At 65.9% G+C, this 57,136-nt stretch carries 48 protein-coding genes (2 of these 48 running past the window's edge); 20 read left to right on the top strand and 28 right to left on the bottom strand.

Features of this window, described 5'->3' with window-relative positions; translation table 11 throughout:
- On the bottom strand, positions 1-785 hold the 5' portion of the coding sequence (locus tag IB258_RS19090; protein ID WP_054458887.1) for an FUSC family protein. The gene continues 346 nt to the left of window position 1, outside the view; 785 of the gene's 1,131 nt are visible here — the first part of the coding sequence; its start codon is at positions 783-785; its stop codon lies off the left edge, out of view.
- Positions 786-974: 189 nt separating this feature from the next.
- On the opposite strand from IB258_RS19090, the gene IB258_RS19085 reads away from it, so the two are divergent.
- Positions 975-1,442, top strand: coding sequence for a MarR family winged helix-turn-helix transcriptional regulator (locus IB258_RS19085; RefSeq protein ID WP_054458885.1), 468 nt, complete (start codon positions 975-977; stop codon positions 1,440-1,442).
- Between the two features lie 28 nt (positions 1,443-1,470).
- Here IB258_RS19085 and IB258_RS19080 read toward each other — a convergent pair whose 3' ends face one another.
- From IB258_RS19080 to IB258_RS19065, 4 genes are all read right to left on the bottom strand, one after another.
- Complete coding sequence (locus tag IB258_RS19080) at positions 1,471-2,787, bottom strand: MFS transporter (protein ID WP_119451707.1); 1,317 nt, start codon at positions 2,785-2,787, stop codon at positions 1,471-1,473.
- A gap of 60 nt (positions 2,788-2,847) precedes the next feature.
- On the bottom strand, positions 2,848-5,805 hold the full coding sequence (locus IB258_RS19075; protein ID WP_192353023.1) for a cytochrome c: 2,958 nt from the start codon (positions 5,803-5,805) through the stop codon (positions 2,848-2,850).
- Positions 5,802-6,323 (bottom strand): (2Fe-2S)-binding protein, encoded by a 522-nt coding sequence (locus IB258_RS19070; protein ID WP_119451705.1) that lies wholly within the window; start codon positions 6,321-6,323, stop codon positions 5,802-5,804. The genes IB258_RS19075 and IB258_RS19070 overlap by 4 nt, the downstream gene beginning before the upstream one ends.
- 92 nt (positions 6,324-6,415) lie before the next feature.
- Positions 6,416-7,573, bottom strand: coding sequence for an FAD-dependent monooxygenase (locus IB258_RS19065; RefSeq protein WP_054458878.1), 1,158 nt, complete (start codon positions 7,571-7,573; stop codon positions 6,416-6,418).
- Positions 7,574-7,895: 322 nt separating this feature from the next.
- Between IB258_RS19065 and IB258_RS19060 the strand changes: the two genes are divergently transcribed.
- The 5 genes from IB258_RS19060 (at position 7,896) to IB258_RS19040 (ending at position 14,030) form a co-directional block, all read left to right on the top strand.
- Complete coding sequence (locus tag IB258_RS19060; RefSeq protein ID WP_054458877.1) at positions 7,896-8,732, top strand: alpha/beta fold hydrolase; 837 nt, start codon at positions 7,896-7,898, stop codon at positions 8,730-8,732.
- 51 nt (positions 8,733-8,783) lie between these two features.
- On the top strand, positions 8,784-9,857 hold the full coding sequence (locus IB258_RS19055; RefSeq protein ID WP_192353022.1) for a 2,5-dihydroxypyridine 5,6-dioxygenase: 1,074 nt from the start codon (positions 8,784-8,786) through the stop codon (positions 9,855-9,857).
- Entirely contained in the window at positions 9,854-10,510 is a 657-nt protein-coding gene (locus IB258_RS19050) for an isochorismatase family protein (protein ID WP_054458873.1), read from the top strand. The genes IB258_RS19055 and IB258_RS19050 overlap by 4 nt, the downstream gene beginning before the upstream one ends.
- A gap of 70 nt (positions 10,511-10,580) precedes the next feature.
- Positions 10,581-12,890, top strand: coding sequence for a molybdopterin cofactor-binding domain-containing protein (locus tag IB258_RS19045; protein WP_192353021.1), 2,310 nt, complete (start codon positions 10,581-10,583; stop codon positions 12,888-12,890).
- Positions 12,891-13,013: 123 nt separating this feature from the next.
- Positions 13,014-14,030, top strand: a complete 1,017-nt coding sequence (locus IB258_RS19040) for an amino acid ABC transporter substrate-binding protein (protein WP_054458869.1) — start codon at positions 13,014-13,016, stop codon at positions 14,028-14,030.
- A gap of 32 nt (positions 14,031-14,062) precedes the next feature.
- On the opposite strand, the gene IB258_RS19035 is transcribed toward IB258_RS19040, so the two are convergent.
- On the bottom strand, positions 14,063-14,983 hold the full coding sequence (locus IB258_RS19035) for a LysR family transcriptional regulator (RefSeq protein ID WP_192353020.1): 921 nt from the start codon (positions 14,981-14,983) through the stop codon (positions 14,063-14,065).
- A 193-nt stretch (positions 14,984-15,176) separates the two neighbouring features.
- Between IB258_RS19035 and IB258_RS19030 the strand changes: the two genes are divergently transcribed.
- Positions 15,177-16,151 carry a tripartite tricarboxylate transporter substrate binding protein gene (locus IB258_RS19030; protein ID WP_054458863.1) on the top strand — a complete coding sequence of 325 codons (975 nt, stop codon included), beginning with the start codon at positions 15,177-15,179 and terminating at the stop codon, positions 16,149-16,151.
- Positions 16,152-16,162: 11 nt separating this feature from the next.
- Positions 16,163-17,608, top strand: coding sequence for a M81 family metallopeptidase (locus IB258_RS19025; protein ID WP_192353019.1), 1,446 nt, complete (start codon positions 16,163-16,165; stop codon positions 17,606-17,608).
- Between the two features lie 74 nt (positions 17,609-17,682).
- On the opposite strand, the gene IB258_RS19020 is transcribed toward IB258_RS19025, so the two are convergent.
- Positions 17,683-18,642 carry an MrcB family domain-containing protein gene (locus tag IB258_RS19020; RefSeq protein WP_192353018.1) on the bottom strand — a complete coding sequence of 320 codons (960 nt, stop codon included), beginning with the start codon at positions 18,640-18,642 and terminating at the stop codon, positions 17,683-17,685.
- A gap of 229 nt (positions 18,643-18,871) precedes the next feature.
- On the opposite strand from IB258_RS19020, the gene IB258_RS19015 reads away from it, so the two are divergent.
- Positions 18,872-19,153, top strand: coding sequence for a peptidylprolyl isomerase (locus tag IB258_RS19015; RefSeq protein ID WP_006385706.1), 282 nt, complete (start codon positions 18,872-18,874; stop codon positions 19,151-19,153).
- Between the two features lie 54 nt (positions 19,154-19,207).
- On the opposite strand, the gene IB258_RS19010 is transcribed toward IB258_RS19015, so the two are convergent.
- Entirely contained in the window at positions 19,208-20,113 is a 906-nt protein-coding gene (locus IB258_RS19010) for a LysR family transcriptional regulator (RefSeq protein ID WP_192353017.1), read from the bottom strand.
- A 156-nt stretch (positions 20,114-20,269) separates the two neighbouring features.
- Between IB258_RS19010 and IB258_RS19005 the strand changes: the two genes are divergently transcribed.
- Both IB258_RS19005 and IB258_RS19000 read left to right on the top strand, forming a co-directional pair.
- Complete coding sequence (locus IB258_RS19005) at positions 20,270-21,247, top strand: tripartite tricarboxylate transporter substrate binding protein (RefSeq protein ID WP_054458858.1); 978 nt, start codon at positions 20,270-20,272, stop codon at positions 21,245-21,247.
- A gap of 18 nt (positions 21,248-21,265) precedes the next feature.
- Positions 21,266-22,471, top strand: a complete 1,206-nt coding sequence (locus IB258_RS19000; RefSeq protein ID WP_192353016.1) for an FAD-dependent monooxygenase — start codon at positions 21,266-21,268, stop codon at positions 22,469-22,471.
- 91 nt (positions 22,472-22,562) lie between these two features.
- On the opposite strand, the gene IB258_RS18995 is transcribed toward IB258_RS19000, so the two are convergent.
- From IB258_RS18995 to IB258_RS18980, 4 genes are all read right to left on the bottom strand, one after another.
- Positions 22,563-23,303, bottom strand: coding sequence for an ATP-binding cassette domain-containing protein (locus IB258_RS18995; RefSeq protein ID WP_192353015.1), 741 nt, complete (start codon positions 23,301-23,303; stop codon positions 22,563-22,565).
- A gap of 12 nt (positions 23,304-23,315) precedes the next feature.
- The gene (locus IB258_RS18990; protein WP_175212723.1) at positions 23,316-24,278 is read right to left on the bottom strand and encodes a substrate-binding domain-containing protein; all 963 of its coding nucleotides are present in this window, start codon (positions 24,276-24,278) and stop codon (positions 23,316-23,318) included.
- 19 nt (positions 24,279-24,297) lie between these two features.
- On the bottom strand, positions 24,298-25,239 hold the full coding sequence (locus tag IB258_RS18985) for an ABC transporter permease (protein WP_054458851.1): 942 nt from the start codon (positions 25,237-25,239) through the stop codon (positions 24,298-24,300).
- 84 nt (positions 25,240-25,323) lie between these two features.
- Positions 25,324-26,832: an FGGY-family carbohydrate kinase gene (locus IB258_RS18980; protein ID WP_175212724.1), complete on the bottom strand. Its 1,509-nt coding sequence runs from the start codon at positions 26,830-26,832 to the stop codon at positions 25,324-25,326.
- Between the two features lie 338 nt (positions 26,833-27,170).
- Between IB258_RS18980 and IB258_RS18975 the strand changes: the two genes are divergently transcribed.
- The 3 genes from IB258_RS18975 to IB258_RS18965 are packed head-to-tail and all read left to right on the top strand — an operon-like array spanning position 27,171 to position 30,175.
- Positions 27,171-28,106 carry a 3-keto-5-aminohexanoate cleavage protein gene (locus IB258_RS18975; RefSeq protein WP_054458847.1) on the top strand — a complete coding sequence of 312 codons (936 nt, stop codon included), beginning with the start codon at positions 27,171-27,173 and terminating at the stop codon, positions 28,104-28,106.
- A 28-nt stretch (positions 28,107-28,134) separates the two neighbouring features.
- Positions 28,135-29,334 carry an ABC transporter substrate-binding protein gene (locus tag IB258_RS18970; protein ID WP_192353014.1) on the top strand — a complete coding sequence of 400 codons (1,200 nt, stop codon included), beginning with the start codon at positions 28,135-28,137 and terminating at the stop codon, positions 29,332-29,334.
- Positions 29,335-29,356: 22 nt separating this feature from the next.
- Entirely contained in the window at positions 29,357-30,175 is an 819-nt protein-coding gene (locus tag IB258_RS18965; protein WP_054458842.1) for an SDR family oxidoreductase, read from the top strand.
- Positions 30,176-30,184: 9 nt separating this feature from the next.
- Here IB258_RS18965 and IB258_RS18960 read toward each other — a convergent pair whose 3' ends face one another.
- Together IB258_RS18960 and IB258_RS18955 are read right to left on the bottom strand one after the other, a co-directional pair.
- A complete protein-coding gene (locus tag IB258_RS18960) occupies positions 30,185-31,114 on the bottom strand; it encodes a LysR family transcriptional regulator (protein WP_054458840.1) in 930 nt (309 codons plus the stop codon).
- Positions 31,115-31,211: 97 nt separating this feature from the next.
- On the bottom strand, positions 31,212-32,741 hold the full coding sequence (locus tag IB258_RS18955) for a DUF1254 domain-containing protein (protein WP_054458837.1): 1,530 nt from the start codon (positions 32,739-32,741) through the stop codon (positions 31,212-31,214).
- Positions 32,742-32,885: 144 nt separating this feature from the next.
- Here IB258_RS18955 and IB258_RS18950 point away from each other — a divergent pair, with 144 nt between their 5' ends.
- Positions 32,886-33,473 carry a hypothetical protein gene (locus IB258_RS18950; protein WP_192353013.1) on the top strand — a complete coding sequence of 196 codons (588 nt, stop codon included), beginning with the start codon at positions 32,886-32,888 and terminating at the stop codon, positions 33,471-33,473.
- A gap of 21 nt (positions 33,474-33,494) precedes the next feature.
- On the opposite strand, the gene IB258_RS18945 is transcribed toward IB258_RS18950, so the two are convergent.
- The 3 genes from IB258_RS18945 to IB258_RS18935 form a co-directional block, all read right to left on the bottom strand.
- Entirely contained in the window at positions 33,495-35,156 is a 1,662-nt protein-coding gene (locus tag IB258_RS18945) for a hypothetical protein (RefSeq protein WP_192353012.1), read from the bottom strand.
- A gap of 101 nt (positions 35,157-35,257) precedes the next feature.
- Entirely contained in the window at positions 35,258-35,806 is a 549-nt protein-coding gene (locus tag IB258_RS18940) for an ureidoglycolate lyase (RefSeq protein WP_054458830.1), read from the bottom strand.
- Entirely contained in the window at positions 35,803-36,042 is a 240-nt protein-coding gene (locus IB258_RS18935) for an Arm DNA-binding domain-containing protein (protein ID WP_054458828.1), read from the bottom strand. Before IB258_RS18935 ends, IB258_RS18940 begins: the two co-directional genes overlap by 4 nt.
- 83 nt (positions 36,043-36,125) lie before the next feature.
- Between IB258_RS18935 and IB258_RS18930 the strand changes: the two genes are divergently transcribed.
- Positions 36,126-36,506, top strand: a complete 381-nt coding sequence (locus IB258_RS18930) for a cupin domain-containing protein (RefSeq protein WP_054458825.1) — start codon at positions 36,126-36,128, stop codon at positions 36,504-36,506.
- An 8-nt stretch (positions 36,507-36,514) separates the two neighbouring features.
- On the opposite strand, the gene IB258_RS18925 is transcribed toward IB258_RS18930, so the two are convergent.
- Positions 36,515-37,756 (bottom strand): MFS transporter, encoded by a 1,242-nt coding sequence (locus tag IB258_RS18925; RefSeq protein ID WP_192353011.1) that lies wholly within the window; start codon positions 37,754-37,756, stop codon positions 36,515-36,517.
- Between the two features lie 314 nt (positions 37,757-38,070).
- Here IB258_RS18925 and IB258_RS18920 point away from each other — a divergent pair, with 314 nt between their 5' ends.
- On the top strand, positions 38,071-41,160 hold the full coding sequence (locus IB258_RS18920; RefSeq protein ID WP_192353010.1) for a WG repeat-containing protein: 3,090 nt from the start codon (positions 38,071-38,073) through the stop codon (positions 41,158-41,160).
- The gene (locus tag IB258_RS18915; protein WP_192353009.1) at positions 41,157-44,027 is read left to right on the top strand and encodes a WG repeat-containing protein; all 2,871 of its coding nucleotides are present in this window, start codon (positions 41,157-41,159) and stop codon (positions 44,025-44,027) included. Before IB258_RS18920 ends, IB258_RS18915 begins: the two co-directional genes overlap by 4 nt.
- 10 nt (positions 44,028-44,037) lie before the next feature.
- Here IB258_RS18915 and IB258_RS18910 read toward each other — a convergent pair whose 3' ends face one another.
- Entirely contained in the window at positions 44,038-44,898 is an 861-nt protein-coding gene (locus tag IB258_RS18910) for an oxaloacetate decarboxylase (RefSeq protein ID WP_119451688.1), read from the bottom strand.
- 103 nt (positions 44,899-45,001) lie between these two features.
- Between IB258_RS18910 and IB258_RS18905 the strand changes: the two genes are divergently transcribed.
- Positions 45,002-45,880, top strand: coding sequence for a LysR family transcriptional regulator (locus tag IB258_RS18905; protein ID WP_125470313.1), 879 nt, complete (start codon positions 45,002-45,004; stop codon positions 45,878-45,880).
- Positions 45,881-45,909: 29 nt separating this feature from the next.
- On the opposite strand, the gene IB258_RS18900 is transcribed toward IB258_RS18905, so the two are convergent.
- From IB258_RS18900 to IB258_RS18885, 4 genes are all read right to left on the bottom strand, one after another.
- The gene (locus IB258_RS18900) at positions 45,910-46,725 is read right to left on the bottom strand and encodes a siderophore-interacting protein (protein ID WP_054458815.1); all 816 of its coding nucleotides are present in this window, start codon (positions 46,723-46,725) and stop codon (positions 45,910-45,912) included.
- Positions 46,726-46,747: 22 nt separating this feature from the next.
- Positions 46,748-47,509 carry a PadR family transcriptional regulator gene (locus IB258_RS30400; protein WP_054458813.1) on the bottom strand — a complete coding sequence of 254 codons (762 nt, stop codon included), beginning with the start codon at positions 47,507-47,509 and terminating at the stop codon, positions 46,748-46,750.
- 77 nt (positions 47,510-47,586) lie between these two features.
- Positions 47,587-48,480, bottom strand: a complete 894-nt coding sequence (locus tag IB258_RS18890) for a DMT family transporter (RefSeq protein ID WP_192353008.1) — start codon at positions 48,478-48,480, stop codon at positions 47,587-47,589.
- Positions 48,481-48,571: 91 nt separating this feature from the next.
- A complete protein-coding gene (locus IB258_RS18885; RefSeq protein WP_125470317.1) occupies positions 48,572-49,462 on the bottom strand; it encodes a helix-turn-helix transcriptional regulator in 891 nt (296 codons plus the stop codon).
- Between the two features lie 97 nt (positions 49,463-49,559).
- Between IB258_RS18885 and IB258_RS18880 the strand changes: the two genes are divergently transcribed.
- Positions 49,560-51,035 carry an MFS transporter gene (locus IB258_RS18880; RefSeq protein ID WP_192353007.1) on the top strand — a complete coding sequence of 492 codons (1,476 nt, stop codon included), beginning with the start codon at positions 49,560-49,562 and terminating at the stop codon, positions 51,033-51,035.
- On the opposite strand, the gene IB258_RS18875 is transcribed toward IB258_RS18880, so the two are convergent.
- From IB258_RS18875 to IB258_RS18855, 5 genes are all read right to left on the bottom strand, one after another.
- The gene (locus IB258_RS18875) at positions 51,016-52,026 is read right to left on the bottom strand and encodes a fimbrial protein (protein WP_054458807.1); all 1,011 of its coding nucleotides are present in this window, start codon (positions 52,024-52,026) and stop codon (positions 51,016-51,018) included. The two genes, IB258_RS18880 and IB258_RS18875, sit on opposite strands and share 20 nt — an antisense overlap.
- A gap of 43 nt (positions 52,027-52,069) precedes the next feature.
- The gene (locus IB258_RS18870) at positions 52,070-54,568 is read right to left on the bottom strand and encodes a fimbria/pilus outer membrane usher protein (RefSeq protein ID WP_370539841.1); all 2,499 of its coding nucleotides are present in this window, start codon (positions 54,566-54,568) and stop codon (positions 52,070-52,072) included.
- Between the two features lie 211 nt (positions 54,569-54,779).
- Positions 54,780-55,547 (bottom strand): molecular chaperone, encoded by a 768-nt coding sequence (locus IB258_RS18865; RefSeq protein WP_192353005.1) that lies wholly within the window; start codon positions 55,545-55,547, stop codon positions 54,780-54,782.
- Between the two features lie 132 nt (positions 55,548-55,679).
- A complete protein-coding gene (locus IB258_RS18860) occupies positions 55,680-56,213 on the bottom strand; it encodes a fimbrial protein (protein ID WP_192353004.1) in 534 nt (177 codons plus the stop codon).
- 438 nt (positions 56,214-56,651) lie between these two features.
- Positions 56,652-57,136, bottom strand: the 3' portion of a protein-coding gene (locus IB258_RS18855; protein ID WP_370539840.1) for a phytanoyl-CoA dioxygenase family protein. It continues 286 nt past the right edge of the window; the window shows 485 of its 771 coding nt (coding positions 287-771); its start codon lies off the right edge, out of view — the gene reads right to left on this strand; the stop codon is at positions 56,652-56,654.

The following is a 57,136-nucleotide window of genomic DNA, read 5'->3' as shown; positions in this document are numbered from 1 at the left end:
ATGCGATGCAGCTGACGGTTCCAGGCCGCCATCAGGGTCGCGCCCTGGATGATGGCCAGGCAACTGACGGGTACCCAGTAGGGGCGCGGCAGTTGCAACAACTCGGCCACCAACAGCGACACACCCACGAACAGGCCAATGATCACGGAGTCGTAGACCACGAAATCGAACGTGGGCCTGGGCAACGCGGTTTCGGGCGGCGGCGGCGCGACCCGCGTCATGTGCAGGGAATACACAAACGCCACCAGGCACGCGACCAGGCTGCCCAAGGCCACCATGCCGACGCGTGTGGGGATTTCTTCCACGCTCCCCGGCGTGTAGGCCGCGATCGCAGTCGCCATGATGTAGAACAGGCTGCCCGGCGGCCCCAGCCGGTAGCAGCGGCAGACCATGTTCACCACCATGGCGATGAAGGTCAACGCCACCAGCATGACAGCAGGCCAGAACTGCGTCAGCGCGCCCACCGCATAGCAGGCCACCATGCCGAAGGACGCCGCCAACAGCATCATCATGCGGTGCTGTAGCGAGGAATTGGGCAGGCTCAGGAACACCATGCCGCCCAGGCTCGACATCAGGCCGTAGTCCATGCGTCCGAAATAGGCACCCACCAGCAAGGGCAGCCCAGAGGACAGGGCCGCGGCCAGGGGCATTTCCCAGGGCCGGTCGCTGGCGTTGACCCGGATCAGTTCGCGCCACACGCCCAAAAGGCGCGCTTTTGCAAAGGCGAATGAACGCCAGGAATCGGGACGGCCGCCGCCGCCCTGCGGCTCATCGCTATTGTTCATGTACAGGCCCGATCGGAAATTCCATGCTTGCCATTGTCGCCGCCTGGCTGCAATGTGGATAGAGGCGGCAAGGACGCCCAACCGGCGGCATCACAGTAAAATCCGTGCTCAGTCCGTACGTTCAGCACGTCCAATGCGTGTGCCGTTGACAAAAATCATGATGCTCATTGCATTGCTTCGGATAGGCTTATGCGCAATATAAAAGGCAAGTCCTCGTCCAATACGGATGGCTATTTGTTTTCTGATCAAGTCGGTCACCTGCTGCGGCGCGTGTACCAGCGGCATACCGCCCTATTCCAGCAGTACATTCCCGATTCCCAACTCACCGCGGCGCAGTTCGTCGTGCTGTGTTCGGTGCGGGACAAGGGCGCGAGCTCGCTGGCCGATCTGGTCAAGGCCACGGTCATCGACCAGGCCACGGTGCGCGGCGTGGTCGACAGGCTCAAGCAGCGTGAACTGGTCCAGGTGGACCATGACCCCGTCGACCGCCGCAAAGTCGTCATCAACCTGACGCCCATCGGCCAGGAACTGGTGCAGCAGATGGAGCCGTTCGCCAAGCAGATCACGGAAAGCACGTACGGCAACCTGAATCCTGCCGAACGCCTGGCGCTGAACTATCTATTGACGAAAATGCTGAACGGCGACGAACAGGGTTGACTGTTCGCCGCCGTTCGTCAGGTGAAGGTCAGTCCAGCGCGCGGTTGCGCGATTCCACGTCGACCGACCAGATCGCGATGGCGCCTGCGACCAGCATGCTGGACAGCACGGCCAAGGACAGCGTGAAGTGACTGGCCATGATGGGCGCGATGATGGCCGGCGCGAAAAGTCCGCCGAAACGCGCCACGGCTCCCGCCATGCCCATGCCGCTGGCACGCAGGTCGGTCGGATACACCTCCGGCGTGAACGCGTACAAGGCGCCCCACGTTCCCAGCAGCGAGAAACTCATCAGCAGGGTAGATCCGATCACCACGAACGGCGACGTGCCCAGGCTGTACAGCATGCATCCCACCGCGCTCAGCAACAGGAATCCGACCAGCGTGGGCTTGCGTCCCCAGCGCTCCACGCCGTAGGCGGACAGCGCGAAGCCGGGCAGTTGCACCAGCGCCAGCACCACCAGGAACTCCTGCCCGCGCATGAATGCGAAGCCTTCAGTGCTGAGCTTCACCGGCAGATAGACGAAAACGCCGTAGTACGCGATGGAGATCAGCGCCCATGCAAGGAACAGCCCGATACTGCGGCGCCGATAGTTGCCCGAGAACAGCGCGAACATGGACTTATGCACCGGCGTCTCGGGCTGCAAGTGGGGCATGTCCACATCGCGGCGGTTGACCCGCGCCACCCTTTCCAGCACCTTGCGCGCCCGGTCCGACTTGCCGTTGCGGTTCAAGTACATGGGAGATTCGGGGATATAGAAGCGCAAGGCCACCCCGACCAGCGCCGGCAGGCCGGTCACGAAGAAGATCACGCGCCATGCATCGTCGCCCCACGACGTCGCCGCCAGCGCCAGCAGCGCGAGAAGAATGGTGCCCACGGCCCAGAACGATTCCAGCAGCACCAGCCAGCGGCCGCGGCGGTCGCTGGGCAGGAACTCGGCCATCATCGTGTAGTCCACCGGTAGCGTGCCGCCCACGCCGATGCCGGTCAGGAAGCGCAGGAACAGCAGCCAGGTGAATTCAGGCGCAAAGGCCGACGCCACGCCGGCGCAAGCGTCGATGATCACCGCAATCATCAGGACAGGGCGGCGGCCAATGCGGTCGGCCATGCGTCCGAACACGAACGCGCCAATCAGCATGCCGATGAAGAAGAACGTGCCGCTTTGCAGTGCCTGCGGCACGGTAATGCCAAAGGTCTTGGCGATCGACGGCGCGCTGAAGCCGATCGACAGCACCTGCATGGCATCCGCCATCCAGACCAGGCCAAAAATCACGAATAGCCGATACTGGAACTTGCCGACGCCGGCCACCAAAATGGCCTTGTCCACTGAAACCAATGAAGCTGACATAGATGAAACCCCTTGTTGTGATCAACACAAACTGCCGCACGCGTTGTGGCCGCGCTTCCTTTAGTTCAGCTCCGCGTGCTCGCGCAGCTTGCTAATCGTGTTCGTCGTGTCTGGCCAGGCGTCTTTCCCTGGCGCGTGGCGTTCCCGCAAATAGCCGACCAGGTCCGCGATCTGTCTGTCGTCAAGGCTGTCCTTGAATCCCGGCATGTAGCCCAGCTCGTCATTGGCCGGATTCTGGATGCCGTTGAGAATCACCTGGATCAGGTTGTCGGGCGTAGCGGCGTGCAGATTGGTGTTCGCGTTCAATTGGGGTTTCACGCCAAACAGCGTCGGGCCGCTGCCTGCCTCGTGGCAGACCGCGCATGCGTTCTGGTAGACGCGTTCGCCGTTTGCCCGCCGGCCCTGTAGGGATTGGATCGTGGCTGCGGCCGGCGCGGGAGCCGGCGAGGCCTCAGCAGCTTTGGCCCCGGCAGAGCCCGCCGCTTGCGGCAGATCCAGCAAATACGTGGTGATGGCCCTTACGTCACTGTCCGGCAGCTCGGCCAACCCCTGGATCACCGGCGCCATCGGACCCGCCGCCACACCGTGGCGGGGCGAGTACCCCGTGCGCAGATACTGGAACAGTTCCTCTCCCGTCCAGGCCCGCGAGCCCGCAGCCAATTGGTTCAGTGCGGGCGCGGTCCAGCCCTCGGCCTCGCCGCCGGCCAGGTAATGCACGCCCGTCTTTTCCGCCCCCAGGCGGTTGCGCGGCGAGTGGCATGCCGCGCAGTGTCCGGCCCCCTGCACCAGATAGGCTCCCCGCAGCCACTCCGCGCTGCGCGACGCATCGGGCGTGAACGGCGTGGCGTCGTGAAACAACGCATTCCAGCCTGCCAGCAAGGGACGGAAACTGAAGGGGAAGGCCAGCTGCGTCTTTGGCGGCTCGGCGCGCACGGCGGGCTGCGACATCAGATAGCCGTACAACGCCTGCATGTCGGCGTCGCTCAGCTTGGCGTAGGCCGTGTACGGAAAGGCCGGGTACAGCTGGCGCCCGTCCTGATGCACGCCTTGGCGCATGGCGCGCTCGAACGCCGTGTATGACCACCGGCCGATGCCTGTCTCGTTGTCAGGCGTGATGTTGGTGGTGTAGATCGTGCCGAATGGCGTGTCCAGCGCCAGGCCGCCGGCATTGGCCTTGCCGCCCGGCGCGGTGTGGCAGGCAATGCAATCGCCCGCCGCCGCCACCAGGCGACCGCGCTCGATCGCGCGTGACGAATACAGCGACACGTCGGGACCGGCCGTCAACGGCAGCGCCGGTTTGACAGGCCAGAGCGCGGCGGCCATGCCGGCGACGCCCGCCATGCCTGCCGCCAGCCAGACCCTGCCGCGCCTCAGCGGATTGCGCATGCGCTCGCGGCGACGGCTGGCGAGCGCCAGCCGCAACTGCTCGGAATCGAAAGGCGCCTGCCGCAGGCGCACGCCCGTTGCGTCCTGGATGGCGTTGGCAATGGCGGCTGCGGCGGGCAGCGTAACCACGCCATCCATGCCCAATTGTCCCTGGACCAACACGCCGTCCTCGGTTGCATCACGGCGCGACAGGCCATCGTGTCCTTCGTATAGGCTAAATGCGCCGTGCTGTTCGTCTTCGGCATCCAGCGCTGGACTGCGCCAGTCATCGAAGACTGGCGGCCCCGCCAGCAGGCGACGGGCATTGGCCAGCAGCCGGGGCGTCTGATGCTCGATCGCCGCACGTATCGGCGCGCCTTGGGCCTGCTGCAAGTGCTGGCTGTCATGCCCGGCGACCACCCGCGTCACATCGACCTGACCGGTAAGAGGCTGTACGGTGACCTCGGCCACCCAGGCGCTCCATACCGTCCGCGCGGCGCCCGTCTCGTCCTCGCAGTGCACCTGCGCCGTGGCGAAGCCTGTGCCGCGCAACGCGCCGATGCGCGGCGCGTCGTTGTCGTCCCTGGACAGCTCCGCCCGCCCCACCACCTGGCGCGCGAGTTCCAGCCCCGGTCCTTCGGGCAAATGCCGCAGGCGCCACGCGAGCGGTTCCTCGCCGCGGGCCAAAGCCTGCTCATGCCACAGGCTTTCCTGGGCAAACACTTGCGCCGCATTCAACTCGTCCACGCTGGCGCGCAGGGGGAGCGCCGCCCGAGTACCGGCCTGCACGGCGAAATCGCTGCGCACCGTCGCTTGGGCGGACGCGCGCGCGTGCCCGGGCTGGCTCAACAAGCGCGCCAGGCTCGGGCGCATGGCCCAGGATGCGTCCGCCCACAGGATCGCGGGCTGATCGCGAGTGCTCTCGACGCCAGGCGTCGTTGCATGCAGGTTCGAGGCAGGTTCCGGCGCTACCGCTGGTTGAGGGGCTTGCAACACCAGTTCGTCCGCAGCCTCTGCGCGGCAGGCCACGCAGACAGGCCGGCCCACGGCCTGCGACAGCAAGGCAGCGTCTGCAGCCGCATCCATCAGATCCAGCGGATGCGGCATGTTCTGGTGGACTGCGGTCGCACCGTTGGCGTCAACAATGTTCAGCCGTATCGCCGCCTCGGGCAGCTGTAGCAAGGCCGCGAGCTCTCGCCGCAGAATATGCTGCACGCCAGGCGCACACGCCGGCAGCCATACGCCCGCATACCCATCGACGCTCCAAGCCGTGACGCGAACGCCGGCTTGCGGCTCGGCCGACGGCAGGCGCAAGCCGTAACGGATCTGCTCCGAGCCGGATGTGGACATGCGTGTTGTCTCGCCCGCATCAGTCGATTGCCACACGGGGGCCAACTCTGCCGCGGCTTGCCGGGCATACAGCAGGGTCACCGCAACCACGCCGATGAACTGCGCACGCTGCGTCGTCGCCACCACGCCAGCCAGGGCTCCGGCCTCTGCCAGTCTCGCGCTCAGCAGCCGGCTGCCTCGGTAGCGCAGGCCGTCCCACGCCAGTTCAGGCGGCCGCAGCGCAATGCCATGCAATACGTCGGCGGGCAAAACCGTCGGCAGGCCGCCATTTGCCGGCGGGGCCCCGAAAACGTGCGCACTCATGGGGCGGGATCGTCCGCGACGCCAGCCGTGCGCAATTGCACGGCGCGCACGGCCGCCTGCATGATCTCTACATGGGTGCCGCAGCGGCACAGGTTGTGGTGCAACTCGCTGCGCAATGCTGCTTCAGTGGGGCAGGGATTGCGTCGCAGCAGCGCCTCCACCGTCATGATCATCCCGTTCAGGCAGTAACCGCATTGCGCCGCCTGACACTCGATGAAGGCTTGCTGGGTTGGCCCGGGCCGTTGCCGTGTACCCAGGCCCTCCAGCGTGGTGATCGCACGCCCAAGCGCGGCCTTGACCGGAATCACGCAGGACCGCGCCGCCACGCCATCTATCAACACCGTGCAGGCCCCGCACTCGCCCAGGCCACAGCCGTACTTCGGGCCATTGAGTTCGAGATCATTGCGCAGCACGTGCAGCAGCGCCGTGCCGGGCGCAGCCGGCACATCGTGCGCGCATCCATTCACCATCAGGCGGATCGGCTGCGGGGCGCTGCTTGGATAGACGGTGGATCCCATGGGCGTGGCACGTGGCTGAGTTTGAAAGGTAGGAAGGTTGCCGCTACGCAGGCCGGGGATCAAGTCCATTTTTCCCCACGCAGCGCAAACCCTTACGCCACGGCTCGCGCCTTGGGTTCGACCAACGGTTCGTTGAACACGTCATAGCCGAAGCACCACGAAGGGTCTTCATTGGTGCGCAGCCAGGTGTTGTCGTGCGAAATGCGCTGCACCTTGCTGGCGCGTTCCGCGCGGTTCGCCTCATACAGTGCAAACGCCAGTTCATGCTTGTCTACGCCTACTTCCCGGAAGCAGCGCGCCAGCATTGCGCCGTCCTCGATCGCCATGGCTGCGCCCTGCGCCATGTGCGGCTTCATCGGATGGCAGGCGTCGCCCAACAGCACCATGCGCCCGCGGCTCCACAGCGGCAGCGGATCGCGTTCCAGCAACGACCATTTGGTCACTTCGACGGTGGCGTCGATCAGCGCCTGCACCGTGGGATGCCAGCCGTTGAAAGCCTCGCGCATTTCATCCTTGCTGCTGGGCAGCCAGCGGTCGTTCAAGTCCCAGTGTTCTACCGGCACGCCGGTCACGTAATAGAGCTCGTCGGCCTTTCCTGTCACGAAATAGACCATCATGTGGCGGTCGTCGCTCCACCACTTGACGCAGGAATCGAAGGGCAGCATGCCGTTCTTGACCGGCGGCGTGGGGAACACCGCGCGGTGCGCCAGATAGCCCGCGTACTTAGGCAGTTCCGGCCCCAGCAACTCTTCGCGGATGCGGGAGTTCACGCCGTCGGCGCCGATCACGATATCGGCCTCTTCGGACGTACCGTCGGCAAAGTGCATCACCACCACATCGCCCCGGTCCTCGACTTTGGTCAGCGATTTGCCGTAGGCGACGGCGCTTTTCGGCAAGGCATCGATCAGCAGCGCGTGGAAGTCGCCCCGATGCACGGTGAGATAGGACGCGCCGTAGTTCTTGACGGCGTAGTCGCCCAGCGGGATCTGCGCCAGGATATCGCCCGTCTCCCAATGGCGGCTATACCAGTAGTCCGGGTGGGAGCCTTGGGCATTCAGCGCATCTTCGACGCCGATCCGCCGCAGGATCTTCATGACGTTCGGCCCCACATGGATGCCAGCCCCTAGCCGCGAAAACCCCGACGCCTGCTCGTAGACACGGACGTTCAGTCCTTCCTTGAGCAGCAGCGCAGCGGTTGCGGCGCCGCCAAGACCGGCGCCAACAATGGCGATACGAGGGGATTTGGACACGGGGGCTACTCCTTGCTGAATGATGAATGACTGGACAAGTGATTGCGCGAACGCGTTGCCGGCCGGCTTACGAAGATGCTGCCGCCAGGCGCTGGAGTTGAAAATTTATGAAGTACACACTTCATTTTTTGATATCAAGAATTTCAACTTGCTCGCAATTCCGAAAATCGAAATCAAAAATATCGTATGTTTTTCACCTTATTAGGTGAAAACCACTACTAAAACCAGGTTGGCTACCGGCCTCACTCTTTGCAAGAATAGAGCGTATACACTTTATTTTGAATTTATCGGAAACCCTAGGTCCGATTCTCAAGGCACCCCCATGACGACGAACTCCAGCACCTATCTCTACGGCGGCCAGGTCCATGCGAATGGCATCCGCCAGCACTACCTGCGCTATGGCGGCCCTGAGGGCGAACGCGCCGAACGCCTCGCGGTCATCATCATTCCCGGCATCACCAGCCCCGCCGTCACCTGGGGCTTCGTGGCCGAACGCCTGGGCCGCCAATTCGACACCTATGTGCTGGACGTGCGCGGACGCGGGCTGTCGGCGTCCGGGCCTGACCTGGACTATGGCCTGGACGCGCAAGCGGCCGACGTGACGGCGTTCGCGCAGGCGCTGGGACTGGAGCGCTATGCGCTGGTCGGCCATTCCATGGGCGGCCGCATCGCCGTGCGCGCCGCGGGCAAGAAGCCGCAGGGGCTGGCGCGCCTGGTCATCGTCGACCCGCCCGTCTCGGGCCCGGGCCGCCGCGCCTACCCCGCCAACCTGGCGTGGTACGTGGACTCCATCCGGCAGGCGACGCGCGGCATGACCGCCGAAGACATGCGGGCGTTCTGCCCGACCTGGACCGAACCGCAACGCCAGTTGCGCGCCCAGTGGCTGCACACCTGCCATGAACCCGCCATCGTCCAGAGCTTCGAGGATTTCGGCCGCGACGACATACACGCCGACCTTCCTGGCATCGCCTTGCCCCTGCTGCTGATGACCGCCGAACGGGGCGGCGTCGTGAGCGATGAAGACGTCGCCGAATGGCAAGGCCTGGCGCCGCAGACGCAGCACGTCCGGGTGTCGGGCGCCGGCCACATGATTCCGTGGGACAACGAAGCCGGCTTCTACGCCGCCTTCGGCGATTTCCTTGGCCACGCCGTGGACTGATACCGCGCACGGGACCTGCACGCCTCCATTCAGCCGCTCCAAGGAACCCTCATGTCCGTCAGCGATACCGATCTGATCCATGCCTGGAAACAGGTGCTCACCCTCTCCCGGCTGGAAGCCGGCCAGATTGTCACCGTGCTTACCGGCGCCGACACGCATCCGCAGACCCTGCGTTGCGCCATCGCCGCAACCACCGACATGGGCGCGCGCGTCACCCGGCTGGACCTGCCGCCCGTCAATGCCGACAAGTCCATCAGCCGCGACGCCCTGGCGTATCTGGGCGCTACGCCACTTACCGGCAATGCCGCGGCCATCGCGGCACTGACCGCCAGCGACCTGGTGCTGGACCTGATGACACTGCTGTTCTCCCCCGAACAACACGAGATCCTGCAGACCGGCACCAAGATCCTGCTGGCGATCGAGCCGCCCGAAGTGCTGTGCCGGCTGGTGCCGAACGAGGCGGACCGCGCCCGCGTGCAGGCCGCCGCCCGCCTGATCGAAGCATCGCGCCAGATGCACATCACGTCGGCGGCCGGCACCGATCTGCGCTGCCAGTTGGGCGACTTCCCCGCCATTTCCGAATATGGTTTCGTGGACCAGCCCGGCCGTTGGGATCATTGGCCCAGCGGCTTCGTGCTGACCTGGCCCAACGAGGGCCATAGCCAAGGCCGCGTAGTGCTGGACCGCGGAGACATCCTGCTGCCTATGAAGGATTACGTGACCGATCCGATCGAGCTCGTGGTCGAAAATGGCTACGTCACCCGCATCAATGGCGGGCTGCAGGCCGACATTCTCAAGGAATACATGGCCGCGTATGAAGATCCCGAGGCCTATGCCGTATCCCACATAGGCTGGGGCCTGCAGCCGCGCGCCCAGTGGTCCATGCTGGCCCACTACAACAAGGAAGCCCATATCGGCATGGACGCCCGCGCCTTCGAAGGCAATTTCCTGTGGTCCATGGGCCCCAACAACGAAGCTGGCGGCAGCCGCACTACCGCCTGCCACATCGACATCCCGATGCGCCGCTGCAGCGTTGCCCTGGACGGCCAGCCAGTCGTAATTGACGGAGTCGTGCAGGATGCACCGGGACTGGCCCGCGCTGCGCGCCGTGGAGAGCTCAAATGAACGCGCCCCAGCAACCCGCCCGCATCGATGACACAGCCGGCGACATCTCCGCTTATGCGCGGCAGGGTTTCGGCACTCCGCTGCCGCTCAAAGCCCCCTATGGGCTGCTGATCATCGACTTCGTCAACGGCTTCGCCGATCCGGCCGTTCTGGGCGGCGGCAACATCCCCGAAGCCATCTCGCAGACGCGCCATCTGTTGGCCCACGCCCGCGCGCAAGGCTGGCCGGTAGCGCACAGCCGCATCGTGTTCTCGGACGACGACGCCGACAGCAATATCTTCTGCCTGAAGGTACCGGCCATGCTGGCGCTGAAAGAACACAGCCACAACAGCGCCATCGTGCCGGAACTTGCCCCTGCCGCCGGCGAGTATGTGGTGCGCAAGAGCACCCCGTCCGCCTTCTTCGGCACCATGCTGGCGCCATGGCTGGCGCAGCGCGGCGTTCAGACCCTGCTGGTTGCGGGCTGCGTCACCAGCGGCTGCGTGCGGGCCAGCGTGGTGGACGCCATGCAGGCGGGGTTCCGGCCGCTGGTCGTGTCCGATTGCTGCGGCGACCGCGCGCTGGGGCCGCACGAGGCCAACCTGTTCGACATGGCGCAGAAGTACGCCGCCGTCATGCCCATGGACCAGGCGATAACCGACACGCGGCCATGAACGGCGGCCCTGCCCTTGGCGTCCGGTAATGCCGGCATAATCATCCACCGGCCCGGACTCTGTCAGCCCCATGAACCTGCCTCAACCTGAAGAAATGCCTGGCGCGCTGCTCGCCCATACCGACGCCTTGCTGGTCGTGCGCGAACCCACGGCCCCGCCGCGCCCCGCGCCCGGCCAGCCCGGTGTCGCGTCGGACTATGTCCAGGCTACGCCGGAGATCTTCATTGCGTTGCTGGGCGACAGCGGCCAGCCATCCCAGGACACCGCGTCCGCCGGCTGGCGCGTGCTCGCCTTCAACGGCCACGTGGACCTGGGCACCGGCATCCGCACTTCGCTGGCCCAGATCGTCGCGGAAGAACTCGAGGTTCCCTTGTCGCGCCTGGAGATGGTGCTGGGGCACACCAATGCCGCCCCGAACCAGGGGCCCACCATCGCCAGCGCCAGCATCCAGATATCGGCGGTACCGCTGCGACGCGCCGCGGCCCAGGCCCGCGAACATCTGCTGATGCTCGCGGCTCGGCAATGGGACATCCCGCGCGATGCCTTGCGGGTGCGCGAGGGCGTCATCCAGCCCGCCGACGCCAACGACCCGCGGCAGCTGCACTATGGACAGCTGCTGCGCGGCCAGCACATACGGCTGCTCCTGGCGCCCCCTGACCAGGAGGTCCGCCTCAAGCCCGCCCACGAATACAAGATCGTGGGACAGGGCGTCGCCCGCGTCGACATTCCCGCCAAGGCCACCGGCGAACTCAGCTTCGTGCACGACGTGCGCGTGCCCGGCATGCGCCATGGCCGCGTGATCCGCCCTCCCCATCCGGGGCGTGACGCCGGCAGCTTCATCGGCCGTTGCCTGGCCGATCTGGACCGCGACTCCGTCGCCCACCTGCCGGGCAACGTGCAGGTGGTGGCGCAGGGTGATTTCATCGGCGTGGTCGCGGATCGCGAGGAACAGGCTATCGCCGCCATGCGTGCGCTGAAAGTACGCTGGAAGCCTGTTCCGCCCGCGCCGCGCCTGGATGATCTCGAGCAAGCCATCCGCGCCAATCCATCGACCGCCCGGCCGCTGATCGAAGAAGGCGACATCGATACGGCCTGCGCCCGCGCCGCCACGCATCTGCGCCGCAGCTATGTCTGGCCCTATCAAATGCATGCCTCCATCGGCCCGTCTTGCGCTGTCGCCGACTTCAGCGGCGGCCGCCTGACGGTCTGGACCGGCACGCAGAATCCCCACATGCTGCGCGCCGACTTGAACCGCTTGCTCAAGCTGGGCGAGGATCGGATAGACCTGATCCGCCTGGAGGCCGCGGGCTGCTATGGCCGCAACTGCGCGGACGACGTCTGCGCCGACGCAGCGCTGCTGTCGATCGCCGTCGGCGCCCCGGTCCGCGTACAGCTCACGCGCGAACAGGAACATCAGTGGGAACCCAAGGGCACAGGCCAATTGATGGACGTGAGCGCCGCGATCGATGCCGACGGCGAACTGCTGGCCTATGACTTCGGCGTCCGCTACCCCTCCAACGACGCGCCATTGCTGGCCCTGCTGCTGACTGGCGCCATTCCCGCCGAACCTCGTACGCTCGAAATGGGCGACCGCACGGCCGCGCCGCCCTATCGTTATCCCAACCGGCGCATCGTTTGCCACGACATGGCGCCGCTGGTACGCGCATCGTGGTTGCGCGGGGTGTCGGCCCTGCCCAACTCCTTTGCCCATGAGTGCATGATCGACGAACTGGCGCACGCGGCCGGCGCTGATCCTGTCGAGTACCGACTGCGCCATCTGGAGGATCAGCGCGCCATCGCGTTGCTGCAAGCCACGGCCGCCCGCGCGCAGTGGCGCCCGATGACGCCAGGCAGCCGGGGCCGCCCCGGCGCCGATGGCCGCTTGCATGGCCGGGGCGTCGCCTATGCGCGCTACGTGCATAGCAAGTTCCCCGGCTTCGGCGCCGCCTGGGCCGCATGGGTCATCGACCTGAGCGTGGATCCGGCAAGCGGGCGCATCGAGGTCGAGCGCATCGTCGTCGGCCAGGATACCGGCATGGTCGTCAATCCCGACGGCGTCCGCCACCAGATCCATGGCAACGTCAATCAGACGCTAAGCCGCAGCCTGTTGGAGAAGGTCGTTTTCGACGACGCCGGCGTGGCCTGCCGGGAATGGGGCGGATACCCCATCATCGGCTTCAAGAACCTGCCTGCCATCGACGTGCTGTTGATGCCGCGCCAGGACGAGCCGCCCATGGGCGCCGGCGAATCCGCGTCGGTTCCCGGCCCCGCGGCGATTGCCAATGCGCTATTCGACGCGACGGGGCTGCGCTTCTACGAAGCGCCTTTCACTCCTGAAGCCGTGCATGCCGCGCTATTCCCGGCGGCTCGCGACGCGTAAATTCCGCCTCATGGATTTAACGGGAATTCCCTGATACTCCCGCCCCGGCCCGCTGGCTACCATTCGCCGCACCTCAGCCTTCGGCTGATCGCTACAAATGCGCCGGATGGCGCGGAGACACCCATGAAAGCACTCAAACTGGCCGCGGCAGGCACCGCCTTACTCATTTCGTCCTTGACCGCCCACGCCGGCGCGACTTTCGAGGCGGTCAAGAACAAGGGCTTCGTCCAATGCGGCGTGTCCACCGGCGTCGCCGGCTTCTCGGTGAACGACAGCAAGGGCGGCTGGATCGGCCTGGACGTGGACCTGTGCCGCGCACTGGCCATCACCATGTTCGGCGATGCCTCCAAGGCCAAGATCATGGCGGTCAGCGCGCTGCAACGCTTCACCGCCCTGCAGTCCGGCGAAGTCGACGTGCTGCCCCGCAACACCACGCTCTCGCTGACGCGCGACACCACGCTGGGCCTGATCGGCGTGGGCGTGAACTACTACGACAGCCAGGGCATCATGGTGAACAAGTCCCTGAACGTGAAAAGCGCCAAGGAGCTGGACGGCGCCACGGTCTGCGTGCAGCCCGGCACCACCACCGAACTGAACCTGGCCGACTGGTTCCGCTCGCAGAACATCGTCTTCAAGCCCGTGGTCGTCGAGCGCCTGGACGAGATCATCCGCGCCTTCGCAGTGGGCCGTTGCGACGCCTTCACCGGCGACAAGTCGCAGCTGGCCGCGGCGCGCAGCAACCTGGAGAACCCGGAAAAGTACGACATCCTGCCGGAGAACTTCTCCAAGGAACCGCTGGGCCCCATGGTCCGCCAAGGCGACGAACAATGGTTCAACGTCGTGCGCTGGACCATGTTCGCCATGCTGGAAGCCGAGGAATACGGCATCACGTCCAAGAACGTCGACGAAATGCTCAAGAGCACCAACCCCAACGTGCAGCGCCTCCTGGGCGTGACGCCGGGCATGGGCAAGAACCTGGGCGTGGACGACAAGTGGGCCTACAACATCATCAAGAACATCGGCAACTACGGCGAGAGCTTTGAGAAGAACCTCGGCCCCAGCAGCCCGCTGAAGCTGCCGCGCGGCCTGAACGCTTCGTACCGCGATGGCGGGCTGATGTACGGCTGGCCGGTGCGTTAAAGTCACAGCAGGACCACGCCAGGCATCGCCCGCTACGGCTTCGCGCCGTGGAACAGCGGCGATGCCTGGATTCTTTCCAGCATGCCTCTAGCCGCGCTGGTCAACGGCCGATTCGCCCGCACGATCAGCCGCGTCTGCGCCGCCTCGAAGATGGGATTGGTGGTGCGCAGCGCCACCAACTCACCCCGAGCCACCTCCTTCACCACCGAGTTCGCCGACGTGAAGGTCAGCCCCAGGCGGCTTTCCACATAGCGCTTCAAGGTCACCACCGAGTTGGCGATGAAGCTGGGCGACAGCACGATGTTCTCCGATAGTTCCGCCATCTCGATCAGCTGGCGCAAGCCGAAGCCCGGCCCCATCAGCGCAATCGGATAGCGCGCCACGTCCTTCAGCGTCGGCCGCTTGCGCTGCCGCGCCAGCGGATGATCCGGCCACGCGATCACGCACAACGGATGGTTGCGCGTGTGAACCACGCGTAAGCCGGGGTCCGCCGGCGCGCCGAACACCACGCCAATATGGGCGTCGTCGTGCACCACGGCGCGCACCGCGTCGGAAGCGCCGGCCACTTTCAGCGAAACCCGCACGCTAGGATGCTGCCGGCAGAATTCATCCACCACGCCGCTCATCAGGATATCGACGAAGCCCTCGCTGGTGACGATCTGGATATCGCCGCGTTGCAAACCATTGACCTCGTCCAGCCGGGCCCGCAAGGCCTGCTCGCTGGCCTGCCGGTCGCGGCAGTGGTCCATCACAATCGAGGCCATGTCGGTGGGCACGATGCCCCGGCCCTTGCGCTCCAGCAGCGCCACGCCCAGCTCCGTCTCCAGCAACTGGATCTGACGGCTGACGATGGAAGGCTCCACCCCCAGGCGCTCGGCGGCGCCGCGCACCGATCCGGTCGTCACCGCCTCGAAGAAGTATTGCAGGCGCCGCGCGCTCAGTCCTCCGTCCATGCTTGTCCCCTTTTTCTACGATTTCTCTAAATCGTTGCCTTTTTGGCAACAAACTCCCTCGCAGCTTACATTGATTTACAGGCCTGCGATTGCGAATAATGCGCGTACTTTCAAATCCGCTCGGTTGCGAGCCGCAAGCTGGAAGCCAGCGGCGGCGGCAATGCGAGGTAACGCCCATTTCGAGCCTTTAAGCATGAAACTCTTCGCTTCGATCCTCGCTGCCGCAACCCTGAGCGTATTCAGTCAACAGGCCGCTTTCGCCTCGCCGGAAGCTGCCTACCCGAGCAAGCCCGTCAAGGTCGTGGTCGGCTACGCGCCGGGCGGCTCGTCCGACGCCGTGGCGCGGCTGATCGCCGGCCGCCTGTCGGACAAGCTGGGCCAGACCTTCGTGGTCGAGAACCGTCCCGGCGCCGCCAGCAACATCGCCGCCGCGACCGTGGCGCGCTCGCCCAACGACGGCTACACCATCCTGCTGGGCTCGAACGCCAGCACCATCAACGTGTCGCTGTACAAGGAACTGTCCTTCGACTTCCAGAAGGACTTCGCGCCGGTGGCGCTGCTGACGCGCTTTCCCAACATCATGGTGGTGAACAACACCGTGCCGGCCAAGACGGTGCAGGAGTTCATCACCTACGCCAAGGCCAACCCCAAGAACATTTTCTTCGCCTCGTCCGGCGCAGGCTCGTCGACCCGCCTGTCGGCTGAACTGTTCAAGATGATGACGGGCGTGGAAATGGAACACGTGCAGTACAAGGGCAGCGCGCCCGCCCTCACCGACCTGATGGCCGGCCGCATCCAGGTGATGTTCGACACCGCGCCTTCGGTCATGCAGCTCATCCAGGGCGGCAAGCTGCGCGCACTGGGCGTCACCAGCGCTACCGTCCAGCCCTTTGCGCCCGAGATCCCCACCATCGACGCCACCGTCAAGGGTTACGAGATGACGTCCTGGTACGCGCTGTTCACGCCTGCCGGCACGCCCGCCGGCATCGTGGAAAAGCTGAACAAGGAAGTCAACGCGATCCTGGCAGAGAAGGAAATCCAGGAGAAGCTCGCCGGCATGGTCGCCACGCCCGGCGGCGGCACGACGGAAGAACTGCGCCAGCACGTCGCTTCCGAAATCGCCAAGTACGCCGACGTCGTCAAGGCCTCTGGCGCCACCGCGGACTAAGCACTCGTACCATGCGCGTTTTCACCGGTTCGCTGTCCACGGAAACCAATACGTTCGCTCCGCTGCCCACCTCGCTGGATGATTTTGCCGACCGGGGCTACTACCCCGCAGGCACCCATCCTCCCGAGATGACCATCTTCAGCGGACCTCTGTGGGCAGCGCGCCAGCGCGGCGCGCAACACGGCTGGACCGTGATCGAAGGCATGGCCGCCGGCGCCCAACCCGGCGGCATTACCACGCGCCATGCCTACGAGACTTTGCGCGATGAACTGCTGCGCGACCTGGGACAGGCCTTGCCCGTCGACATGGTGGTGCTGGGCCTGCATGGAGCCATGGTGGCCGACGGCTACGAAGACTGCGAAGGCGATCTGCTGGCGCGCGTCCGCGGCATCGTCGGCCCCGAGGTTGTCGTGGGCGCGGAGCTGGATCCGCATTGCCATCTGTCGGACGCCATGGTGGCGAACGCCGACATGCTGGTCGCCTACAAGGAATATCCCCACACCGACATCCGCGAACGCGCGCTGGAACTGGTGGACTTCTGCGCGGCAATCGTCGATCGGCGCATCGCCCCGGTTGCCGCCGTGGCCGACTGCGAGATGGTCGTCACCATCCGCACGCCACAGGAACCGGCGCGCAGCTATATCGACCGCATCAGCGCGCTGGAAGGCAGCGACGGCATACTCTCCATTTCCGTGGTGCACAGCTTCGCCTGGGGCGACGTGCCCGACATGGGGACGAAGCTGCTGGTCTATGCCGACGGCAACGCCCAGGCCGCCCAGCAGCTTGCGCGGCGCCTGGCCGACGAGCTCATAGGCATGCGCGAAGTGTTGACGCCCATCTACCCCAAACCGGACGAAGCTATCGACCAGGCTCTGGCATATGGCGCAACGCCTGTCGTCATTGCCGATGCCGCTGACAATCCCGGCGGCGGGGGTGCGGGCGACTCCACCTTCCTGCTGCGCCGCCTGCTGCAACGGGGCGTGCGCAATGTGGCGATAGGCCCCATGTGGGATCCCATCGCCGTCCGCATCGCTTTCAGCGCTGGCGTCGGCGCGCGCTTGCCCTTGCGCATCGGGGGCAAGATCAGCCCCCTGTCAGGGGAACCGCTGGACTTGATGTGTACGGTCAAGGCGCTGGTGCCGGACATGGTCATGACGGGGTTGTCCGGATCGCCGGCCGTCGTGGGGAACTCCGCGCTGGTCGAAGCAGATGGTATCGAGATCGTGCTGATCACGGTGCGGGCCCAGGCCATGGATATCGATGTGTTCACGCAGTTGGGGTGCCGGCTGGAGGAGAAAGCGCTGATCGTGGTGAAGTCGGCGCAGCATTTCCAGGCGTCGTTCGCCAAGGTGGCGCGGCACGTGGTGTTTGCGGACGCTCCGGGGTCGGCGACGTTGGATTTTCGCGGGCTGGCGTATCAGCGCGTGGAAAGGCCCAAGTGGCCAATTGACGGGTGAGAGTTGCATGTCGTCCCACCTAGCGCCACGCGATCCTGCAACGTTGCAATCATCAAGCCAAACTGACTGAACAGCTACCCAATCTTCCGGGTCGCGAAATGCTTGTTTCTAAACTCATTAACGTCCGAAATATGCTCGGACCGATGGATCATTCGATGGCAATTGGCGCATAGCACAGCGAAATCCGATTCCGGATCCATCGACACCTTTTGCCCCTTAAGCGTAGCGAGCGGCCGCAGATGGTGCGCCTCAATGTAGCCCTTACCCAGCTCTCCGTAGATCTTCTCGAAATCAAGATTACAAACTTCACAGACACAGCCCTTCTTTGCCTTCACCTGCTTAGTGAGCTTGGCGCTACGCTCCAACCGCGCATGCATCCGAAAGCGCGTCAAATCCTCATACAACAAGTCTTCCGGCTCATCTGCTTCCGACTCTGCGCTAAAGCCCCCTACAGTCTCGGCTTCGTAGAGCATGCCGTATAGCATCAACATAGCTTTCAGATCCTGAACCAGGACTTCTTCTGTAGGCAGATCTTCCGCCGGATAGTATTTGGCGCAAATGTTCGCCGCCTCATAGAAAGCCGTATCGTTCGACGACGCGCTGGGAGAAAGGTCGATTTCCACCAGAGGGAATTGTTTCCAAGCAGAGCCCAGCAAAGCTCTAAAATTCGCCGCCTTCGCCTTCAGCGCTGTTTTGGCATCTGACTTGTAGTGAGCCTTCGCTTCGGTCATCCCCTGGTTCAGACTCAGGTACACCCCTTGCATATCTTCGCGAAACAAGTAGACCGGGTAGTAGCCTGACTGAGCGCTCTCGGTAATCGGCGCATAGAACACCCCCAACCATGGACCGCGCCCCCAATTTCCTTGGCCCGCGCTGCCCTTACAAATGAGTTGCCGATCGCTGCCGACAATGGCTGCCACCGTATCCCGGAAGTCTCGACGTACGAACTGAGCGAGAGCGTGGCCGGAGAAGGTTTCACCACGCGCCGCTGCATATTCCTTCAGGACCTTGCTCAGACACTGCCGGATACTCATGTGCTTTTGGCCTCTTTTTCGGGATTAACTCTTGCGTTATCCCTAAATGAATGATTGAGGCCATTTATAACATTTTGAAATAAGCATTAGTAATCAAGGGACTACATAGCAAGTTCGAAGTCATTCCTTAGAGCTTTCCACACTCTCGAGTTACCCTAGCAATTCCTGCAGTAGCCCGCTGAATGCGTTACTCTCCCCATCCCCAATTCAAGTCCGCAAGGAGCCCCAAATGGCACAAGCCTCCGCCCGCCACATCCTCGTCTCCACCGAAGCCAAGGCCAACGAACTGAAGACCGCCATCGAGAACGGCGCCGACTTCGCTCAGCTGGCCAAGGAAAACTCCAGCTGCCCGTCCTCGCGCGACGGCGGCAACCTGGGTACGTTCGGTCCGGGCCAGATGGTCAAGGAATTCGACACCGTGGTGTTCAGCGCCCCGGTCGGCGAGGTCCAGGGTCCGGTGAAGACCCAGTTCGGCTACCACCTGGTTGAAGTGACCAGCCGCAAGGACTAAGTCCAGCAGCAGTCTCAAAGAAAGCCGCCGCCAGGCAACTGGCGGCGGCTTTCTTTATGGCTCGCGCATCTGGGCCGCCGCCCTAAGGCTGTCCACGAACGCGGTCAATCCGGCGCTGTCACGGCGGCCACTGCGGGTGACGATGGCGTAGTCCAGCGCGACGCGGGGCGTAAGGGCCCGGAGCTGCACGCGCCAGCGCGTGCCGGTCAAGGCGGCAAACGAGGGCACGACGGCTTGGCCCAGCCCGGACTCGACCATGGCCAGGATAGTTTCCAGGTGGCTGTAGACGCGGCGCGGCGGGAGGTTCGCGACATCGGGCATGCGAGGAACGTGCCGGTCTATCAGTTGCTGGATGGGGTTGCTGGAAGGCAGCACGATGAGACTGGCGGGATCGAGCCGCTGCCAGGGCAAGGGAGCGCGGCGGGTCCGGGCGGCATGTTCGGCCGATTGCGCCAGCACCAGTTCGGCGGGGAACAACCCGCGGCGGCGCAGGCCAGCCGCCTTCTGGAAGAAGGCGCCGAAACCGGCGTCCAGGGTTCCGTCTTCGACACCCTGTTGGATCAGGCTGCGGTCCATGTCGGCCACTTCGACACGCCATTCCGGCTGTGCTGCCGAGCAGGCGCGCAGCACCTGCGGCAGGATGCTGCTGGCGATGAGCGGGGTGACGCCCACGCGCAGCACGCGCGCCTGCGGAGTACTGGCGGCGGCCAGTTGACTCAGCGTGCCGCCCAGTTCATCGACCATGCGCTGGGCGACGGGCAGGAGCGTTCGTCCCGCATCGGTGAGCAACACGGCGCGGGTGCTGCGTTCGAACAGGCGGCTGCCTATGCTCTGTTCGAATTCGCGCACCATGGCGCTCAGGCCGGCCTGCGTCAGGTGCAGTTGGGCCGCGGCCTTGGTGAAGCTGGCATGTTCGGCTACGGCAAGGAAGCCGCGCAGTTGGCGCAGGGAGAAATTCACGCGTGGACTACCAGATAATTAATAAAACTTCTTTGTTAATAGACAAGATAACGCAGTTTTACTTGTTTATCCGTTTGCGTTGCAATTGCGAAATGCGCTGCCTTCCGTCCGGATGGGCCCAGAACAAAAGCGCAAATGCGCCTACAGGAGACAAGCATGTTCCGATTCCCCCTGCGAATTGCCTCGGCATTCGCCATTGCGTGCGCGGCCCTTGCGCCGGCGCCCGCCGTCCAGGCTGCGGACTTCCCCGAGAAGCCGATCCGGCTAGTGGTGCCATTTCCGCCCGGTGGCCCGACCGACACGAGCGCGCGCCTCTTCAGCAAGACCATGGCCGAACAGCTGGGCCAACCGGTCATCGTGGAGAACCGTGCAGGCGCGGGCGGCTCGGTGGGCACCACGTCGGTAACGCGCGAACAGCCTGACGGCTACACGCTGCTATGGGGCGGCACCAGCAGCATGGTGGTGGCGCCCGCGCTCTATCCCAAGCTGGACTATGACCCCATCGCCTCCTTCACCCCTATCGGCATGGCGGTGCGCGGCCCGCTAATCCTGGTGAGCCGCCCCGCCCTGCCCAGTGCTGACCTCAAGGCGCTGCTCGACCTTGCTCGGCGCCAGCCGCTGACGGTGGCCTCGGCCGGCACGGGTTCGGTCGGCCATCTCACGGCCGAACTGTTCGATCGCAGCGCGAACGTGGACATTCTGCACATTCCTTACCGCGGCGGGGCGCCGGCGCTCAGCGACGTGCTTGGGGGCCAAGTTGATCTGTTGTTCGACACGGTGACTCTGCTGTATCCGCAGATCGCGGCGCAGAAGCTGCGCGCCTATGCCGTTACCGGCGCGCAGCGCTACCCGCAACTGCCCAACGTTCCCACCGTGGCTGAAGTGCTGGGCAAACCTTTCGAAGCCTATTCCTGGTTCGGTCTCATGGCGCCCGCCCACACGCCGCAGCCGGTGATCGAGCGCCTGACCAAGGCGCTGGCCGCCGCAGCGCGCGATCCCGAGGTCAAGCGCCAGCTGGCCGACCTGGGCCTGGAGCCTGTGGGCGATACGCCGGAGCAATTCGCGCAATCAATCCGCACGGACCTGGACAAATGGACCCAGGTCGTCAAGCAAGCCGGCATCAAGCCTGACTAACCCACACCCCCGCAACATATGTCTCACAACGCCTCCCCCCTATATCTCATCGCCGGCGCGGGCCTGGGCGGCCTGACCGCCGCGCTGGCCCTGCAGCGGCGCGGCTTGCGCGTGCGCGTGCTGGAGCAGGCACAGGAGCTGCGCGAAGTCGGCGCGGGCATCCAACTTAGCGCCAACGCCAACCGCGTGCTGTATCAACTGGGTCTGGAACACGCGCTGACGGAGGTCGCACGCCCGACGGCCGGAAAGCGTATCCGCTTGTGGTCCAGCGGACGAACCTGGCCGCTGTTCGACCTGGGAGCGGAATCGGTGGCCCGCTATGGTTATCCGTACCTGACGATCTATCGCGCCGACCTGCACCGGATTCTGGCGCAGGCGGTGCAGTCCAATGACCCGCGGGCCATCACCCTGGGCGCCAAGGTCACCAGGTTCACGCAGGACGACACAGGCGTCACCGCCGTACTGGAGTCGGGCGAAAAAATCGAAGGCGCGGCGCTCATCGGCGCCGACGGCGTGCACTCGCGCGTGCGCGCCGCGCTGTTCGGCGCGGACGCGGCGGCGTTTTCTGGCACCGTCGCCTGGCGCGGCGTGATCCCGGCCGAAAAGTTGCCCGCGCATCTGCGCGAGCCCTATGCCTGCAACTGGGTAGGCCCGGGCGCCCATGTCATCCACTATCCGCTGCGGCAGGGAAAACTGGTGAACTTCGTGGGCATCCTGGAACGCGACGATTGGCAGGTGGAGTCCTGGACCGAGCGCGGTAGCGTAGCGGAATGCGCTCGGGATTTCGCGGGCTGGCATGAGGATGTGCAGACACTGATCCAGGCGCTGGACGAACCCTACAAATGGGCGCTGATGCTGCGCGAACCGCTGCCTGAGTGGTCGCAGGGCCGCGTGACCCTGCTGGGAGACGCCTGCCATCCGACGCTGCCCATGCTGGCCTCGGGCGCGGCAATGGCGATCGAGGACGGCTATGTACTGGCGCGCGCATTGGAGGCGCAGCCGGACGATGTTCCCCAGGCATTCAAACGCTACGAAGCGGCGCGCGTGGAACGGGCATCTCGCGTGGTGCGCGGTTCGGCCGAGAACGCTCGGCGCTTCCACAATCCGGCACTGGCACACGCGCAAGGCGCCGCCGACTACGTGGACCGCGAGTGGAACGAAACGCGCGTGCGTGAACGCTATGAATGGCTGTTCAGCTATAACGCGGATGAAGCGCCGATCTGACTCTGCCGCCACATGAAAAAAAAGCCGCCGCCGGGTCTATCGCTGGCGGCGGCCTTTTTCATTCGCATGGCCGCTGGGGCCAAGCGCGGCCTTACTCTTTGCCCGTCATCACCATATGCGCCAACGCGTCCGCATCCAGCCCGGCCACGTCGCGCTCGATGACCTTGGTTCCGCTCTTCAGGATCGCCACCCTGTCCGCCAGCGCCACCACGTCGGCCATGTTGTGGCTGATGAGGATCACAGTGCGGCCCTCTTCGCGCAGCTTGCGCACCAGGTTCAGCACCAGCGCCGTTTCCTTGACGCCCAGCGCGGCGGTGGGTTCATCCATGATGACGACGCGGGCGTCCCAGCGCAGGGCGCGGGCGATGGCGACGGCCTGGCGCTGGCCGCCGGACATGCGCTCCACGGGCCGGTCCATGTCATCGATGGGCAGGGACAGGCGTTGCAGGTAGCCGCGCGCATCCTCGGCCATGCGGCGTTTATCCAGGATGCTGAGCGGCCCCACGCGCCGCACCAGTTCGGCGCCCATGAAGATGTTTTCCCAGATCGACAAGCGCGGAGCCAGCGCCAGATCCTGGTAGATGGTGGCGATGCCTTGCACCAGGGCGTCGTGGGGCGATCCGAACGCGACCTGCTGCCCGTTCAGGCTCATCGCGCCGGCGCTGGGTTCCTGCGCGCCTGAGATGATGCGGATGAGCGTGGACTTGCCCGCGCCGTTGTCGCCGCAGATGGCCATGACCTTGCCCTGGGGCACGTCCAGGTCCACGCCCTTCAGAGCTTCGACGGCGCCATACGACTTCTTGATCTGGCGTAGCGACAACGCGGCGGTCATGGCTCTTGGCTCTTACTTGGCGGGTTGCAGGAATTTCTGGACATTGCTGGCGTCGACCAGGACGGAGTCCATGAAGAGGTAGGGCCCGGCGGCGATGCTTTCCCTGGGTTCCTTCTTTACGACGATCCGGTCGATGGCGTAGATGGCCTTGGTGCCCATCTGCTCGAAGGGGATCATCATGGTCGCGGTGATGAGACTGTTGGGATCGGCGATGCGGCGGTAGGTCTCCGGGCTGCCGTCGACGGACACGAGCGTAATGTCGCCCTTTTTCATGCCCTGGGCCTGCAACAGATCGTCGATGACATAGGCCTGGCCGTCGAACGAGGCCCAGATACCCTTGAACTGGCCCTGATGGCGCAGCAGCAGCGCCTGCATGCCGTTGCGCACATCGTCGCGCCAGCTCTGGGTGCGGGCCATGCTGAACTTGGCCAGGTCCTTGACGGCGGTGTTCTCGGTCAGGACGGCGTCCAGCATCTTGCCGCGGATGCGGGTGCCGGAGTTGCCGTCGAAGCGGGCGGACAGAATGTTGCCCTGGTAGCCCATCTTGCCCAGCATATAGAGGACGGACTGGGCGCCAGTGGCGTATTCGTTGACCTCGACGTCGAACAGCATGTGGGGGCTGGCGCCGGACATCACGCCGACGACGGGTATGCCCTTCTCCTTGGCGGCCTGCAGCTGCGCGTCGGTTTCCACAGGCTTGCCCATGGCGATGACGATGGCGTCGACCTTCTTGTTGACCAGGGTGTCGAGCTGTTCGGCCAGCTTGGGCAGCGAGCCTTCGGCGTTCAGCTGGGTTACGGTCCAGCCCTTGGAGCGGGCGGCTTCGGCAGCGGCGTTGGCGACGCGCGCGTGGGTTTCCGAAGACATCTGGAACGCGACGATGCCCACGTCGAAGGCGTGCGCCGCCGCGCCCATGGCCAGGGCCGGCACCGAAAACGCGGCCAACAGCAGATTGCGCATCAAGGATTTACGCATGGTTCTCTTCCCCTTCCGATCAGAATTTGAAGGCCGCTTTCTTCAGCACGGCCGATGACACCGCGACGGACGCGATGATGATGAAGCCCAGAACGATGTCCTGCACGTAATACGGCGCACCCATGAGGACCAGGCCGTTGCCCAGCACCTTGAGGATCAGCGCGGCGACCAGCGTGCCGGGTATGTTGGCATGGCCGGGGTTGAACATGGTCATGCCCAGCAGCACCGCGGCGATGGCGTACAGGAAGTAGTCGCCGGCCATATTCGGCGCGGCCGAAGACAGGCTGGACGTGAGCAGCACGGCCGCCAGCCCCGCGCACAGGCCGGAAAGCGCCAGGCCTATGCTTTTCATGGCACGTATGTTGATGCCGGCCAGCCGCGCGGATTCGCCGGCCTCGCCGGTGGCGGTCATGCGGGCCCCGGTGCGGGTCCATTTCACCAGGAAGAACGCCAGCAGCACGGCGCCCAGCATCCACAGCACCAGGGCAGGAATGCCGAAGGGCTTGCCGCGCGCCAGGTCGGTGAAGGCGGCGGGCCAGCGGCCCACATAGGACACGCCGTCGGTCAGCATGAAGGCGAAACCGCGCGCCATGGCTGCCATGCCCAGCGTCGCGATCAGCGAGGGCACGCGCAGCCGCGTGACGGCGATGCCGTTCACGAGGCCGCACAGCAGGCCTACGCCCAGGCCCGCGCCTATGGCCAGGAGCACCGGCTGGCCGGTATGTACCAGGGCGCCCGTGACGACCGCCGCGAGGCTGGCGACGTCGGCCACCGACAGGTCCAGTTCGGCCGTGACCAGCGCCAGCGTGAAGCCGATGGCAATGATGGCCAGGAAGCTGGTTTCCTTGGCGATGTTCAGAAGATTATTGGGCGCCGCGAAATTCGGGGCTGCCAACGCGAAGAAAACCACCAGGACCAATCCCGCGATTGCCGTGCCGTACTTTTCCAGGATGCCGCGCATCGACTCAACCCTTGCTGCGTTTTGCTTGTTATGTGGGCGCGTCACTGCGCCCCGCTGATGGCGAGGTAGTTTATACCTGGGCCATCAGCCCATGTCGATGCCGGCCAGCGCGCGCGATACTGGCGCCAGCGCGGCTTCCGCGGCGCGGAACTGGCGATACATGCGGCGATAGGCGTGCGCCCGCTCGGCCTGGGGTTCATAGCGTTGCGCCACGCGCACCAGCGCGTCCTGGGCGGCCGCGAAGCTGCCGTAGCGTCCCAGGCCCGTCCAGGCGGCGACCGCCGCGCCCAGTACGCCGGGCTGTTCGGCCTGGCCGACCACCAGAGCGCGTTCGCAGATGTCGGCCTTGACCTGGCACCACTGGGCATTGGACGCCGCGCCGCCGCCGAAGCGGATCTCTTCCACAGGACTGCCCAGTGCGCTTTCGGCGCGCTCCAGCACGATGCGGTTGAGAAAGGCCACGCCTTCCAGCACGGCCCAGGCCAAGTCGCCGGGGCCGTGGCGACGGTTCAAGCCCAGAAAAGCGCCGCGCAGGTGCGGATCCCAATACGGCACCCGTTCGCCTTGCAGATAGGGCAGGAACAGCGCCGGTTGCGGATCGCGCGGCGCATCGAGCAAGGCGTCCATGGCCTCGCCCACCCCGGCCATGCCTTCGTCGCCCAGGCGGCCCAGCAGCGGCAAGAGCCACGCCACCGTATCCGCGCCATTCTGGCCTGGCCCGCCGATCTGATGATGTCCGCCGCCCCAGTCCACCGTCATCAGGCCTTGCGCCTGCACCGGCTCGGCGCCCACGGCGCCGAAAACTTCGGTGGTGCCGGAGATGTTGTAGGCGTAACCCGGCCGCAGTGCGCCCAGGCCGGCCACGGCCGCCCAGGTGTCGTTGGCGCAAGCCACGACAGGACGTCCCGACAGACGCGCCAACGCGCCCGATAGACCCTTTTGCACGACGCCTACGACCTCCAGCGGATCGAGCAGACGCGGTACCCAGGCCGGATTGGCCCCCACCGCCGTCAGCAGGTCGGCGCAGTCCGGTCCGGCCGTGGCGGCCGCCGCCAGGCGCGCCATCGACACGGTGTCGCTCACGGTGCGTCCGGTCAGGCGGAAATTCAGATAATCCTTGGGTTCCAGCACCAGCCGCACCCGCGCCGCGTGCTCTGGCTCTGCGTGCAACAGCCAGGCCACGCGCGCCCAGGGATGGAAGGCGTTGATCTGTCCATGCTCGGGATGGGAGGACGGCATGGACGCGAGCCACGCGCCCACGTCCGCCGCCGCGCGCGTATCGCGCCAGGTGATCGCCGGCCGGATGGCAGCGCCGTGCGCATCGATGAAGACCTGCGTGCGCGTGACGCCGCAGATCGCGATGGCCTCTACCGCACTGAAAGCGGCGTCCGCCTGCGCCGCCAGCGCATCGGTCAGGGCTTGCAGCCCGTTCCACCAGGCATCGGCGTCGATCTCGTCCCAGCCAGGATGAGCGGCGGGGCTGGCACGCGCCGGACTTTCGATGAAACACGAATGCGCGATGCCGCCGCGATCGTCCACCAACGCGGCGCGAAAGCGCGTGCCACCCAGATCCACTGCCAGGACGTAGCTCATGCCGGCACCTGCATCAGGCGGATCTGGCCGCGCCCGGGCTGCATGGCCCGCAGCGGGCGGAGGGTCTGGATATCAAGCATGGGAGGCGGCTTCTGCGTGATCGGATGGCCGTCGGAACGGGCGTTCCGGCATAGGCAAATTGTAGTCCTGTCAGGGCCCGCGCGCAGCGCTGGCGCCCAGCGTCGCTGCACCGCAGCACCGGAAATCCTATCAATTGATTATTTCTGTTCAGGTGACACGGGCCGCGGGCGTGGGACAGAATGGCCCACACCCGGAGGAGACAACCGGGGCCATGAAAACCATCAAGAACGCATGCGCAAGCGCGCAGCCCGAGGCCCATGAAAAAGTCCAGGAACAAGGTCATCATTACCTGCGCCATCACCGGATCGGTCCATACGCCGTCGATGTCGCCCCATCTGCCCGTCACGCCCGATGAGATCGCGCAGTCCGCGTTGGATGCGGCCAAGGCCGGCGCCGCCATCGTGCATCTGCATGCGCGCCAGCCCGATACCGGGCAGCCTACCCAGGACCCCGCGCTGTATGCGCAGTTCCTGCCCCGCATCAAGAACGCTTCGGACGTGGTGATCAACATCACCACGGGCGGCTCGCCCGTGCTGCCGCTTGCCGACCGCATGGCGCCCGCGCTGCAATTCAAGCCCGAGGTGGCCTCGCTGAACATGGGTTCGATGAACTTCGGCATGTATGAACTGCTGGAGCGATTCAAGGAGTTCAAGCACGCCTGGGAACGTCCGTATCTCGAAGGCAGCAATGACCTGATCTTCAAGAACACCTTCAAGGACATCGAGCGCATCCTGACCTCGTGCGGCGACAACGGCACGCGCTTCGAGATCGAGTGCTACGACATCGGGCACCTGTATACGGCGGCGCATTTCGTCGACCGCAAGCTGCTCAAGCCGCCCTTCCTGATCCAGTCCGTGTTCGGCATACGCGGCGGCATCGGCACGCATCCCGAAGACGTGATGATGATGAAGCGCACCGCGGACCGCCTGTTCGGCGACGACTACATCTGGTCGGTGCTGGCCGCCGGACGCAAGCAGACGCCGCTGGCGACCATGGCGGCCACCCTGGGCGGCAACGTGCGCGTGGGCTTGGAGGACTCGCTTTGGGACGGGCCGGGAGAATTGGCGCACTCGAACGCGGACCAGGTGCGGCGCATCCGCCGCATCCTGGAAGACCTTTCGCTACAGATTGCCACGCCCGACGAGGCGCGCGAAACGCTGCAATTGAAGGGCCGCGACAACGTCGCGTTCTGAACCAGATCCATTCAGTGGGGAGACAGACATGAAAAAGACATTGTGCGCAGCCGCGCTCGCGACGCTGTTGGGGACGGCCGGCATGGCGCAGGCAGACGACGGCGTGATCCGCATCGGCTTCATCACCGACATGTCCGGCCTGTCGGCGGATGCCGACGGCCCGGGCGGAGCCGAGGCGATCAAAATGGCGGTGGCGGACCTGGGCGGCGTGGTGGCGGGGAAAAAGGTCGAGGTGCTGGTGGCAGACCACCAGAACCGGGCCGACATCGCCTCGTCCAGGGCGCGCGAATGGCTGGACCAGAAGGGCGTGAACATGCTGATTGCGGGCGCCAATTCCGCGGCAGCGCTGGCGATGGCGAAAGTGGCCGAAGAAAAGAAGACGCCGTTCTTCGTGGTGAGCGCGGGCGCCTCCGAGCTGACGAATTCGCAATGCACGCCCTACACCGTGCACTATGTGTACGACACGGTTTCGCTGGCGCGCGGCACGGCCCGCGCGATGATGAAGGAAGGCAACAAGGACTGGTACTTCCTGACGGTGGACCACGCCTTCGGACACGCGCTGGAGCGCGATGCCTCAGCGGTGGTGCAGGCCGACGGCGGCAACGTCAAGGGGCGGGTCCGGCACCCGCTGAACGCGGCGGATTTCTCTTCCTTCATCCTGCAGGCGCAGGCATCCGGCGCATCGGTGCTGGGGCTGGCGAACTCGGCCAGCGACACCAGCAATGCCGTCAAGGCAGCCAATGAATTCGGCCTGACGCCCAAGATGAAGATCGCGGGCCTGCTGGTATTGATTACGGACGTGCACGCGCTGGGACTGCAAGCCGCGCAGAACATGTATCTGACCACGGCCTGGTACTGGGACCAGGACGACGCCTCGCGCAAGTGGGCCGCGCGCTTCGAAGCCGCCATGAAGAAAAAGCCGTCGATGCTGCAAGCCGGCGACTATTCCGCCGCCACGACCTATCTGAAGGCAGTGGAAGCCACCAAGAGCACCGATGGCGACACCATCATGAAATGGCTGAAGGCGAATCCGGTCAATGACTTCTTCGTGAAGGACGGAAAGATCCGCGCCGACGGCCTGATGGTGCACGACATGTTCCTGATGCAGGTGAAGAGCCCGTCGGAGTCGAAGGCGCCCTGGGACTACTACAAGCTGGTGGCCCGCGTGCCGGGCGATCAGGTCTATACCTCGCCGGCGGAATCGGCCTGCCGTTTGATGAAGCCCTGAGCCGTAACGGCAAGGATCTGGCATGACTATGAAGAACGTTGTTCCGGGGGACATTTCCGCGTTGCCCGTGGATCTGTCCGGCAAGCGCGTCATCGTGACCGCGGGCGCCGCCGGTATCGGCGCGGCAATCGCCGCCGCATTCGCGGACCGCGGCGCCAAGGTGCACGTCTGCGATGTGGATGAGCAGGCGCTGGCGGCCTGCCCTCACCCCTGGTCGCGCGCCGACGTGAGCCGGCGCGAAGAGATCGACCGCTATATGCAGGAAGCGCTGGCGCAGCTGGGCGGCCTGGACGTGCTGGTCAACAACGCCGGCATCGCCGGCCCCACGGCAGGGATCGCGGACATCCAGCCGCAGGAACTGGACGCCACGCTGGACATCAACCTGGCATCGCAATTCCACACGGTGCGGCATGCGCTGCCGGCGCTGCGTACGTCGGGCGGCGGCAGCATCATCAACATCAGTTCGGTGGCGGGCCGCATGGGCATCCCCATGCGCACCCCCTACGCAGCGACCAAATGGGGAGTGGTGGGCTTGACGCGTTCGCTCGCGGTCGAACTGGGCGGCCATGGCATCCGCGTCAACGCGCTGCTGCCCGGACTGGTGGCGGGGCCGCGGATCGACCGCGTGATCGAGGCGCGTGCCCGGAACATGGGCCTGACCGTGGAAGAAGAGACCCGGCTGGAGTTGGCCGGCGTCAGCCTGCGGCAGTTCGTGCGGGCCGCCGACATCGCCAACATGGCTTTGTTCCTGGCCAGCCCGTTCGGAGCGATGATCAGCGGGCAGGCGATCAGCATAGACGGCGACCTGCAATCGCTGCCCTGGCAGCCGCCGGCGGAGTAAGGCCGCCGTCTACTCCAGCAACTGGACCGTATGCGCATAGACGCCCTGGCGGCGGTCCTGAGCCGTGGCGCGCAGGGCGTCCAGCAGCCGCTCGGCCAGGTCCTGGCCGCGCTCTTCCTTGCGGGTGATGAGGTAGAAATCGAACCACTGCCGCGACGCCAGGGGCCGGGCGACCAGATCGGGATAGGCCGCCACGATGTCCCAGGCGGAGAGCGCATTGACCAGGCTGATGCCCCGGACCGCCCGCACCGTGCCGGGCAGCAGCGACATGTGCGCCCGCATGCCCGAGCTAAGCAGCAGCGTATCCGCGATGTCGCCCTGGGCCACTACATAGTCGGACCACAAGGGCTTCACATAGGTGTCTGGCGGTATATCGGCCGCCGCGATGGTGTCGCGCCCGGCCAAGGGGTGGTCGCGATGCGCGATGGCCATGACGTCGGCGCGCAGAAACGGCGTGAACGCCAGGCGGGCGCTGTCGCGCTCCACCGCGCCCAGGCCGAAGTCCGCGCGCATGGTTTCGACCGCGCTGATGGCCTGCACGGATGATTCGATGTCGATGGAAAAAGGCCGGGTGCCGTTGGCGTCCAGATAGCGCCGCACCGCGTCGGGCGCGTAGCCCAGCGCCAGCGCGGGCGAAGACGCGATGCGCAGGCCGCGCCCGCCGAATTGTTCGATGCTGTGCAGGGCCTCGTCGATGCGGACCAGCTCGTCCAGCACGAACTTGGCCTCGCTGTACAGGTACTGTCCGGCCTCGGTCGGACGCAAGGTCTTGTGGGACCGGTCAAACAGCTGCACGCCGGTCGCGCCTTCCAGGCGGGATATCGCGTGGCTGACCGCCGGCTGCGTCAGGTGCATGGACTGCGCGGCCTGCCGGGTCGATCCGGTCATGACCACCGCGTAGAAAATGCGCAGGTCGTGAATATTGAAATTGCGCTTCATGCGGCGCGAGCCTCCCTGGGTGGTCGGTTGCCCGACTGCGCCCGGCCGGACGTCGATGGCCGGCCTGCGCGAGGCCTTCTTGTAGCCCAGACCGCCGCTAGTGTCGAACCTGGAGCGGGGAAGGCGCGGACCGCGCCTGCGGCGCCTGTCTGGCCCGTTCAATCTGCGGCGAAGTCCACTTGCCTTCCAGCAGCGCGGGCTTGGGCCAGTAGTACCTCAACGTGACCATGAAGGGCCCCGCCGGCGCGGGCAGCCAGTTGGACTCCTTGCCCTTGCCGGGCGACTCCGACTGGATGTAGATCGTGATGCCGCCATCGCGATCGCGTTTGAGCGACGGCAGCATGGACGAATTGATCAGGTACCGCTTGAGCGGATTGGACGCCAGCAGCTGTTCGGGCAGGCGATACATGGTCATGGACCAGAATGCGTTGACGGGCGGCAGGCTGCGCGGGGCGAAGCGCAAGGTGTATTTGTTGCGGCCGTCCAGCGGCTGGCCTGTGCTGTCGTTTTCCAACACGGGATAGAGCGCTTCCTCGCGGCTGTTGCCGCCGATGCCGACCTGCGTGCCGGTGGCGCGTGCGAGGTAATCGTTCTTCAGCGTATTGCGGTCCCCGAAGAGTCGATCGGTCTTGCCATTCAGGGCCTCGCGGTTCTTGTCGATATCGTTCTGGCCGTCGTGCATGCCTTCCTGCAAGGCGCGGCGCAACGCGGGGTTCATGCTGTTGAAGTCGAACTCCCGGCCGGGTTCCAGGCCGATGCTGGCAAAGCGTTCGCGCAATGATTGTTCCGAAGAATGGGTCGGCGCGAACTGCAGCAGGAAGGCAAGCTGGTTGTAGAACTCCAGCGAACTGCGCATCTGCGCGGGCGGCTCGGGCGCTATCCAGTCCACCGCCGGCGCCGGTTCCGGCGCGCGCTGCTTGCGGTAGGCGGACAGCGTCTGGATCTTGTAGCGTGACTGGATGCGCTTGACGTTGGGCAGGTCGCCCGCATTAAAGAGCTGGGTGCGCCCGACCAGATTGACCAGATCGGTCTCCGACCGGATTACCTTGGTGATGCCTGCCGGCGCCTTGCCCTTCCAGCGCGGGCCGGCCACCAGGAACCGGCCGCCGCCATTGCCCGTGCTGCGGCTGCCGATGTAGGCGAAGTTGTAGGTGTACAGGTCCATCAGCTGCAGCACGAAGTAGCGGCGCGGCTCCATGGCGGGCACGGTGATGACCACGGGTTCGGCGCGCAGGTCCAGCACCGCGAAGGTGTACGGCGTGTCGGCGTTGGGCGTGACGAAGGCGGTGTCTTCGGGCGTGAAGACGCGCGCGACGTTGTTGACCGTATTGAACGGACCTTTGTACTGGGGGTTGTTCTTGTCGATGCTGAAGGCATGCATGGTCTGGTAGCTTGCGACCATGGGCGTGCCGTAGAGATAGGCTTCGCGGGCGATGGCGCGCGCCTGCTGCGCGGTGACGCCGTCGATGCCTACCGATTGCGAACCGCTCGAATCATGGGAGTTGAAGGCGCATCCCGCCAGTCCGCCCGCCAGCGCGGCCGCGACCATCAGGCGCGCCGCCATCAGCGCGGGACCGCTGCCGCGGACCTTGGAGGAAAATCCAGTGCTACTCTGGCTATCGCGCATCCGGTGCTCCAACACAACACTGCGTGAGGTTGGCGACGCCCATGCGGCCGGCATCGCATTCAAAGCGTAAAGTCCGGGGAATTCTGGCATATTTCCTGGCGATGTAGAAGAAACAGCGAGCCAGAACAGGAACAGCACCAACCCATGCATACGCAAGATCCGGCCGCGGAATACCCGCAGATGAACATACGCGCGTCCTCTTACTTCGTGCTGCAGGCGACGCATGCGTGCACGCGCTGCGGCGAAGAAACGCCGGTGCACGCCCTGGCGGTGCCGCCCGGCCATCAATGCACGGAAGCCGACATCGAGCTGGACGAAGCCGATGCCGACAGCCCCGGGCTGAGCCCCACGGATTTCAACACGTGGCTGTTCAGCCCGCCGCAATGGCTGGATATTGCCGATCCCGCGCTGATTTCCCAGACCGGGCTGCTGTCGCCCGCGGTGGCGCAGGCCATGCAGGCACTGTCTCCCCACTACCGCCAGAACCCCGACAAGCAAGGGCAATGGACCAACTTTTGCGCCCACTGCGGCAAGCCGATATGGGAGGGCGATCTATACCCGACACCGGGCCAGGCTTTCAGTCCCGCGGACGCCGAGGCGGCCGCGCGAATCCAGGTCCACAAGGTGGAAGAGCCATTCGAGGCCTACTACGGCATGTGCTGGACAGCCAGCTACCGCAACAAGTGGCCGCTGTTCGCCCGCCTGGGCTACGAATACAGCGAAGCGGATTGACGGCGAGGGCGGCTCCGCACTCTAGCGGGACGCCTTGCCCGCCACGAATTCCAGCCCCTGCCTGGCCACGTCGAACACGGGGTAGGCCAGCGACTGCATCTTGATCATGGTGTCCAGCACCGCCGTCAACACCGGCTGCCCGCCCGCGGCTTGCGTCCACGCCTGGTAGGTGGAATGCGAGGTCAGCGGCGTGCTGATGGCCGCGCGCGCCAGCAGGCAGACCAGCAGCACCGCGGCCAATAGCGCCCCCGCCTTGACCAGCGGACTCCTGAAGCGCCAGCCGCTCGCAAGCTGCGCCAGCAGCAGGCTGGTCTTGCCGATGTGGACCAGGGCGCCCAGCAGCGACAGCGTCAGGGCGAACACGGGCGCGATCATGGCTTCATAGGCCTTTTTTCCTTCGGCCTCGCGCTTGCCGCCGGCGCCGTAGTCGCGGGCCTGGCTGCGGTAGTCCTGCAGGCGGTCCATGGTGCGGCCGGCCAGCACCGGCTGGTAGTAGCGCTTGTTGAATTCGTCCGCCGAGATCACGGCCAGCGTCAGGCGCGCCACCTTGTCCGGATAGCCCAGGCTCATGCGCCATTTCTTCTGCACGACCGGATGCGCGGCAAACGCCTCCAGCCCCAGATTGGGCGGCATGCCTTCCAGTTCGCGTTGCAGCGCCTCGTCCATCTGCTTGCGGTACTTCTGCTGCGCCAGGCGCACGAAGTAGGCTTTGTCGCCGGTGCGCCAGGAATCGGGCACGTCCAGCCCCATCTTGCGCACTTCGTCCCGCACGCGCGGCGCCACGAAGCCGGGTACCAGCTCGCCGCTGCGGTCGCGCAGGCGGGCGCGGCCCCACTTGCGGTTCTTGGCGTCCAGCCGGTCCAGGTAGTGTTCCCAATCGCGCTCGGCGCGCGCCGGGATTCGCGCCAGTTCTTTCTGGTGGTTCTGGATGCCGCGCTCGTAGAAGTATTTGTGGCGGCCGCGGATATCTTCCTGGCTGTCGACGAAACGCTGGTACTCCGCGTCCCGCCCGCCCACGTTCTGTTCGATCACGGCGCGCACCACCTCGGGCGCGATCGCCATGGTCTGCCGGCGCGCCGCGTCGGATTGCGCGGCCATGTAGGACACCACGCCCACGAAAGCCTTGCCGGCCACCGACTGTGCGTTCTCGTCGGCCCATAGCCCATCGAGCATGCTGGCGCTTACGGTGCCGGTGGCCAGCCCTTGACGCAGCAAGGCGCCAGTGACGGCGGCGGCGCGGCTTTCAGCGGTGGAGCTGTCCACCAGGGAGTCGATCAGCTTGCGCTCCCCCTGATACACCGCGGTGATGATGGCCAGCGACACAACGATCAACAACGGCACCGTGATCCGCCATCGGCGGGTGCGCGCGAAAATGACGGGCCAGACCAGCAGGGCCACGGCAAAGCCCGAAATCAGGCGTCCCCATGCCTCGGCCGTGTCCACGCGGTTGCTGGCGTTTTCAGACATCACGTCCAGCAGCCAGGCGCTGAAGCTGAATTCGATGTAGAGATACAGCAGCGTGACCACGGTCAGGACACGCAGGCCGCGGGCCTTGGGATCGCGAGTCAGGAAGCGCTGGCGCAGGCGCTGCCAGCGGGTGGGCGGCGGATTGGGTGTTTGGGTGGCCTGCTTTATCTTGGCTGCGAGATTTCGTCTCAGCGCCTCGATCGATACTTCACTCATGGGGGAATTCTTGGGTTGCTATGACCGGAGGCGGCAGTCTGCCATCCCGCCTGCCTGCCGGTAAGCGGGAATACGCCGCGACTAGCGGCGAAGATCAGCGTTTAGGCGGCCTGGGCCTGGGCTTCGAGCCGTTGGACCGGAATCGCGACAATGGCGCTTTCGCTGGCGGAAGCATCCGTGGTCAGGTGCTGGATCAGGTCCACTGTGGTGGAACGGCGGGTCAGCATCAGGCAGGTGACTTCCTCGTCCGTGACGCGCGTGGCGTGCCAGCAGCCCGGGCGCATGCAGACGCCCTGCCCCTGCGGCACGCGGAATGCCGCGAGCGTGGCCAGGTCCGGACTGCCGTCAGCCGCGCTGCGCGCCACGACCTGGATGATCTCGCCCGTCAGCGGCACGATGGCCTGCTGCGTCAGCAGATGCTTTTCCAGGCTGGAGATTTCAAAGGACTGGCTGCGGTAGTTGACCCACAGCAGCTCGGCGTCGCCGCCGGCGCCGGTGTTGAACAGATGCTCCTGCCAGAAGTCAGTATCCGGATTGGAGAACAGCGGCACGCCATTGCCGTCCGGCATGGGCTTGCCCAGCATCCAACCGTAGGCCCTGAAGGCGTCCGGCGTCAGATCGTTGATGTCCAGCTGCTTGTCGCTCGTCATGCGGAACCCTGTGGTGGCTTGGTCGCGCCGCCGCGCTTGGGAAACTCGGCGTCGTAGTCGAATTCGCCGCGCGCGATGGCCTCGAGAATGGCGGCCCGCCTGTCGGCGGCGCGCTTGAGGTTGGCGGCGGTGGGCTTGGCCCGGATGCGTTCGACGCAATGCCGGCCTTCATAGAAGAAGCCGATCTCGATGGAAGACTCGGACGCGGGCCTGACCCCGTCGAATCCCTGGCGCATCGCCCTCTCCTGTTATAGCCGATGAAGATGCACATGATATCGCTTTACACTGGCCCGACACTCCTCACCCCAGGAAGCGCAACATGACTACCAATCTGTCGTCGCACTATCTCCTGCTGGACGCCTCAGGCGCCTGTAGTGCCGTCGAAGGCGGCAACGCCTTCTGGTCGCAGCCCGAAGAGGAACTGGAGCGGTTCGGCCGCGGCTGGCTGGTGTCCGAATACGCCTTCGAAAAGGACTGGCCGCAATGGGAAATGCACCCGCAGGCCGACGAGGTCTTGCGCCTGATCGAAGGCGCCGCGGAATTGCGGCTGGAATGGCCGACGGGCGAGCAGGCCGTGCGGATGCAGGCGGGCGACGCCTATGTGGTCCCCAAGGGCATCTGGCACACGCTCAAGGTGGCCGGTCCCTGCCGCATGCTGCACATCACCATGGGCGCGGGCACGCAGCACCGGCCGCTGTAGGCCACCCGCTATCCGGGCGCGCCCGCGGTGCGGACGCGGGGAATCTCGCGGTCGTCTATCGGCCAATGCAGCGCCGCCGACAGCACGCCCAGCGCCATCGCGCCCAGCCAGATCAGGTCGTAGGACCCCGTGGCCTCGAACACCACGCCGCCCAGCCACACGCCCAGGAAGGAACCGAGCTGGTGGCCGAAGAACACGAAGCCGAACAGGGTCGTGATGTAGCGCACGCCGAACACCTGGGATATCAGCCCGTTGGTGAGCGGCACCGTGCCCAGCCAGACAAAGCCCATGACCGCCGCGAACACATATACGGTCCACGACGACAGCGGCAGCAGCACGAACAGCGCGATGGCGGCCGTGCGCAGCAGGTAGATGCCGGCCAGCAGGTACTTGCGGCGGTGGCGTCCGCCCAGGACGCCGCAGACATAAGTGCCCATGACGTTGGTCAGCGCGATGATGGCCAACGCCGCCACCGCGTCGGACGCGCGCAGGCCTTTGTCCATCAGGTAGGCGGGCAAATGCGTGCCGATGAAGGCCAGCTGGAAACCGCAGGCCAGGAAACCCAGGTTCAGCAACCAGAAGCCGGGCTGGGCGAAGGCCTCGCGTATGGCCGCGGACATGGACAGCCCCGCCTCGCCCGCGGACGCGCCCTGCTCCCGGCCGGGAGACTCCCGCAGCGGCCAAGCCAGGGGCAGCAGCACGGCCAACGCCAGCGCGAACGACAGCAGGGCCGCGACCCAGCCCCAGCCGCTGATCAGCCATTGGGCGGCCGGCACCATGGCGAACTGGCCCAGGCCGCCCACGGCGCCCGCCACGCCCAGCGCCCAGCTGCGGCGCTCGGGCGCCACCAGCCGGCTGAGCGCGCCGTAGATCGCGGCAAATGCAGTGCCGGACAGCGCGATGCCTATGCATACCCCGGCGGTCCACAGGAACCCGGCGGGCGTAGTGGCATGCGCCATGCCTACCAACCCCAGCGCATAGAACACCAGCCCGCCCGCGATCACCTTGGCCGAGCCGTAGCGGTCGGCAATCATGCCGGTAAAGGGCTGGACCACGCCCCAGGTCAGGTTCTGCACCGCCAGCGCCATGGCGAAGGTCTCGCGGCTCCAGCCCCGGTCCATCGTGACGGGCAGGAGGAACAGGCCCTGCACGTGGCGCACGCCCAGCGCCAGGCCCATGATGACGCCGCCGGCCAGCACCAGCAGCAACAGCTGAGAAGCATCGAGTGAAGACTTGCGCAGGACGGGCATGGCGGACCTCGGCAGTGGAACGTCGCCTGCGTGCGAGCAGGCACCGGCGTCCATTACAGGGCCGCAGGACGCGCGCATCAACCGATTATTTTTTGTCCGCTGCATGCATGGCGGGAATGCCAGCGCTGCCCCTTTCCGGACAGCGGCGGCAGTGTTGTTAACGGTTTGTTTTCTAAAGTTACATTTGCCGCGCAATTGCCCGCTGACGCTGGTTACAGTGCTGCCTTTCCCATCATTCTTGGCAGGCATACGACCATGTGGCACGCCCAGCCCGGCCTTTACGCTTGCGCGGTTGCAGCCCGCGCCGCTGCACAATGAAGACCCCGCTCGCCCTCAAACCCCTGGCGCTGGCCGTGGCGCTGGCCGCCCTGCCCGTCGTGCCCGGCGCGGCGCAGGCCAGGTCCAACTGGATCGACCAGTGCGCCCCTGGCTACAACGAATACAACGGCGCCAACCTGGAATGCCAGCAGGCCTTCCACGAAGGGCTGGCCGCCGTGCTGACCGGATCGGCCGATGACGACGCCGGCCGCTGGGGCTATCTCGACAAGCGAGGCCGCATGGCCATCGCGCCGTCCTTCCAGGAGGCCAAGTCCTTTCAGAACGGCCTGGCCGCCGTGAACCAGGATGGGCTATGGGGCTATATCGATACGCAAGGGCAATGGGCGATCAAGCCGCGCTTTTCCGAGGCAACGGGCTTTAACGCCGAGGGTTCCGCACTGGCCGAGGAAGACGGGCACGATGTGCTGATCGACCGCAAGGGCAACATCATCAAGACCTTCGAGCTGGGCACGCGCTCGTGGGGCTTCCAGCGGGGGCAGAAGCTGGCATCGATGGAGATGCCCATGCCGCCGCGCCTGTTCAATACCGCAACCGGCAAGGCGGCGACGCTGCCTGCCGGCGTCATGGCGCTGGCCGCGCCCAGCGACGGCTACCTGCCCGCCCAGTTGCGCGATTCGCGCTACAGCGGTTGGTGGGGGCTGCTGGACGAGCAGGCCCGCTGGGCGATCGCGCCGGACGTGTTGCGCGCCCGCGAGCCCGCATTGCGCGACGGCGACGTGCTGGCGGTGAGCCGCGACGCAGGCTGGACGTTCGTGGATCCGCGCGGCAAGACCATCCACAAGCAGCGCTATGAGCACGTGCAGCTGGCGGGGCCTGGGCTATGGCTGGTCAAGCAGAAAGGCGCGGGCAAGGCGCTGCTGTTGAACGCCAAGCTCGGCGTCCAGCATGCCTTCAAGGGCAATTACATCGGCCTGGATGAACGCGAGGGCTGGCGCGTCATGATCGATGACGAAGCCGTGCTGCTGATCGATCCCGCCGGCAATTTCCGCAAGATAGACGCGCGCCATGGCCGCGTGCAGCTGAGCAACGGGCAGGCCTGGGTGACGGCTTCCTTGCCGCCGCGCGCCGCGGATATGGCGGTCGACGCGGCCGAGGCCGCGGCAGTGGCAGCCGATGCCGCAGCGGCCGGCGCCGCCGCGGCCCCTGATGACGGTCCCGGAGAGGCGGTGGAGGCCTCGGCCGACGCCGCAATTGCGGCGCAGGAGGCGGTCGCCGCGGCAGCCGCGGCCTCGGAAGCCGAGACCGTGGCCGTCGACGTCGCCACGCCTGCCGCAATGGACGTGGCCGCCGCCGCAGTGGACGCCGCCGCGCAAGCGACGAGCGCGGATGCCGCGCCCGACACCGGCGGCGGCCTGCTGCAGATCTATACGCGCGAAGGCAAGCCGCTGCTGGACGCCGACACCGTCGCACGCCTGCAGGACTACGACATCAGGGCCTTTTCCGCGCGCGAGTCCGCACACGGCCGGGCCTTCGCGGACAGCTTGCCGCTGGCCCTGTTGCGGCCCCTGGACTATACGCAGCCTCTCGGCATACTGACGTCCAAGGGCAAGATCGTGACCAACCCGGACTGGGAGGACATGTCCAGCTACGACGTGACCATGCCCTTGCCGGTGCGCGCCGCCAACGGCAAGTATGGCGCCATCGACGCCGACGGCAACTGGGCTGTGCAGCCGCGCTACAGCGTCATCCATCCGTTCCGCGGCGGCTACGCGCAGGCGGGCGCGGGGCGCAGCCGCAGCGACGGCGACCAGTTGATCGACGCCCGAGGCAAGGCCGTCGCGGTCCCTGCCGAGATACTGGACGGCGCCAGGTACTTCGATGGCGAACTGATCCAGTACCGCGCGCCGGACGAAAACCGCGAGAACCGCTGGGGCATCTGGAATGTCGCCAAGGGTGCGCCCGCCGTCAAGCCGGTGTACGAAAGCATGGAGAAGTTCGAAGACGATTGGACCAAGGTCCAGCACCAGGACCGCTGGGGCGTCATGAACCGCGAGGGCAAATGGGTGGTGCCCGCCACGCAGGACAGCTCGTACAAACTCGAATATCTGGGCAACGGCCTCATGCTGGTCGAGGACAACGCTCCCGGACAACGCTCCCGCAGCTCGTTCGACACCACCTACCGCCTGGTGAACCTGCGCACCGGCAAGCCCAGCGAGCCCGTGACCGGCAAACCTGAGCGCCTGAAGGACGGACGCTACCTGGCCGCGCTGGCGGGCGGCGGAACCATGTTGTTCGACGCCAAGGGCGGCGCCACGCGAGTCTCCGACGGCCGAGCCAAGCGCACGGAGCTCTACCAGCACTGGCTCTACATCGAACATGACGACCGCGAGGGCGCCATCGATGCCCGCGGCAACATGAAGGTTCCCGCCATCTACGGCGAGTTCAATCCCTTCTTCGCGCAGCCCGAGGGGCTGGCGCGCGCCTACAACGGCTCCGACTACCGCGTGATCGACCAGGACGGCAAGACCGTGCTGGGCAAGCTGGGCGACGGCTCGCCGCTGGCAACCATGCAGCGCATCGTGTTCCACGACTCGGAAAATTCCGTCAGCATCATGACGGACCTGCAGGGCCGCGAGATCACGCGCATCGACGGCACCTACAGCGTGGAAGACCGCAGCGCCAACGAAGGCGTAGCCCCCTATCGCAGCCGCTCGGGCAACGGCAGGCACGGCTTCATCGATGCCAACGGCAAGCGCATCGTGGGACCGCACTTCGACACGCTGGGCCCGCTGAACAACGGCCTGGCGGTGGCGCGCCGCCTGCAGTATTCCGGCACGCTATATGGCTACATCGACCTGACGGGACGCTATGCGATTCCGCCCGTCTTTACCTGGGCCGGAAACTTCAGCGAAGAACGCGCGCTGGTCCGCAGCAACCACCAGGGCCGGAACACGCAGTACATCGATACCAAGGGCGTGCCCATCGCCACGTTCACCGAGGTATGCGACACGGTGACCATCCTGGACGACCAGGGCAGGATCACCTGGCCGCAGCAGAAAATGGATTGCCCCGTGGCCGACAAGTTCGAACTCGCCCCCGACAACGCCAAAGCGAAACAACCATGAAGTCACGCGCGATACGCACCACCCGCCTTGCCTGCGCCCTGGCCGCGCTGGGCGCGTCCCTGTCGGCGCATGCGCAATACTCGTACTGCATCGAGGAAAAGCCCTACAGCGTCGCAGCCGACGACGACATCAGTCCCTACGCCAACGGCTGCATCCGCACGCTGGCGGACCAACGCGCCGCAGTGCTGCTGCCCTCCGCGCTGGTGAACATCGACCGCGTGCCGCGCGATCATTCGCTGCGCCGCCATGCCTGGGGTTTCCTGGACCAGAACGGCCGGCTGGCGATTTCGCCCATCTTCGAAGCGGTGGGCGATTTCCGTCACGGCCTGGCCGCGGTGAAATGGAAAGGCAAGTGGGGCTTCATCGACACCAAAGGCCGGATGGCGGTGCCGCCGCGCTATGACGCCGTGCAGGACTACGCCGAGATCGGCCTGACCGTGGCCATACTGGACGGCCGCTATCTATTGATAGACCGCAAGGGCCAGCCGGTGGGCGCACCGTTGGACGAAGGCGTGCAGTCCTTGCACGTGGGCGCGGGCGTGCCGGCGCTGGCGACGGTGGAATACAAGCCGGAGTACCGCTCCAGCACCGGCGAACGCCGTTACAGCGATGCCGGCGTCAGCATCATCAAGTCCTATGGCAACGGCCTGTACATCGCCACCAACAAGGAAGGCCGGTACGGCCTGGTGGACCGGGACTGGAAGTGGGTGCTCGAGCCCGACTATCAAGAAATCTCGGTGCCGGGTGAAGACGGCTCGATGGCCGTCGCCTATGGCGACGGCGATGCGCTGCTGCTGGACCTCGATGGCAAACCCGTGGGCGCTGACCAGGGCTATCGCAGCCTGATGCCCGTGACCAAGGCATTCTGGAGCGCCGAGCTCGGCCGCGGTTCCTATGTGGTGCTGGATAGCGGCGGCAAGCCCGTCGTTACGCTCAAGTCCGCCGAAGCGCAGGAATCGCAGCGCCACGGCGACGCCATCGTCTACCCCTCGGGCGGCAAGCAGATGGCGCTGGTTCCGGGGCGCGCGGAGCCGCTGACGCTGGGCGCGGGCCTGTTCGTGGCCGAGGACCAGAACGGCTACGTGCTGTTCTCGAACGAGGACCGCGTACCGGTTGGCCTGTTGACGCCGATGGGCAACTGGCTGCACGGCGAAACGGCGCCCGCCTGGCTCAAGGACACCGGCAGGATGGTGGTCAGCCAGGGCAAGCTGTGGCTCTTCAAGCAGGAAGGCGAGCTGCTCAACGTGCTGGACGATGAAGGCCGCCTGCTGCTCAAGCCCGAAACGGTGGAAGCCGCCAAGAGCCGCTCGCTCAAGGAGCTGCCGCTGGACATACCCGGCAGCGCACTGGGCCTGCTGGCCCAGGACCACTGCCAATGCACCGAGGACGGCGCCGGCCTGCTGCTGGCCGACGGCGGCATTGCCTCCGACCCGGCCTGGCGCAGCATCATCCCGCTGGACGGATCCGACGAGGATTACGGCGCGCAGGCGGATGCGGAAGCCGCCGGACTCAAGGCGGAGCAGCTGCGCTACGCAGCCCAGACCGCCGCAGGCCTGCTGCTGCTCGATGCCGTGGGCAAGCCCATGGATCTGCCCGCGCAGCAGCACATCGGGCCGTTCCGCCATGGTTACGCACCGGCCTACGCCGATGGCGTGAGCCGCATGCTGGACCGCAGCGGCAAGACCTACGACCTGCCCCGCGACTTCTTCGAAGCGCAGATCGTCGCCCCCGGCGTGGTCCGTTTCCTCAAGACCGCAGCCGAGGGCTCGCCCTGGGGCCTGTACGACTTCGTCGCCGGCAAGGAAATCGCCGCGCCCGCGTTCCAGGACATCGGCCTCTTCCAGGACGGCCAGGCGGTCGCCTCGCTGGGCCAGGATCGCGTCGGGATCATCGACCTTAAGGGCAAGTGGATCGTGCCGCCCAGCCACCACAGCGCGGAACGCATCACCGCCAAGATCTGGCAGCTGCGCCAGGCCGGCCCGCAGCAGGAAGAGTACGAACGTCCCGCCGCCGTCTTCAACGCCGAGGGCCGCGCGCTGACCGCCTTCCGGCCCAAGCTCTCGGTCGGCGTGGACAGCGAAGGCGCAATCGCAGCCAGCGACGACAAGCACCGCTGGACCATTGCGCCTGACGGCTCGCAAGCGGTGGACATGGAAGATGCGGACTACGTGCGCATGGGCGACTGGACGGTGCTGCGCCGCCAGCCGCGCCAAGGCTATCTGGACAGCCAGGGGCAATGGCAGATCGCGCCGTCCTCGGCCGTCGCCGGCGCCTTCCGCGGCGCCCCCGCCCGCGCCCTGCTGACGGGCGAAGACGGTCCGCGCCTGATCGACGACCAGGGCAAGACCGTGACCGCGTTGCCCGCCGGCGAATGGCGCTGGCCGCTGGGCTCCGACATGCTGCTGCGGCATTACTACGCGGGCAACCGGGAGATGACCGACTACACCGGCCTGGACGGCAAGAAGCGGCTTTCCGTCGAAGGCCTTGCGTCAGCCTATTCCGAAGGGCGCGCGGTAACGCGCGTGTCCAACCGCGGCATGCGCGCGCTGGACGGCAAGGGCGCGCTGTCCGGCCCGGCATTCGACGCGCTGGGCCCGCTGCACGAAGGCCTGGCGCCGGTCGGCATCGATAGCGGCTACGGCTACGTGGATGCGCAGGGCAAGCTCGCGATCGCCGCGGATTACCGGGTGGTCGCGCCATTCAGCAAGGGCCGCGCGGTGGTATCCACGCTGGAGCAATCGATGATCATCGATCCCTCCGGCAAACAGGTGGCGCGCGTGGAAATGGAATGCGGCATGCGCACGCTGTACGGCTCGCACAACCAGCGGCTGTGGCCGCTGAGCCTGCCGAGCCGCTGCCCCCGCTAGGGTCGCGCGCTTACTGCGTGTCCAGCGCCAGGTAGCGGCGCGTCTGCACGATCTCCTCCCGCTCCTTGAAGCTGGTGAGCTGATCGGCCAGCGCGCTGCTGTCGCCTGTCTGCTTGATGGCCGCAAGCGTGGCCTGCATGGCGTGGATGGCGGCGCGCTGCAAGTCCGACGGAATGATCGCCAGGCGGTAGCCCATGGCCGCCAGGTCGGCCAGCGGCGTGAGCGGCGTCTTGCCGCCGTAGAACATGTTGATCAGCTTCAGGCCCGGCAGGCGTTCGGCGATGGCGCGGATCTGCTCCAGCGTCTCGGGCGCTTCCACGAAGATCATGTCCGCGCCCGCCTTCAGATAGCGCTCGGCGCGCGAAAGCGCGGCCTCGAAACCTTCGACCGCAATGGCGTCGGTGCGCGCGATCACCAGCGCATCGGGGTCGCTCAGCGTCTGGCGCGCGATATGCACCTTGCGGCACATTTCCTCGGCGTCCACCAGGCTCTTGTCGTCCAGGTGGCCGCAGCGCTTGGGGAAGGACTGGTCTTCGATATGGAAGGCCGCCACGCCGGCGCGTTCCATGATGCGCACGGTGCGCTCCACGTTGGCCGAACCGCCAAAGCCGGTGTCGGCATCGGCCACCACCGGCAGGCCGCTGGCGTCCACGATCTTTTCCACGCGGTCCATGACCTCGGTGAAGCTGAGCAGGCCGATGTCCGGATAGCCGGCTGCGCGCGCGATGGCGCCGCCGCTGGCGTAGACGGCGGAAAAGCCGGCCGCGGCCACCAGCCGGGCCGACATGCCGTCATAGGCGCCGGGCGCCACGACGATGTCGCGGGCCAGGTGCTGGCGCAACAGGGTGCTGGGTTTGATGGAGGCAGTCATGCGGATTCCTTTGCGGGTGTCGTCGATGTATGCATGATCGGCCCGTCGCAATAGAATGTCCAATATATGGAAAATTCATAATCAATACTTTCAAAGTACCAATATGGAACTGCGTCACCTGCGTTACTTCGTCGCCACAGCCGAGGCCCAGCACTTCACACGCGCGGCCGAGCAGCTGGGCATGGCGCAGCCGCCGCTGTCGCAGCAGATCCGCCAACTGGAGCAGGAAGTCGGCACGCCGCTGTTCGATCGCACCGGGCGTGGCGTTGCGCTGAACGATGCCGGACGCGCCTTCCTGGTCTGCGCGCAAGACATCCTGCAGCGGGCTGACGCCGCCGTGCGCACGGCGCAGCGGGCCGCGCGCGGCGAAGTCGGCGAACTGACATTGGGATTCACGGAATCCGCGTCCTTCAGCGGCGTGGTGACGGAACTGATACGGCAGTACCGGCAGCGCTATCCGGACGTGGAGATGACGCTGTCGCAGGGCGATAGCGAAACGCTGGTGACGCAACTGCGCAGCGGCGCGATCGACGCGGCCTTCGTGCGCCCGCCCTTCGCGCTGGACGGCGGCCTGGCATTCACGCAACTGGCGCAGGAACCGCTGGTGGTGGCGCTGCCGCTGGGCCACGCGCTGGCGCGGCGCAAGCGGCTGGCACCCTCCGATCTGGAGCAGGAACGCTTCATCCTGTATTCGCGCAAATCCGGCTATGGACTCAGCGCCGACATCATGGCCGCCTGCCGCCAGCATGGACTGAATCCGCAGATCGGCCAGCGCGCGCCGCAACTGTCGTCGGCGGTGAACCTGGTAGCGGCGGGCATGGGCGTGGCCATCGTACCGGAATCGCTGCGCCATCTGCGCCCCGACGGCGTGGTGTACCGCCCTTTCGCGCTGGACTGGCCGCGCGCGGTGCTGGGCCTGGCTGTGCGCGAAGAAGGCGCGGGCGGGCGGGTGCGCAATCTGCTGGCGTTGGCCGGCGGCTGAAGATCTTTACTCCATCGCCAGCCGACGATTCAGCCTTCGTGCGATTCGTGCACAGCCACGGCGCCGCGTTTCCAGTAGCTGGCCGCACGGATGCGGCTCTTGTCGACGCCGTGCTGCGCAACCATGATTTCCCGCACGGCCTTGGCCGCGGCCGATTCCGCGGCCACCCAGGCATAGCCTTCGCCCGGCGGCAGCGTCAGCTCGCGCGCGGCTTCCAGCAACAGAGTGCTGTAGCCCGCCGCGGTGCCGTTGCGGTGCAGCCAGCGCACCGAGGCTTGCGCTGCGGTAGCCAGCGGGATTTCGTTGGAAGCATCCGGCACTTCGATCAGCACCAGCGCCTGCGCGCTGGCCGGCAGCTCTTCCAGTCGGCGGGCGATGGCGGGCAAGGCGGTTTCATCTCCGATCAGCACATGCCAGTCGAAGCCCGTGGGTACGACGAAGGAGCCGCGCGGCCCGCCTATGCCCAGCAGTTGGCCCGGCTTGGCCTGTTCGGCCCAGGTGGACGCGGGGCCGTCGCCGTGCAGCACGAAGTCGATGACGAGCTCCTTGCGCGCCGCGTCGAAAAAGCGCGGCGTGTAGTCGCGGGCGGCGGGCTTGGGCATGTCCTCCGGGAACTTGATGCCGTCCGGTGTCACCGCCGGCAGCGCTGGCGGCAGGGAAGGATCGGCGGGAAAGAACAGTTTCACGTGGTCGTCGAACGAGGCGGACACGAAGTCCTGCAGTTCGTCGCCGGTGAAGGTGACGCGGGCCATCAGGCCTGCGACGCGTTCGACGCTGGCCACGGTCAGCGTGCGCATCTTCAGGTTGTGGCGGACGCGTTCGACATTCAGGTCGTTGCGGGTCATGGATACTCCAGGAATGAGGTCTTCAGGAACAGCTCTGTTCCGTGATGTCGGCAGTGGCGCGGGCCAGGATGGCCGCGATGCGCCGCTGCTCGGCGGGCGAGGCGTCGGTGCGGTCCAGCAGCGCGCGCTTGAGCGCCTGGCGCGCGGCCACGAACTCCGGCAGCCAGCCGGTGGCGGTGTCTTCGCCTTCGGGGCCGACGTTGCGCGGCTGGCCGCTCCAGGCCTGGCGCATCCAGTCCATCTTGCGCGCCACGTGCTTGAGCTTGTTGAACATCAGCGCCAGGCGTTCGCGATTGCCGTCCAGGTGCGCACGGCCCGGTTCCGCCAGGTGATAGCGCTTCTTCGCGCCCTCTTGCTCGACGGTGGCGTAGCCCAGCTCTTCCAGGTAGGTCAGCGCGGGATACACCATGCCGGGGCTGGGCGTGTAGAAACCGTTGCTGAGCGCACCCAGCGCCTTGATCAGCTCGTAGCCATGGCTGGGATTCTTTTCCAGCAGGCCCAGCAGCATCAGCTGCAGGTCGTCGGCGCTGACTTTGCGGCTGCGGGTCCAGCCGCGACCGTCGTCGCCGAAACCGCCCCCGAAGCCGCCGCCTTCGCCGCGCTCGTCGGCCGGACCGGAGAACCAGTCCCCGCCCGCGGCGGCGTGGCGCTGGTGGTGGCCATGGCCTTCGCCGTGGTGGCGATGGTGCGCATGGGGATGATGGGAATGCGAATGACCGTGGCGGCCCTGCGGCTTCTGGCGGGCTCGGCGCACGAATGCGGTAAGGAATTGGGCGTCACGCATGGTTTACCTCCGGTGTCTATCGTACGATTTATATCTTACGACATATATCTTACGATATACCTGCGATAGTCCATCCGTCAAGCGCGACGTTCGATCACCCCTGCCGCGATCCCTCCCACGATGAGCGCCATGCCCGCCAGCAGCGAAACGCTGACCGGCTCGTGCAGGAACAGGACCGAGCACAGCAAGCCGAACACGGGTACCCCCAACAATCCGATGGAAGTCACGCCCGCGGGCAAGGCACGATTTACATTCACGGCAGCCCAGTGCGCCACCGCGATGCCGAAGACACCGGCATAGCCCAGCAGCCATGCCAGGTCGGCGCTCCACGCCACTTGCGGCGGACCTTCGGTTGCGTACGCCACGGCCGACAGTACGGCCGAAGCCAACAGGGCCTGCCACAGCGCGAGTTCGAAGGGCGGCGTAACCCAGCGGTGTGCGCGCACGTAGACGATATTGGCCGCCCAGCACAGCGCCGCCAGCAGGATCAGGCCATTGCCCAACAGGGCATCGCGATTGGTCCAGTCGAAGGCCAGCGGATTGAAGATGACGACCAGCCCCAGGAGGCCCAGCGCCAGCCCGGCCCGCCGGGCTGGCCCCACTGCCTCCCTCAGGAACAGCCAGGCGCCCGGTATCACCCACAAGGGCGTGGTGTAGGCCAGCACGGCCGAGCGGCCCGCCGGCACGTACAGCATGCCCAGGCTGACCAGCGCGGCAAACGCCCCCATGTGCAGCAGCCCCACGCTGAAAATCACCGGAAGGTCGGCCTTGACCGGCGGGGCCACGCGGCGCAGCGCGAGACCCAGCAACAGCAATGCGGCGGTGCCCGCAATGCTGCGCGTGGCCGCTGCCCAGATAGGCGTCATGTACTGCAACAGCAGCTTGTTGACGATCCAGGTGAAGCCCCAGGCAAGCACCACCACGCCCAGCAGCAGCAAGGCGTGGCGGCGGGAAAGCGCAGTGGTGGACATGGCCGGCGGAAGCATCCGCGAGGACGCGGCGGTATGAAGATGCCCCGACTATAGGAGCCGCCCGCCACGGCTCCGTAGACCCACGGCGCGCCTATTCCCTGGTGCCACGTGCGGGCTTGGATCGGGCCGCTACGCGCCCCGCGAGCCAACGCTCGAACGCCGCCGCCTTGGGTTCGTCGGGCGCGGGCGCGTAAACCACCAGCCGCAGGTGCCGGCTCTCGTCCACCGACAAGGTGGAATGCTCGAACGCCAGCGCGCCCAGGGCTGGCAGGCAGAGGCTGCGCAGGCCCATGCAGGACCCGTGCACATCGTGTTCGCGCCACCAGCTCTTGAAGTCCGGCGATACGCGCTCCAGTTCATCCACCAGCTCTCCGACGTCCGGCGCCTGGCCCGCGCTGGCGAAGTCGCGCCGGAATGTGGACAGCATGGCGGGCGCTTGCGCTGGCCAGTCCACGAACAGTTCGCGCATCGCCGGATCCGCGAACAGCATCCACAACAGGTTCCTGCGGCCCGGCGCCTGCGTTGAAAAATTGAACACGCGGTCCGCGGCCGCATTCCACGCCACTACGTCCCAGCGCAGATTGAGGATGTAGGCCGGGCGCGCGGGCAGGTCGTCCATCAGGCGGCGCACCTGTGCGGGCACCGTGCACCAGGTGCGCCCCGGTTCCGATGGCGGACGCTGGTGCGCCAGCAGGTAGAGATGACGGCGTTCGGCGGCGTCCAGCTTCAGCACGCGCGCCAGGTTTTCCAGGAAGCCTGCCGACACGCTGATGTTGCGCCCTTGTTCGAACCAGGTGTACCAGGCCAGGCCCACGCCGGCCAACGCGGCCACTTCCTCGCGCCGCAATCCCGGCGTGCGCCGGCGCCCCCCCGCGGGCAGCCCCAGCTCGGCAGGACTGAGCCGTTCGCGGCGCAGCCGCAGAAATTCCGACAGATCGGCGCGGGTGCGCTCCAGGCGCTTGGGGGCTGCGGTTGCGGTCATGAGTCTATTGCACCTGGTAATAGCATAAACAGCTAAATTGTATAAGGCTAAAAGCCTCTCCAGAATAGCGCCCATCCTGACTCCGATGGCGCTTTCCATGTCTTCTTCCACACTCCCCTGCCCTGGCGCGCACGCCGCGCCGCAGCCCGCCCTGGGCCGCCTGGGCCTGGCCGTGCTGCTGTCTGGCGGCTTCATCACGATCTTCGATCTGTTCGTGGTGAACGTCGCCATTCCCAGCATGCAATCCACCTTGTCCGCCAGCTTCGCGCAGATCAGCTTCATCATCGCCGCCTACGAGCTGGCCTATGGCGTGCTGCTGATCGCGGGCAGCCGGCTGGGCGACCGCCATGGCCGGCGGCGCCTGTTCATGCTGGGCATGGCGGGGTTTGCGCTGGCCTCGGCGCTGTGCGGCCTGGCGCCCACGGCCGACACGCTGATCGCCGCGCGCATCCTGCAAGGCATGGCCGCGGCCATGCTGTTTCCGCAGGTGTATGCGTTGATCCGAGTCAGCTATCAGGGCCAGGAACGGCAGCGCGCCTTCGGCTTGCTGGGCATGACGCTGGGACTGGCGGCCATCGCCGGACAGGTGCTGGGCGGCTGGATCGTGCATGCCGACCTGTTCGGGCTGGCATGGCGCAGCATCTTCCTGCTCAACGTGCCGCTGGGCCTGTTGGCGTGGCGGCTGGCACGCCATATCCCGGAATCACGCGAGCCCTCGGCCGCCGGCATGGACTGGCCCGGTTCGGCGCTGGTGGGCGCAGGACTGGCCCTGCTGCTGCTGGCGCTGATAGAAGGTCCCGCGCGCCGCTGGCCCGCGTGGACGGTGGCCTGCGGCGTGGCGGCGCTGATCGCGCTGGCGCTGTTCGTGCGCATGCAGCGGCGTGTCGCGGCCCGCGGCGGCGCGCCGCTAGTTGACATGGCCTTGCTGGCGCAGCCGCGCTTCGCGGCGGGTTGTCTGCTGGTCATGCAGGTGTTCTCCACTGCCAGCGCCATGTTCCTCTGCTATGCGCTGCTGGTGCAGACTGGCTTCGGCCTGGACGCGCTGACGGCCGGCCTGATCTTCGCCCCCGCCAGCGTGGGCTTCGTGGCCGGGTCGATGGCGGCGCCGCGGCTGGTGGCGCGCTTCGGCACGCGTGCCATCGCGCTGGCCGCCCTGCTGTATGGCGGCGCCACGGCAACCTTGATGCTGCAGGTGGAGGCGGCCGGCGCGAGCCTGGCGCCGTGGTCGCTGTTGCCGGCGCTGGTGTGGCTGGGCGCGGCCCAGGGCGCCGTCAACACGCCGCTGGTGAATCTGGCGCTGGGCTTCGTCGACGACCGCCACGCTGGCATGGCGGCCGGCGTGGTGTCGACCTTGCAGCAGGTGGGCGCGGCGCTGGGCGTGTCGGCGGCGGGCATGCTGTACGCCGGCGCACTGGAGGCCCATGCCGCGGTTGGTGCGGCCGAACGTCACGCCCGCGCCTTCGCCAGCGCCATGCAGTTCAACGTCGCGGCGATTCTGGCGGCGGCGGCGCTACTGTGGTGGCTGGGGCGCCGCTTGCGGGCGGCGCGCGCCGCTACTGGTAGCTCATCGTAAACGTGGCGCGGCCATTGGCAGATCCCGCGGTAACAACCGGATCTGTCTGCACATAGCGCGCCGACAACGGAATTGAGAACGTGCCGGTACCCGTGGACACAGAACCCGCGTGCCATTGGTTGACGTTTCCAGCCACTTTGGAATCCGGGCCATAGCCAAGCACCGTGGTTCCCTTCAGAATCTCGATGCCAATACCTCTGGCTTGGGAGTCCGGCGACAACGTCAAAACATTGGAGCGATTGTCGGTATTGGTGGCATCCGTCAGCGTGACATACGCCTCTGCAGACATCCCGGGATCCCCGCCCGAACATTTCAAATCGATGCTGAAGGGCCGCTCGGGCGAGGTGGAGCCCACACCCTTGAAACTAGTTGCAGGGAAGCTCCCCAACGACCTCTTGATAGGTCCAGCCGACGAAACCGAACAGGTGGGTGGCTGCTTCACTTTTACAGTGAGGTCGCCCCATATAAAGACATACGCGTACCTGTTACTGCCGGTAGCCGGGTGCTGATAGTCGTCGGTCATCGTGAATAGGGTCGGACTTGAAATAGTCTTGGAGGTAATCGGTCCCGTCTTGATCAGTTCGTAGATGAAATCGATCCTGGGCAATTCGGCCCCGGAGAATCTACCCGTGCAACTAAAAGGAACGTAGCCCGTGCCGCAGGTGCCCCCCGTCACCTTCGTGCGGATACCGACTCCCGGAATACCAGTCGCGAAAACATTGGGTGCAACCTGCGTACCTGAACCGTTGAAGGACATTCTGACGGTGGCGGTAAGACAGGTGCCGGTGCCACTGTGGTAGCCGTTCGCCCAAAAAGCAACCGTTTTCAACACCTGGCCGACCGGCGCATCGGGATCGACAGTAATCTCTGGGCCTCCCGAGAAGGGCGCAGGAATTTGACCGTTGGAACAAAGCGCAGCATAGGCATTGGGAGACAGCGCCAGCAGCAATAGCAGCGCGCCAAATGAATACAGGTTTCGAAGCATTTTCATCTCGCAACTCCGATCGGTAGCGAATAGACAGTTATCTGATTGGTTAATTGCAGCGGATTTCGATCTGCTGATAGGTATCGGCACGCGTGCCTTTCTCCATCGCCGCAAGCTCGTATGCCATGCGGCAAGCATCGCCGGGGTGCTCGCCCCACTTGGCGGTCAACTGGCCGCTATCTTGCAAACCCCGCGCCAGTACACGGCTGGCCTGCCCGACCAGACCGACTTCCACACCATGTTCATCCACCACGCTGGCGCCGAACGGCAGCGGCTTGCCATCGGCTTTCAGCACCTGCAGCATGGCCGACCGCCCCGAGACCGTGGCGTACCGCAGCATCGCGACCGCACCGGCGCGCGGCGCCACCTGCTGGCTGGTGACCTGCAGTTCCACATCGGTGGACAGCCCCTTGGGATCGATTTCCACCGTGTTCATGCGATACGGCGTCAGATGCGGCACGACGGCATATCCACGGCTGTTGACGCGCACGCCCGAGGCATTGAGCAGACGCGCGCCTTCGGCGTCGGGCGCTTCAACGATGCCGAAGGTTTCCGAAAGCGGCTGCGACAGCGTAAGGCCGCCCGGATGCGCGACGAGCGCCCCGCGCACGCCTACCGAGCTTTGCGAATAGCCCGTACCCACGCCTGCGCTGCCCGTGAATTCGGCGACCGGCGCGCGGTAAAGCACGCTGGCGCTGCCGCCGTTCATGCTGTCGCCCGAACCGCCGGAAGCATGGTCGGCGCTAAGGCTGTAGGACAGATCATTGTCCTCGCCCGTGGAGCCGGACAACGTGCTTTGCACCCGCAAGCGGCCGTCGGAGTCGCGTCCGGCATTGGTCGACAGGCTGAGCGGATTGCTCTTGCCCAGCGGAATGCTGATGGTCGCGTAGACCGCGGTGCCCATCTGCTGTCGGCTGTCGCGCTGACGCTGGACGCTGATGTTGTAGCCCACGGTCTTGTACCGGTTCGCATAGGCGATGCTGTAGTTCACGTCGCGGCCGTCGCGGTTCCAATGGTCCACGCCCGAGGCGGTCAGGTTGATGCTGCCGCGCTGCCCGCCCAACTGCTGGCTCAGCATGATCGAGGCGCGGTTGCGCTCGCGCACCATGCTGCCGGTATAACGGTACTGGCCATAGCCGTAGAGCGAATTCATGGCTTCGTTCAGGCCGTAGAAGCCGCTGGTGGAATAGCGGTACGCCGCGATGGAGACGTTGGTGCCAGTGTTGGGCAGGTTCTTTGCATAGCTGGCGCGCATGCTGGTGCCGGTATGCGTAGCGTCTGCCTGCGACAGGCGCGACTGGGTCGCGTCCAGGCCGAACGCTCCGGCCGACGTATTCAGGGCCCCGCCCAACAAGACCGAGGTGTAGTTTTGCGCCACCGTGGCGCCGGCATAACCCGTGACCAGATTGGACAGGCCGCGTTGGTAAGTAGCCTGCAGGAAATGCGGGCTTTTCGACAATTGCTTGTTGCGCACGGCGCCGCCGACCACGCTATAGCGGCTCACGCCCGGGCGCAGCGACATCGGCACGGCGGCGTAGGGCACCGAAAACCTGCGCACGCTGCCGTCGGCTTCCTGCACCGACACATCCAGATCTCCGCCGTAGCCGGTGGCGTACAGGTCGGTGATTTCAAAGGCCCCCGGCGCCACCGTGGTTTCGTAGATAACGACCGAGTTCTGCCGGATGGTGACCCGCGCGTTGCTGTTGGCCATGCCGCGCACCACGGGCGCGTAGCCGCGCATCGAGTCGGGCAGCATGCGATCGTCGCTGGCCAGGCGTACGCCCTTGAAGGGCGTGGACTCGAACAGTTCGCCGCTGGTATAGGCTTCGCCCAAGGTGAGTTGGGACGACAGCGCAACGATCTCGCGCTGCGCGTAAGTCGAGATGTTCTGGTACTGGCGCTGGCCCTGGGAATCGAAAGAATAGGAGCCGTTGTGGCGCAGACGCCAATCACCCAGGTTGACGCCCGCGCGCAAGCCCAGATAGCCCTGCCGCTGCGTGCCGCCAAACGCCTTGTTGCGGTAGTTGTACAGGTTGAAGTCGTAATCGACCATGGCCGCGTTGACGCCTGAGTCCCATAGTTCCGGACTGACGTAACCGCGGGCGTGGCGGCTCATGGCGGCCTGGGGAATGCTGAGGTCCAGGCGCTGGTCGCCGAAGTCGAAATCGCTGCCGGCGTCCGCGGCGATCTCGTCCAGGCGCAGGCTGGCGTCTTGCGCCAGCTTTGCGGTCGCCTCGGCGGGCAGCTTGCCCAGGTCGACGCCGATGCGCTGCAACAGCTGACGGTCGAACACGGGCTGCGCCGCCGCCTCGCCGGCAACCGCCGCGAACGGCACATCGACGCGGCCCACATAGCTTTGGTTGATGAACAAGTCCACCGAATAGTTGCCGGGCGCGGCCATGTTTCCCTTGGCGAAGCGCGACAGGTCGGTGCGCTGGCCCGAGCCGCCCATCAGGAAGGCATCCTCGAATTCCACCGAAGCCACCATCGTTCCGGATGCGTCGGCCTCGGCGGCCTGCGCCACCCGCTCATGCGCAACCAGGGCCACCAGCAGTGCCGCGCAAAGAGGGGTCAGACGCAGACTGACGCTATCTCGCGTATGCAGGAGCTTTGAAAGGGTTTTCTTCATAACGGCGGAGCTGAAAGAGTGGATTCGATGAAAACGCTGGACAACACTCTCCCCGGGGATACCGTTACCGGCATCCCTCACAAGAGGAGTTTGGCGAGATGAGGGCCGCGCGCGTGCGCGGCTTAGCGTCCTAGCGCAGGGACGAGGCGGGTCCCGACATCAGCGGCAGGGAGCCTTCGACGTTCGCGCCCCAGTCGTTGATGCTGTTGAACTTGACCTGGGCACCGCCTGCCGGCGCCGATGTCATTCCCGCGAGGGGAAACAACGTGGAGTCGCCCGGCTTGACGTAACCGGCTCCGGCATCGAAGGTCTGGCCGCCAGACTGCAGGCTGATCTTGCCCAGGTTCACGACATAGGGCGTGGGATTGCTGGCCTTCAGCGCATAGCCTTTGCCGGCCGCGGCGGGAGCGACCTCCCAACGCAGCTGCGCCGGCGCCTCGTCTGCCTGGCCCGGCAGGCCTTGCGGGCGATACATCACCTTGATGCGCGTGCGAAAGGCAAGCTGCAGGCGATTGGCGTCTTCGCCGGCCTGAGCCTTGGGCGGGACTTCCAGCACGTTAAGCCAGTACATGCTTTCCTTATCCTGCGGCATCGATTCCTTGGTGTGGATCAGACGCAGGGTCTGCCCCTTGCCGGGATCCACGCGGAAGATGGCGGGCGTCAGCACGAAGGGGACCTTCAGCGTTTCCGGCGCGTCGGTGATGCTGCCGTCGTCCAGCCACGACTGAACCAGGGCAGGCGTACGGCCGTCATTGCTCAGCTTGATGGTGACTTCGCGCTCCTGCGCCGGATAGATCACGCGCGTGCTGGAAATAACGACGCTGGCCTGCGCCTGGAGTGCAAAACAGCCCGCGGCAAGCGTTGCGGCGGCCATCAGGGTGCGGCGTAGAGTTTTCATGATGTAGCCCTTGGTGGTGGATGCTGCGTCTATGGTCGGTTTCCTTCCAAGCCGTCTCGGGGAGCGGGTGAGACGGCTTGCAGGGAAACACCTGCCTCGGCGGCCCCGGGAGGCGGCCGCCGAGTCGGCGCATTACTCGTAGGAGATCGAGTACTGCACGCGCGAGTTGGCGGCGCCGGCGGTGGCGTTGCCCAGCGAGTGGTACTCGACGAAGTAGTCCAGGTCAGCCTTGCCGCCGGACAGCGTCACGGTCTGCGAGTTCTGCTGGCCGATGGCCGCGCCGGCCATGATTTCGCCGAACGAGTTGTTCAGCAGGCCCAGTTCGACTTTCTCGGCGCCGCCGGCGTCAACGACCAGACGGCCGGTGGTTTGCGAAACGGTGGCGCCGCCTTCGAAGTGAACCGAAACCGGCTGGTCGGAGGTGCAGCCGCTCAGCGCAATCTTGAACGGCGTGCGGCCGGCGGTGGCGCCTGCGGCTTCCAGCGTCTTGGCCGACACGGCGGGCAGCGCAACGGTGAAGTTCTCGCCGCCGTTGCCGCCGTTGATCATGCAGGTATTGGCGGTGATGTTGCCGGTGAATTCGATGGTGCCGTCGGCGGCGTGGGCGCTGGCGAAGGAGGCGAGGCCGGCGATGGCCAGAGCAGCGGTCAGGAGGGTCTTTTTCATGATGAGTCTTTTGAGTTGGGTTTTGAGGTGAGGGAAATCGCCTTTGCGGGCGGATCTTTGCTGCGTGCGCTAGTGCTTGAGGGACCGTTGGGGACAGGTCTTTTCAGTTCGCGTACTCAACAACTGCATCGTAGATTTCGCGGCGCAGGCCGCCCATCGGGCTAGTCCTCTCCGATCCGGGCAAGACATAGGACTAGGCCCATTTTTTGGCGCAGGCCCTCTCAGCACCGGAAAAAGCGCCCGCAGCCGAGCCCGCCAGCGAGCGGGCGCAGTGGTCGACAATCAAGGGGAAAGATCCCGTCAGGACACGAACCCGGACCGGGAAAGTCGGCGCATGCGGGGCCGCGCCCGGAAAAATTTCAGGCGGACTGCACGGGCCGCAGTGGCGGCTGATCGAGAAAGGAACAGCGCCGCAGAATGCGGCGCTGACTCAGAGCATCAGGCGGCCGGGACCGTCAGCGGCACGCCCGGCTGGCTGGCCGAGCGCGTGCCCGGCAGCGGATGACAGGACGGCGGATGGTAGGTATGCACCAGCGACAGCTTCACGCGGTCGCTGGCGTTGCCCTGGGCGGCATGCAGGGTGCGGCAATGGAAGAACACCACGTCGCCCGCCTGCAGTTCGGGGCAGACCGCGCGGGCGATCCACTCGGCGTTCTGGGGCGCGTCGTCGCGGAAGAACTTCTGCTGGTCGAACTGTTCCGGCGCGAAGGCGGCCGCGTGCGAACCCGGGATGAAGGACAGGCCGCCGTTGGCGCGCGTTTCCGGGCCCAGCGCCAGCCAGGTGGACACCAGATCGGTGTCGGAAAACGACCAATAGCGGATGTCCTGGTGCCAGCCGGTCAGGCTGCCATAGGCCGGATGCTTGGTCATCACGCAGTTGTGATGCACGGTGGACAGCACTGGCGTTTCGCCGAAGTAGCGCC

Source organism: Achromobacter sp. ACM02, assembly GCF_014851605.1.
In the GTDB taxonomy this organism is placed as follows: domain Bacteria; phylum Pseudomonadota; class Gammaproteobacteria; order Burkholderiales; family Burkholderiaceae_B; genus Achromobacter; species Achromobacter aegrifaciens.
The sequence above is the reverse complement of the archived record's forward strand: the minus strand, read 5'-3'. Positions and strand labels throughout refer to the sequence as shown.

Excerpts from the sequence above, each read along its gene's own strand:
- IB258_RS18890 (WP_192353008.1), bottom strand. The coding sequence starts at position 48,480 with ATGTCCACCACTGCGCTTTCCCGCCGCCACGCCTTGCTGCTGCTGGGC.
- IB258_RS19020 (WP_192353018.1), bottom strand. The coding sequence starts at position 18,642 with ATGAGTATCCGGCAGTGTCTGAGCAAGGTCCTGAAGGAATATGCAGCG.
- IB258_RS19055 (WP_192353022.1), top strand. The coding sequence starts at position 8,784 with ATGTCCGTCAGCGATACCGATCTGATCCATGCCTGGAAACAGGTGCTC.
- IB258_RS30400 (WP_054458813.1), bottom strand. The coding sequence starts at position 47,509 with ATGCGTGACGCCCAATTCCTTACCGCATTCGTGCGCCGAGCCCGCCAG.
- IB258_RS18985 (WP_054458851.1), bottom strand. The coding sequence starts at position 25,239 with ATGCGCGGCATCCTGGAAAAGTACGGCACGGCAATCGCGGGATTGGTC.
- IB258_RS19075 (WP_192353023.1), bottom strand. The coding sequence starts at position 5,805 with ATGAGTGCGCACGTTTTCGGGGCCCCGCCGGCAAATGGCGGCCTGCCG.
- IB258_RS18915 (WP_192353009.1), top strand. The coding sequence starts at position 41,157 with ATGAAGTCACGCGCGATACGCACCACCCGCCTTGCCTGCGCCCTGGCC.
- IB258_RS18875 (WP_054458807.1), bottom strand. The coding sequence starts at position 52,026 with ATGAAAATGCTTCGAAACCTGTATTCATTTGGCGCGCTGCTATTGCTG.
- IB258_RS18925 (WP_192353011.1), bottom strand. The coding sequence starts at position 37,756 with ATGCCCGTCCTGCGCAAGTCTTCACTCGATGCTTCTCAGCTGTTGCTG.
- IB258_RS18970 (WP_192353014.1), top strand. The coding sequence starts at position 28,135 with ATGAAAAAGACATTGTGCGCAGCCGCGCTCGCGACGCTGTTGGGGACG.
- IB258_RS19035 (WP_192353020.1), bottom strand. The coding sequence starts at position 14,983 with ATGGACGGAGGACTGAGCGCGCGGCGCCTGCAATACTTCTTCGAGGCG.
- IB258_RS19005 (WP_054458858.1), top strand. The coding sequence starts at position 20,270 with ATGTTCCGATTCCCCCTGCGAATTGCCTCGGCATTCGCCATTGCGTGC.
- IB258_RS18940 (WP_054458830.1), bottom strand. The coding sequence starts at position 35,806 with ATGACGAGCGACAAGCAGCTGGACATCAACGATCTGACGCCGGACGCC.
- IB258_RS18965 (WP_054458842.1), top strand. The coding sequence starts at position 29,357 with ATGACTATGAAGAACGTTGTTCCGGGGGACATTTCCGCGTTGCCCGTG.
- IB258_RS18960 (WP_054458840.1), bottom strand. The coding sequence starts at position 31,114 with ATGAAGCGCAATTTCAATATTCACGACCTGCGCATTTTCTACGCGGTG.
- IB258_RS19040 (WP_054458869.1), top strand. The coding sequence starts at position 13,014 with ATGAAAGCACTCAAACTGGCCGCGGCAGGCACCGCCTTACTCATTTCG.
- IB258_RS18910 (WP_119451688.1), bottom strand. The coding sequence starts at position 44,898 with ATGACTGCCTCCATCAAACCCAGCACCCTGTTGCGCCAGCACCTGGCC.
- IB258_RS18880 (WP_192353007.1), top strand. The coding sequence starts at position 49,560 with ATGTCTTCTTCCACACTCCCCTGCCCTGGCGCGCACGCCGCGCCGCAG.
- IB258_RS18980 (WP_175212724.1), bottom strand. The coding sequence starts at position 26,832 with ATGAGCTACGTCCTGGCAGTGGATCTGGGTGGCACGCGCTTTCGCGCC.
- IB258_RS19060 (WP_054458877.1), top strand. The coding sequence starts at position 7,896 with ATGACGACGAACTCCAGCACCTATCTCTACGGCGGCCAGGTCCATGCG.
- IB258_RS18900 (WP_054458815.1), bottom strand. The coding sequence starts at position 46,725 with ATGACCCGCAACGACCTGAATGTCGAACGCGTCCGCCACAACCTGAAG.
- IB258_RS19045 (WP_192353021.1), top strand. The coding sequence starts at position 10,581 with ATGAACCTGCCTCAACCTGAAGAAATGCCTGGCGCGCTGCTCGCCCAT.
- IB258_RS18885 (WP_125470317.1), bottom strand. The coding sequence starts at position 49,462 with ATGACCGCAACCGCAGCCCCCAAGCGCCTGGAGCGCACCCGCGCCGAT.
- IB258_RS18995 (WP_192353015.1), bottom strand. The coding sequence starts at position 23,303 with ATGACCGCCGCGTTGTCGCTACGCCAGATCAAGAAGTCGTATGGCGCC.
- IB258_RS18930 (WP_054458825.1), top strand. The coding sequence starts at position 36,126 with ATGACTACCAATCTGTCGTCGCACTATCTCCTGCTGGACGCCTCAGGC.
- IB258_RS19080 (WP_119451707.1), bottom strand. The coding sequence starts at position 2,787 with ATGTCAGCTTCATTGGTTTCAGTGGACAAGGCCATTTTGGTGGCCGGC.
- IB258_RS18860 (WP_192353004.1), bottom strand. The coding sequence starts at position 56,213 with ATGAAAAAGACCCTCCTGACCGCTGCTCTGGCCATCGCCGGCCTCGCC.
- IB258_RS18945 (WP_192353012.1), bottom strand. The coding sequence starts at position 35,156 with ATGAGTGAAGTATCGATCGAGGCGCTGAGACGAAATCTCGCAGCCAAG.
- IB258_RS18990 (WP_175212723.1), bottom strand. The coding sequence starts at position 24,278 with ATGCGTAAATCCTTGATGCGCAATCTGCTGTTGGCCGCGTTTTCGGTG.
- IB258_RS19030 (WP_054458863.1), top strand. The coding sequence starts at position 15,177 with ATGAAACTCTTCGCTTCGATCCTCGCTGCCGCAACCCTGAGCGTATTC.
- IB258_RS18935 (WP_054458828.1), bottom strand. The coding sequence starts at position 36,042 with ATGCGCCAGGGATTCGACGGGGTCAGGCCCGCGTCCGAGTCTTCCATC.
- IB258_RS19050 (WP_054458873.1), top strand. The coding sequence starts at position 9,854 with ATGAACGCGCCCCAGCAACCCGCCCGCATCGATGACACAGCCGGCGAC.
- IB258_RS19070 (WP_119451705.1), bottom strand. The coding sequence starts at position 6,323 with ATGGGATCCACCGTCTATCCAAGCAGCGCCCCGCAGCCGATCCGCCTG.
- IB258_RS18950 (WP_192353013.1), top strand. The coding sequence starts at position 32,886 with ATGCATACGCAAGATCCGGCCGCGGAATACCCGCAGATGAACATACGC.
- IB258_RS19085 (WP_054458885.1), top strand. The coding sequence starts at position 975 with ATGCGCAATATAAAAGGCAAGTCCTCGTCCAATACGGATGGCTATTTG.
- IB258_RS19015 (WP_006385706.1), top strand. The coding sequence starts at position 18,872 with ATGGCACAAGCCTCCGCCCGCCACATCCTCGTCTCCACCGAAGCCAAG.
- IB258_RS19025 (WP_192353019.1), top strand. The coding sequence starts at position 16,163 with ATGCGCGTTTTCACCGGTTCGCTGTCCACGGAAACCAATACGTTCGCT.
- IB258_RS18955 (WP_054458837.1), bottom strand. The coding sequence starts at position 32,741 with ATGCGCGATAGCCAGAGTAGCACTGGATTTTCCTCCAAGGTCCGCGGC.
- IB258_RS18905 (WP_125470313.1), top strand. The coding sequence starts at position 45,002 with ATGGAACTGCGTCACCTGCGTTACTTCGTCGCCACAGCCGAGGCCCAG.
- IB258_RS18920 (WP_192353010.1), top strand. The coding sequence starts at position 38,071 with ATGAAGACCCCGCTCGCCCTCAAACCCCTGGCGCTGGCCGTGGCGCTG.
- IB258_RS19000 (WP_192353016.1), top strand. The coding sequence starts at position 21,266 with ATGTCTCACAACGCCTCCCCCCTATATCTCATCGCCGGCGCGGGCCTG.
- IB258_RS18865 (WP_192353005.1), bottom strand. The coding sequence starts at position 55,547 with ATGAAAACTCTACGCCGCACCCTGATGGCCGCCGCAACGCTTGCCGCG.
- IB258_RS18975 (WP_054458847.1), top strand. The coding sequence starts at position 27,171 with ATGAAAAAGTCCAGGAACAAGGTCATCATTACCTGCGCCATCACCGGA.